Below are 40,631 nucleotides of genomic sequence, written 5' to 3'. Positions count from 1 at the left end.
CGATGCAATACCACAGTTGTCACTTGAACTTGCAAGTACTTCACCTGGTGTTAAGTTATAATCTCCATTGGCATCTAATTCTACCGTAATGTCTTGACAAGCAATTACCGGATCTTCGTTATCCTCTACAATAATATCAAAACTACATGTAGATGTATTCCCATTTACGTCTGTTGCTGTAAAAGTAACTGTAGTTGTACCCACTGGAAAGGCATCTCCCGAGCTCAATACTAAAGGATCTGGAGAGGTTTGCACAACAGAAGCAATTCCGCAAGCATCAATTGCTGATGCATCGGCATAGGTAACCACAGCGCTACATTGTCCAGCATCGGTATTCGCCATAATATCTGCTGGACAGGCCATTACGGGATTTATAGTATCCTCTACAATAATAATGTGATCACAAGTTGCTGTATTTCCACATACATCAGCAATTTCATAAGTGCGTGTTATAGTTACTGGAAAACCTCCACTACTAACTTCATTTATTAGAGCGAAAGTAGCTGTATCACCATCTACCGTCGACCCACCGGCAGTTTGAAATTCTGTAAAATTAGCAAAAGCTGGAGGGGCATCTGCAGCCGAACATCCTTCCACATTTTGAGTTGGAGGACAGGTTAAGCTTACATTCAACGGGGTGCAGGTCATGGTTAAATCGAAAGTTCCCGTTGCCGAAGCAAATCCATGGACTAATACGTAATACGTAACTCCTGCCTGAGTACAAACATCTAAACTAGTTGTAAAATTTAAACAACCAGCTCCAAAATTATCATCCTGACCTGCTTCACAAACGAGAGTTCCACATGTTCCTGAATACACAGATATTTTGGTGTCGTAAGAAGCTTGATTACAAGTGCTTAAATTGGTTATTCCCTCAATTCCTGTAAAAGTATACCATACTCCAGGTGCTGTATTACTAGTATCACAGAAGGGTGCTCCATCAAAAGTGGCCATGGTAGTATCCCCACTTACAGTTTGTCCACAAGTAATTGGATCCGCATTTAAACACAAGTCGTTAGTAGGAGGAGCACCCCCAAATAACGGAGCTTCCCAAATTCCTCTACCATAGGTACTTGCTCTTATTAGTCCACTAGTTTCATTTATTTCTAAGTCATACACTGGAACATTGGGTAAACCAGTCTCGTATAATTGCCAGGGAGTTACATCTGAGGTATAATAAACACCAACACTCATTCCAATATATAATGCATCTGCTGGTGTTCCCCCCGTATTTTCGAAAGCAATACAATGTGCTGGTAAGTTTGGCAATGCCCCTGAAATATTAGTCCAAGTTGCACCTGCATTCGTGGATTCATAAACTTTTTCGCCAGCTGTATATCCCCCTAAGGTTATCCAGACCCTATTTGCATCGGCAGGATCTACTGCAATAAAGGTAATAGTTAATCCAGGCCAAGATCCTGTAATGGTAGTCCAAGACCCTCCTGTGTTTGCTGAAGTTTGAATTGCACTTCCTACAGCCGCATAAAGTCTTGTAGGGTCATTTACACCCACAGCAAAAGCTCCACGTCCATCTGAACCTAAATTCGTCCAAGTAGTCCCACTATCTGTACTTCTAAAAACATCACTATATCCGCCATAAATTATATTTGGATTTGTGGCATCCATAGCGTAAGGGGTGACCCAGGACCCTATACTACCTGGAGGTTTAATCCCAGTAGCAGTATTCCCTCCATTAGTAGATCGTCTCAAACCACCATTTTGAAAACTATAATACAATGTGTTATTATCATTATAATTTATCATACAATCCATACCATCGGCACCATAAATTTGTTCGATTGTAGTGGTACCTGTATATTTATTAGACCCATTGTCCTGAGCTCCTCCAATTAAAAGATTTGGATTTGAATCTACCCCTGCAATACGATAAAGTTGCATGATTCCTAGACCGTCCCAAATATTATTCCAAGTAACACCATGGTCAGTACTTACCGAAATACCGCCATCACTACCACAATATAAATTGTTATTTAAAGGGTTATAAACAAGATCATGAATATCGGCATGAACATATTGCCCCCCAATTACCCAATGTGCACTATTTACATGATTAACCCCACCATCAGTAGATCTAAAAACATTTACACCTCCACTAACTACATTATTAGCATTAGTTTGATCTACCGCAATTGCCAAATCATACCAAGATTGATCACCAGACCCACCACCTCCAGTAGATCCTTCTAGAATATTAGGAGAGGTAGACATCGTTGAAAATGTAGTTCCCGAGTCTGTAGAGCGATACATCCCTCTATAAGTACCTGCTCCGCTAAACCCTCCAGGTCCAGCTAGGTAATAAACATAATTTGCGTTGGCCGGAGTAACCGCGATAGCAATACGAGATTCTCCTGTAGGAAGACCTGAACTAATTACGGAAAATGAAGTTCCTGTATTGGTTGATTTATAAAATGTATTTGTACTTACAGCATAAACCGTTGACGGGTCACCAGGTTTAAATTCGATATCTCTAAAATTTCCACTCTGCACTGTCGACCAAGTATTCCAACCATCGGTCGTTTTCAAAAGTCCTACCGTGGTTGCGGCAAACATTATGTTGCTGTTGGTGGGATGCATTAATAACTTATACCCTCTATTAAAATTTGTTACTCCCCATGAAAGTCCAGTAGGCGCCCAAGTAGCACCACTATCTGTGGATTTCAAAACACCAATAGATTGGGTATCCCCAGCATCTCCATCCCCAGTTAAAATATAAATAGTGGATGGCGTTGTGTGGTCTACTGAAATTCCAGAAACTCCAATGCTTGCAAGCATATCCGCCATGACAGTCCAAGTAGCACCACCGTCGGTAGTTCTCCATAAACCTCCTGCAGGTGTGCCAATATAAAAGGTGTTCGCATCTGTAGGATGGAACCCAATGACATTGACCCTGCCTAATCCAGCACTGTATCCTTGATTTCCTACTGTAAAGCTTGTAGGGCCAAGATCTGTCCACCCTACTGGCATTCTGTTACCTACAGATTGACTACCAAGATTTAATTTTCTGGCTGCTTCCCAATTTAACTTACTAAAGTTCTTGGCAATTTTACCATCGGCATTAACCAAACGCTGCATTTTATATTCCCAACGCTTGTATTGCTTGTAACCACTGCCTCTTCCCTTATCACGGGTTGCAAAATAGGCTTCAGCCTTTTGCTGAACTTCTTGAAGCGTAGTATTTGCTTTTGGATTTTGAATTAACTCAAGGTATTCCTGAGACATACCAGTACTCATTCCTAAAATGAACAGAAGGAATGAAAAAAAGATAGACTTTTTCATTTTGAAAATTATTGGTTAGTTAGAATTCTAAATTTAAGAAAAAAATAATAGAAGCACAGTGAAATTTATACAAAAAAAGCTGAAAATGAGATTCTTACAATTCAGTTCTTTTGGAAAACCTTAATTTTATGGTTGTTACACCCTAAAAGTAACCGAAATGAATTTTTATCTGAGAAGTAATTTAACCGCGAAATAGACTTTACATTTTCTGAAAGAGTCAACCCAGTTCTTTGCAAAGAAAGCACCTTAAAGCCACCTATTTTATCATTCAAAATAGTTACACTTTGTAATGCATCATAACGTGTCGTTTCAACTTCAGATCCATAATTATTTCCAACTAAAAGCACATCTGGATAAGTGTCATCATTAAAATCGTGAATTACCATCCCATTTAATTGGGAGAATTGAGCCTCTACTGGTAGTTTGGTTTGAGTAAATGAGGTTTTATGGTTCTGCAACAACAAACTAGAAAATATCGTTACTTCTTTATGGTAGGCATTATTAATTCCATTGACCCCAAGGATATCTTCAATTTTGGCCTTACTAAAGGCATCATACGTTGGAAATTTATCTAAAATTCCTGGCATCTGTTGCGAAGAGCATTCCCTCCCTCTAACGGGTAATTGTAGATCCCCCTTTTCTTTTGCCAAATAAATATCAAAACTCCCGTTTCCATCAAAATCATTTGCATAAATATGTAATGGTGAATTCTCACTTGGGTGGAACTTATTATTTTCACCTATATTACCCAGAATATAATCATCATCTCCGTCTTTATCCCAATCGACTACAGTAATTTTACTCCACCATCCAGAGGTATTTTCTAAATTAAATTTTGAAGTTGCATCCATAAAAAAGCCTTGGTCGTTTTCATACAAACTAATAGGCATCCACTCTCCAACTACCATCAGATCTAAATCGCCATCTTTATCAAAATCTGTAAAAACAGCATCACTTACCAACCCTGGATGTAGTAAGGATGGCGCTAACAAATCGGTTACATCTGTAAATTTTCCGTTTATGTTTTCCAATAGATAGCTTCGAGGAGGTAATGGATATCTACCGGAGATTAAACGTCCACCAACAAAAAGATCTGTATCTCCGTCACCATCAAAATCACCGCCTGTAACTGACAATCCACTTTTAAACATTTCGGGAAGGGCTTGTAAATCTTTTTTAAAAATTCCTTTACCGTCATTAATGTAAAGTCGGTCTTGAAGGTTTGGATTTCCTTGCACAAAAATAGCACCACCACTTACTACATATAAATCTAAATCTCCATCACCATCAGCATCAAAAAATAAACTTTCCAAATCTTCTGAAACAAGATCCTTTTCCCAAGGTTGTGACTTACTTTTATAGAAAGTCCCGTCTTCCTTTTGAAGGTATAATACTCCAGATTGTTTGTGGGCTCCCCCCACAAAAAAATCCTCAAGTCCATCTCCATTCACATCACCAACGGCAATAAAAGGACCAAATTCTGATTGTTTATGAGGAAGTAAAATCTCTTCTGCAAAGTCATTGAATTCATTTTCTCTATGCTCAAAATCGATTCCAATATCTTCGGTAACTTCTCTAAACAACTGGTTATTTATTTCCTTCTTCTTTGTTATTGTTTTCGGAAGAGATTCTGAATTTAATAGTAGATTTTGATTCGCTGAAATGTTCGTCATACGACTCGAATACCCATCAGCCCATTCTACCACAATACTATCAACAATAGATTTTTGCCCTAATCCAAAGTGGAGTCTGTATTCTACAGAAGACTGAAACCCTCGTGAAGGAAATAATCTTTTGGATTGAATCTCTTCACCCGAATAAATCGATACTTTAGCTCCCACAACAAAAGGATTTGGCGCAAGTCCCTTTAATTGCAGTGACACATAATTTTCAGTTTTAGAAATTTTATTCTCAAAAACAACAGAAGGTACTCCCATAGAATTCACTACCAAATCTAAATCTCCGTCATTGTCCAAATCGGCATAAGCAACCCCATTGGAATTAATGGGTTCACTCAACCCCCAATCTTGGGTAACATTTTTAAAACCCAGATGACCCGTGTTTTTAAACATATAATTTGAAATAACACTTGCTGGAATCATCTCGGTCGCCACGTCCCACCGGACTCCATTTCCCTCCTTAAGCATTCTATCCAAACGAATTTTTAAATCGTTATCCGTGACATCTTTTTTAATTCCATTGGTCACAAAAAGGTCATTCCACCCATCATTATCAAAATCGGCTAAAAGTGGCGCCCAACTCCAATCGGTTTTTGCAACGCCAGCTAATTGTGCTATTTCACTGTAGGTACCAATCCCATTATTAAGCTGAAGCGTATTAATCATGTATTGGTGCCCGTATCCTTTTTCGACCATTTGGTAAAAGCTTTGGGTATTCATAGAAGCCATCATTCTTTTAGAGCGTAAATGATCTTCCGAAACCATGTCCAAAACCATTAAATCGGGCAGATTATCATTGTTGATATCGGCCATATCCGATCCCATACTATAAAATGACGAATGGTTAAAATAGTCTGAAAATGTTTCTTTAAAAGTTCCGTCCTGATTATTGACAAACAGTTTATCAGGTTGCTGAAAATCGTGAGCAACATAGATATCGTCCCATCCATCATTATTGAAGTCTTCAATCACGGCGCTTAACCCCCACGCATGGGTTTGTATTCCCGCTTTTATGGAAACATCACTAAAAGTGTGATCCCCATTATTTTGATACAACCGATGACTCGTATCGTGTGAATACTTTAAATCATTATCAAAATCGAAAAAAGAGTTTTGCTGAAAATATACTCTATGATTTACCACCAATAAATCGAGGTCACCATCTTTATCAAAATCTATGGGATAGGCCTGAGTACTATACCCCGAATCGTCTATCCCAAACAACGCTGCAGATTCTGTAAAACTGTTATTCCCATTATTGATATACAGTAAGTTTTTGCGAAGCGATGCGTCTTCAGATTTCCCCGACCGACACACATAAATATCCAGCAAACCATCATTATTTGCATCCCACATGAGCACTCCTGTATGCCATGAATTCTTTTGTTTAGAAATACCCGCCTCCTCAGTAATATTTTTAAAGGAAATATTCCCTAAATTTAGATACAATTGATCTTCCACTTGGTTTCCCGTAAAGTAAATATCGGCAAGTCCATCATTATTAATATCACCCACCGCAACGCCCCCTCCATTGTATAAATAGGGATAATTAAAATAATTTTGAATTTGATTTTCAGTGATGGAATTGGTAAAATCTATCCCTATTTTTTCTAAGGGTAACGCTTCAAAACCAACTGTGTTTTTAGAAAGAGTTGCTTCTTTAGAATCCTTTTTGGCACAAGAAAGAAATAGCATTCCCGAAAGAATTATTCCGAAAAAAAAGGCAATGGAAAAGTTTACTAAAGGTGTTTTTATAATGATTGGTTTTCAGTTCTAAAAAAGCTTGCGATTAAAGATAATCGAAAGAATTGAAACCAAAAATTTACAAATCGTATTTCACCACAAACATCATAATTCTGGGTAGCACAAAATATTGACTTGTAGTATTGTATTCTTCGTTAAAACTATCGGTATTTGTCGCTTCAGTATTTAAAATGTTCGTGGCTTGAATACTAAATTCCCAAGGACTATCTCCTTGTTGATAATAAAGCGTTCCATTTAAGAAGGAGTATTTATTTTCGATGGTATTGGCTTTATTGGTGTAATTATATAAATCCCAAGTTGTCGAAAGTGAGAAATGTTTCAGAAAATTTATATCAGTATTAATATAGGGGCGTTGTGTATAAAAAACCTGCTCCAACCCACCATTGTCATAATTATTTATTGACAGATTGTACCCCACCTCAAAATTAGGCCACTCTCTAAAACTACTACGTGCACTTACACGATAGCTTTGTGTAAGACTTTCACTTTGCCTGATCTCTTCATTAATAATATTGTTAGACGTACTTAAACTTACATTGGCATTGGCAGCCAATTCAATTTTTTTAATTCGTTTGCTAAATCTCCCAAAAGCCGAAAACGTTTCGTCCGGAAAATTACTGTCAATATTCTGAGGGACCGTTACCTGATTAATCGCAACAATTTGAGTATTATTTTTAATCCCTTTTAATCGACGCGTATAGTTTAACGATCCCGAAACATTGGTGTAATTAAATAAATTAAAACTGAAATAAGTCAAGTTATAGCTATGCGAAAAAGCATTTTCCAACAACCTATTCCCGCGAAACATTCGGTTGTAATTATTGAAAACATAGGCTTCGGCAAAGTTGTTTACATCGGTATACTCTGCAGAAAGGGCGTAATTAAAACGTAAACTTTCACTTTTCTTAATTTCCCAAAGGGCAAAAACATCTGGAAGCAATCGCCAATCATTTTGAGATTGGGATAGCCCTAACTGGTCATTTTTCACATTGTAATTATGAAGCGTTACCCCAGGCGAAAATGTAAACTGCCCTGTTTTAAATTTGTAGTGCAAGCCTAAAAACACATCTGTAAATCCATACGAAACATCATTTACAAGGGTTTCAGTTTCTCCTTCAATTTCTTGAGTCTCAAGTAAATCTTCCCTACTTCCATCATCCAACAACTGAAAGATATTCGAATTGAATTGCTGTTTACTAAGTGTGCTACCTAACGTAAAATTTACATTGCTTTTATTGTTGATAATATGGTAATAATCCACCTTGGCATCCAGCTTATTGGTTTTTATATTCTTTTGCTGATTGATGTTGTATCGATTCTGAAGGGTATCTAATGGCAACACCCCTGGGAAAGGCAATAAATCGGTTGCCGCGTTGTAAAAAGGGTCTTCATCTTGATAGAGATGTTGCACCTGCCCTGCAAAAATATTATCGTCATCTACCGTGTAATACACATTTAAATTCTGATTAATCGAAGCAGGTTTGTTCTCTTTATTTTCTGAAATATTATTGCTGAAATCTTGAAATAATGATAGGGTATTGTCCGTTTCAGTTTGTTTTGAAGCTTTTAGCAACACGTCGTAATCCATTTGTAAATTCACGTTGGGTTTATAGACGCCGCTGAGCTTTAGCATCCCTAATTGATTGTGCTGATTGGAATTACTTTCGGTACTTTCAGTAACCCCAGATGTAATGAACTGTGTAAGGGAATTAGTAACAATGTTGGTTTTATTGTCTGAAAGAATTCCGAAACCACTTATATCCAAAGACTGTGTAGCGGCATAGCTAAAATTTCCTGCTAAAAACTTGGTTTCAATACTGCTGGCACGGTTGTTTTGGGCAATGGCAAACCCTAAATCGCTTTCACGAATATTGAAATTGGTACCCCCACCCCGATTAAAATTCCTAAACCCTCCCGTAAAGTTGAAATAATCGCGCCACGTGAATGGCACTTCGCCAATATCATTAAAATCTGTTATAAAATTGAGGCTGTATTTTGGGTTGTAATAAAACAATTTGGGATGTACCAAATATCTTGCTTCAGCTTCATCGTCTACTCCAGAACCTGCAGTCACTTCGCCAAACCAAAAGTTCTTTTTCCCTTCCTTTAATTTTATATTGATGGCAATATTGTCTTGATTATTAGTCACCCCTCTTAATTGCCCAACTTCGCTATAATTTCGTAATACCTCAACTTTATCAACTGCATTAGCTGGAATATTTTTGGTCGCCAATTTCGAATCACCATCGAAGAAATCTTTTCCCTCTACCATCACTTTAGTAACAGCCTTCCCTTCTACCTCAATTTCGCCGTCATCATTAACCTCCACTCCTGGAAGATTTTTCATAACATCCCCTAGTTTTTTTTCATCTCCCCGATTAAAAGAGTCGGCATTATATGTAATTGTATCTCCTTTTACAGTTACAGGCATTTCGTAGACAATTTCTACCCCATCAAGCTGATTGGCCTGCGGATTGAGGTTAAAATTTAAACTTAAATCATTAGAGTCTTCAGGGATGGTAAGTTCCTTTTCAAGGGTTTCAAAACCCAAAAAACTTGCTCTAAGAATATAGGTGTTATTTACAGGAAGATCTAATTGAAACTTTCCTTCGTGATTGGTAATAGCATAAGACTCAATATTCCCTGAAGCTTTTACGGTGGCAATCACATTGGCTAATTCAAGAGGGTCTCCAATGCTATCTTTTATAAAACCACGAAGTTTAATACTTTGTGCAGAACCAACAACTGTGATAAACAGAATTATAAAAAGGAGTAATTTTTTCATAAAATAGACTGTCCCCAATGATTTAGGAAATTGATAATAACGTAACTTTTACTTGAATTTTATCCACCGAATCTTCTTCCACCTCCACCACGTCGGCCACCGCCGTTTCTGAAGTTTTCTCGCATTTCGTCGGTTTTTTCTTTTACAATCTTATTGTATTCTTCCCTACTAACTTCTTCCCCTTTTGAAGGCGGCTGAATGGCCTCAGCTTCTTTGGGATTTATTATAATTTTTGAACAAAGGATGGTCGTTCTATCTACATTTAACTCTAAAATTAAACCCGGTAGTCCCGCATATTCTCCAGGACCATTCTTCACCGGAATTTGTGGGGTAAACCAGGCAGTAACCAACACTTCTTTTGGTATTTCCAAGTCTTCAAAAGGGTCTTCAACTTTAGTGGTATCCTCTTTTTTTTCAGCTTCATTCTTTTCCTCATTATCTCTATCTCGTCTTCTTCGCATCATACTCACATCATTTGGGTCTACTTGCTTGTAGGCAGTCGCTTTAATTACTAAATACTGCCCAATTTGCTTTGACTCTTTTCCTACTTCCCATCGTAAGTTTGTGATGGTATCTTTTACCAAAAATTGCTTTCCAAAGAACTCTCTTTCTTCAATAAGTTGATTTGTTTCCAAATTTTTATATTGATCTCCCGCCGAAAAACTACTCATCATCATTCCGAAACCACGACCATTATCACCAGCTTCCAATTTTTCGTCCTCGCTATAAATGGATTCATTGCCATTAAACGTGAGGATATATGTTTTTTCAAGAAAACTCTTCATTCTTTCCTTGATTTGCTTTTTCATATCCTCGGTCATATCTCTTCTTCCAAAATTATCCATATCTACGGTGGTTTTGGATTCGTAATACGCCTTTCCGCTTATGTTTTGAGAATAGGAAAAGGAGGTAAATAAAAGGGCAAAAACAATAGAAGGTATCTTCATGATAGGGTTTTAAAATAGCATACCAATGTACACTATTTGTAATAAACCTTTTAGACTAGTATTCCTAAAAAAGGTTTAATATTACCCTCCAATTCTTATGCGCATTTGGTTTCCACCTTCTCTCCTGCCGTCACCTTCAAATTGTTCGTTCATTTCTTTCATTTTCTTTTCCATAATTTCTTCATATTCGGTAGCGGTAACAACTTTTCCTTTGGTTGGCTCTTTAATGGCAAGCCCCTTTTCAGGGTTTAACACAATTTTACTGCACAAAATAGTTTCACTCCCATCATTTACTTCTAAAATTAATCCTGGCAAACCATCGTAATTTGCAGGTCCATTTTTTACAGGTATCTGTGGCGTGTACCATGCCGTTAAGGTTACTTCTTCTTGGGATGTCACTTCCTTATTTTCCCCATCGGAAGAAGACTCGGCAACCATCACTGTTCTTGTTGTTGTGTAAGTAGCTTTAAAGCATGTATATTCACCTATGTTCTTAGTTTCTTTCCCCATAACCCAGTCACGATTCTCGAGGGCATCTTTAATAAGAAATTCCTTCCCAAAAATTTCTACTTGATCTGCATAGCGGTTTTCTTTTAAGTTTTTATACAACACATCATTTCCTCCGCCATTGCCCGCTATAACGAGTTTCATTCCACCTCCTTCAATAACCGAATCATCATCCAACTTCACCTCTTGCTTGTATTGAGATTCATCATTGGTAAATTCTAAAAAATAAGTTCTTTCCGATTGTTTTTTAAGCATCGCCATGATTTGTTCTTTCATACCATCGTTCATGGTACTATCCAACTGAATATCCATTTTTCTTTGGCTTTTGTAGGTGGCAATCCCTTGAATGTTTTGAGAAAATACATCAGACACTCCTAAACTTAGAGTGAATATAAATAGTAGAAATATTGTTTTCATATTGGTTATTTAATCATTTTTATAAAGACGAAGTAATATTAAAATTGTTGCAAATTAGTTGTTTAAATTGTAATGAATCATTTTGTATCTTTCAGCAACTATGAAATTTTTTTTAATAATCTTTTTTATTTCTGTTACAACCGCTTTTTCACAAGAGCTAACACTAGTTAATAAAGCAGCCTTACAAGTGGACCACTTTGTAGGTTTCGACGCCTACAAACATATTTATTTTATAAAAAATGGAGCGCTCCATAAAGAAGGTGATTTAGGGAAATTTGTATTTCAAGATTTTCAATTAGGACCCATAGCCTCGGTGGACATTATAAACCCATTAAACGTTGTTGTTTTTTATGCCGAAATGAACACTGTGGTTTTTTTAGACAATCGTTTAAATGAAAAAGAACGAATTAATTTTAACGACCTTCCTTCATTTTTAAACATTAGTGCCGCAACAAATGCCGGAAATAATAAACTTTGGATTTTCAATACAAATACGCAACAATTAGAATTATACCATTATCGAAATCAACAGCAAACCCAAGTATCACAGCCATTTAAAGGTAAATTTATTACCCAAGTGAGCAATTTTAACACATGTACCATACTTACCAATACACACTTGCGACAAATTAATTTATACGGAAGTTTACTTTCTGAAATAAAACTCGAAGATTACAAAAGCATTGTTCAAAACAATGAAAAAATAGTAGCTGTAAAAGATAATTCGCTGTTTTTGATTAATGAAAACGCCGTTAACCGTTTGAGTTTTACCTTCAACGAAAACCCGATTAAAGACTTGCAACTAACGCAAGATTTCCTGTATATTTACGACAGTAAAATACTTTATACTTTTACACTAACCCAACCTAAGTAGCAAGATTTATGCACGTTGCCATAGCAGGAAATATTGGCTCTGGAAAAACTACGTTAACACGTTTACTCGCCAAGCATTATAAGTGGAAAGCTCATTTTGAAGATGTAGAAGACAACCCCTATTTAGACGATTTCTATAACCAAATGGAGCGTTGGTCTTTTAACCTTCAGATTTACTTTTTGAACAGTCGATTTCGGCAAATCTTAGAGATTCGTGAAAATGGTAAAAGTGTTATTCAAGATAGGACCATTTACGAAGACGCTTATATCTTTGCTCCCAATCTCCACGCCATGGGATTAATGACCAATCGTGATTTTGAAAATTACAGAGCCTTATTCGATTTAATGGAAAGTGTGACCGAAGGCCCCGATTTATTGATTTACTTACGTAGTTCTATCCCTAATTTGGTTAATCAAATTCATAAACGTGGACGTGAGTACGAAAACTCTATTAGTATTGATTACTTAAGCCGTTTGAACGAACGCTATGAAGCTTGGATTCACGGATATGACAAAGGCAACCTTTTAATTATTGATGTAGACAACATCAACTTTGTAGACAAACAAGAAGATTTGGGAGAGGTCATTAACAAGATTGATGCAGAGCTTCACGGATTGTTTTAAAAAACTTATTTATAAAAAAAGCCCGAACAAAATGTTCGGGCTTTTTTGTTGGTAGAAAATTGGAATTAGCTTTTTTCTACTTCTTCTATAACTTCTTTAATCACTTTTTTACCGTCTTCTACTTCTAATTCGGCTTCCTTCATTGCGTCAACTTGAGCTTTTACTTCTTCCTCAGTTCCTTTAAATGTTTTTGTTTCGGTAGTAGTTTCACCATTTTTTGTAGTTTCAATGGTTACAGTTGCAACAGTTTCATCACCTTCTACACCCATTTCAACTCGAATTTCTTTAGTTACGTCTTCGACCACTTTGGTACCTTCTTCAGTAATAATCATGGTATCTCCCTCCGAAGTAATTCCAGAAACCTCTGTGCTATGTCCTCCTAAAATTGGAGAAATTACTAGTCCTACTAAACAGGTAAGTTTAATAAGGATATTCATAGAAGGTCCAGAAGTATCTTTAAACGGATCTCCTACGGTATCCCCAGTGACAGCCGCTTTATGCGCATCACTTCCTTTAAAAGTCATTTCGCCATTGATTTCTACTCCTGCTTCAAAAGATTTTTTTGCATTATCCCAAGCACCACCGGCGTTGTTTTGGAAAATCGCCCACATAACACCACTCACACAAACACCAGCCATATATCCTCCAAGCACCTCTGCACCTAACGGGTAATTACCTGTAAGCATTGCGGTTCCTAATCCAATAATTAAAGGTGTAACAATAGTAAGTAACCCTGGTAATAACATTTCTTTTAAGGCAGCTTTGGTTGAAATATCAACACATTTAGCATATTCTGGCGTTCCAGTACCTTCCATAATTCCAGGAATTTCACGGAACTGACGACGCACTTCCTGAACCATTTCCATAGCTGCTTTCCCTACCGATTTCATTGCCATTGCAGAGAATACAACTGGAATCATACCTCCAACAAATAAGGCAGCCAAAACAGGTGCTTTAAAGATGTTAATTCCATCAATTCCGGTAAAGGTCACATAGGCTGCAAATAATGCTAAAGCTGTTAAAGCGGCAGAAGCAATCGCAAATCCTTTTCCAACAGCAGCTGTAGTATTACCTACTGAATCTAATATGTCGGTACGTTCACGTACTTGATCTTCTAACTCACTCATTTCAGCAACACCTCCTGCGTTATCTGCAATAGGCCCAAATGCATCAATAGCTAACTGCATCGCTGTAGTTGCCATCATTGCAGAAGCTGCTAATGCTACTCCGTAAAATCCTGCTAATGCATAGGATCCAGCAATCGCAACTGCAAAAAGTAACACACTCCAAAAAGTGGACTTCATCCCTACTGCTAGACCAGCAATAATGTTTGTTGCGGCACCTGTTGAAGAATTTTGTACGATATCCATTACTGGCTTTTTCCCTAAACTAGTATAGTATGCTGTTACAAAGGAAATTAAAGCTCCTACAGCTAAACCAATACAAGCTGCATAAAACACATTAATAGAAGCTACCTCAACCATTCCTTCACCAAAGAAGTTCATAGTCATCGTTTGTGGAAGCATCCAATCTATCAAAAAATAACTTGCTATAAGGGTTAACCCAATAGCAAACCAGTTTCCTGTATCCAATGCTTTTTGAACTTGCGCTTCTTTAGCATCGTTATTTTTAATTTTTACGAAAAACGTACCAATAATAGAAGCTAACACTCCAACCCCTGCAATTACAAGCGGAAGTAGGATGGGCCCCATATTATTGAAAGCATCGGTAAATGGTCCATCAACAGACATATCTCTAATTACATAGTTTCCTAGTACCATCGATGCTAAAACTGTAGCTACATAAGATCCAAAAAGATCGGCTCCCATACCAGCAACATCACCTACATTATCACCTACGTTATCTGCAATAGTAGCAGGGTTACGAGGATCATCTTCAGGAATACCTGCTTCTACTTTTCCTACTAAATCTGCTCCTACATCGGCAGCTTTGGTGTAAATACCACCCCCCACACGAGCAAATAATGCAATACTTTCGGCACCTAAAGAGAATCCTGCTAGGGCTTCTAGTACCACTGTCATTTCATTATAAAAATTACCTCCCTCAGTAATAAATTGCCCTAAGAAGAACATAAAAAATAAACTTAGCCCTAAAACTGCTAATCCAGCAACACCAAGACCCATTACAGTACCACCGCCAAAAGAAACTTTTAATGCTTGTGGTAAACTCGTTTTGGCAGCTTCGGCAGTTCGAGCATTTGCGTCGGTTGCAATACGCATCCCAATATTTCCTGCTAAAGCAGAAAAGATAGCACCAAATATAAAAGCGGGAACAATCATCCAGCTAGTGGTTGGAACCACCACAGAAATTGCATAAAGTAGGACAGCAGCAATCACTGCAAAAATTACGAGTAGTCTATATTCGGCATTTAAGAATGCTAATGCACCTTCTTTAATACTTTTAGAAATAGATTGCATGCGCTCGCTTCCTGCAGGCTGTTTCTTAACCCAGCTCATTTTAATGAACATGAAAATCAAACCAAGCACAGCAAGTGCAATGGGAACGTAAATAATGTTTTGTTCTAACATAGTTGATTATTTAGTAAATAGTGTTTTCAAAATTGCGAGTGCAAAAGTAGTAAAATTGATTGGGATAGGAAATCAATAATTAAGAAGAATTTAAAACGAAAAACCAAATTCTCCTGTCACCCCAAACCTTCGGACATCTGGATTGTCTAAATAATTGCCTCTAAAGTTAAAATCGATTCGGAATATTTTAAAAATATTACCTACTCCTACACTCCATTCCCAGTAGCCTTTGGTAGGAGCTTGCAATAACAATCCGTTAGGTTGATTGAGCGCAATATTTTCGTCTGAAAGAGAACCGTACGCGGCTCTAACCCCTACAATTTCACGTAAGTTTAATTTCCGAAGCCAAGGAATTCTTGAAAATAATCTTCCGCCAAAATTATGTTGCATATGCATACTTAAATAGGTATCGCTTACAAACTCGTAAAAATCAAGGTTCGTAAAAGAGTTATAAATACTAAATAAAGTTTGGTTTCCTGGTATTGGACTCAACAATCCTAAAGGTACCGGATCAAATATCTTCCCAGCTTCAACCGTTGTGTACAATCTACCAATTCCTCCAATATTCCATGGTTGAAAATACAATCCTTGTATACGTGAATAATTAAAATCACCTCCTAAAACATCTTTCAACCCTTGTGTATATCCTACATAAAATGTGGGGAAATCCCCATCATTAATCACGGTTTGCTCTACCCCATAGCCTGATGTTTTCCTATTAGGCGAATAATACAATCCTAAATCAAGTTCGGGTTGTGAAATTTTACTTTGAATGCCCCCGTTTTCATCAAAATATTTTAAACTGAAGGTATCCGTAGCCGATTCTAACGTTCTATAGGTCCCAGTTAATCGAATTTGCAGGTTTTTTACGGGATCTATCGATAATCCCGCCGCTGTTAAATTAACTCGGGTAAGTTTGTCGTTTGCCCCAACCGTAATAAGAGCAGAAGAAGCTAAATTTCTACCTAAAACATCATTACTATTTGTTAAACTAGCCCCTGTTTGCTCTACATCTTTTCGGTTACCTCCAAAAATGGTTAAGCGTGATTTCCTATCAAGCAACCATTTGGCAGAAACGCCATGCTTAAATCTTCGATCTTTAAAACCATACGCTCCAAAAACCTCAACTCGCCAAGGATCATTCTGACTAAAATACGTACGCCCTCCTAAACGAATGCGTAATCCTTCTGCTTCGTTAAAACCAAAAATTGAAAATACAGGCCCCACATCAATATTACCCACTTGATAATATCCCGAAGCCAATGTTGCTCCTATATTATATAAACTTTTAAATCGAGGGATGGTTTTTAAGGTATCCAACATATTATATACCCCCTTCTCATCCCTGCTCAATTTTTCCATTCGACGCTCTTCCCAAAATTCATCAGGTCGCATATAGATATCTTCATTATAAGGATCTATTTGCTCTTTATAGAAGCTTTTATCCTTCGGAATATCAAATTCATAATGATCAAAAAGGGTCGTCCTTTTACCATAAATTCCTTGTGCTTTCTCTTTTTTACGAAGACTAAAATCGCTTAAAAAATAATCTCGTGTAATAAGAAAAATGGAATCGTTTAGCACTTCAAATTCTTGTTCAATATATACCTCTCTCACCCAGTTCAGGTTGGCACTTTTACTGGCTCTAAGATTAATTTCTTTGATTGCCCACGTACTGTCATTTACCCAAAAATCCCCTTTAAAGGTGAGTTCATTTTTTCGCCTTGGGTAATACACAATATTATAGCACCATTTATTATCCCTAAAGGCACTATCCAACAACACATAGTTATACACATCCACACCAGTTCTGGAAAGTGGACTAGTAAACGCTTTGTCGAAAAACTTTAAATAGTTATCATAGACATCGTACTCCTTGTACATATCTTTTATGAAAGCTATAAGGGTTTGATTGTTTTCAAATCCGCTATTCTTATTTCCTTCAAGAATCTCTTTTTCTTCCCTTAAAAGATTATCTCCATATACTTTTGAATAGGCTTCATTAATAAAAATGGGCAAATAACTATTCCCTGTAATATTGGAAGTGTCTATTTGTTCCCAAACAAATTCCATTCCCTTAAAAATTCTACTTTTAATAAGTGAAGAATCAATTGTATTTAAATCGAATTCGAGTTTTTCGTATTTATCGTATTGGTATTGTTTAAATTTTTTAACCCCGTTTTGTCTACGGTTTTCCCAAATTTTCCGAAGAATAACAATAGCAGGGTTATCTTTTTTTGATGTTTTCCCAGAATATACCACCACTTCCCCGAGTGACTCCACTTCTTCTTCTAAAACCACTTCTAAATTATAACTTACTTTTTGAGAAAGCGGAAAAGTATTCAGCTTATAACCTACAAACGAAACCCAAATAGCATCGTGGGTACTATCACTCTCTAGATAGAACCTTCCATTTTCGTTGGTAATAGTTCCTTCGTTTGAATCTTTGAAAATAACATTGGCAAAGGCAACAGGCTCTCCAAAAGTATCTTTCACAACACCACTCACCTTTGTTTGAGCAAAGAGAATTGAAGTAAAAAACAAAAGAAATAAGGGGAGGTTTTGCTTCATTGCAAAGGCTTGGGATTCATTGATTTGGAAACGAAAAAATTGATAAAAAAGTGCAATTATTCTTTATATAACACTTTTTTAACAGCCTTAACAACATCATTTTGATTAGGTAACCACTCTTCCAGTAATACTGGCGAATAGGGTGCAGGAGTATCTGCAGTATTTAATTTTATAATGGGAGCATCAAGGTAATCGAATGCTTGCGATTGTACTTGATAGGTAATCTCAGTAGCCACATTACCAAATGGCCAAGCTTCTTCAAGAATCACCAAACGGTTTGTTTTTTTAACACTATTCAAAATAGATTTATGGTCCATAGGTCTTACGGTACGCAGATCAATAATTTCACATTCTATTCCTTCTTTAGCAAGTGTTTCGGCAGCGGCATAGGCTTCCTTTATAATTTTTCCGAAGGATACGATAGTTACATCTTTTCCCTCGCGCTTAATTTCTGCAACGCCTAACGGAATTAAGTATTCACCCTCGGGCACCTCTCCTTTATCCCCATACATTTGCTCACTCTCCATAAAAATGACTGGGTCATCATCACGAATAGCACTTTTCAGCAATCCTTTAGCGTCCGCTGGATTACTAGGCACCACCACTTTTAATCCTGGGCAGTTGGCGTACCAGCTTTCAAAGGCTTGTGAGTGTGTTGCTGCTAACTGACCTGCAGAAGCTGTTGGACCTCGAAAAACAATAGGGCAGTTAAACTGTCCACCACTCATTTGCCGAATTTTTGCAGCATTATTTATAATTTGATCAATTCCAACTAAAGAGAAGTTAAAAGTCATAAATTCTACAATGGGGCGATTGCCATTCATCGCAGAACCTACAGCAATACCGGCAAAACCAAGTTCAGAAATGGGCGTGTCGATGACTCGTTTTGCACCAAACTCGTCCAGCATTCCCTTACTGGCCTTATAAGCACCGTTATATTCGGCTACTTCTTCGCCCATTAAATATATAGATTCATCGCGACGCATTTCTTCGGTCATCGCTTCACAAACGGCTTCTCTAAATTGTATTGTCTTCATGGTAGTATTTCAATTTATGCTTCTGAAAATTTTTCAGAACCACAAAAATAATATTATTTAGAACGTTCTTATCTCTTTTTAAAATATTTCTGAAATTTTATTATGCACGCATAGGAAAATTACATAGATTATTGTATCTTCGTAGCCCAATTTTAACGAGCAAAAAAGTCTTATTTATATGAAAATATTAGTGTGCATAAGCCACGTTCCAGACACAACTTCCAAAATTAATTTTACCGAGGGAGACACAAAATTCGACACCAATGGTGTTCAATTTGTAATCAATCCCAACGACGAGTTTGGACTTACCCGTGCTATGTGGTTTAAAGAAAAACAAGGTGCTACTGTTCATGTAGCCAACGTTGGAGGACCTGAAACCGAGCCTACTCTTCGTAAAGCCTTAGCCATTGGAGCCGATGAAGCGATACGAATAAATACTGTGGCAACCGATGGCTACTCTGTGGCAAAACAACTGGCCAATGTAGCTAAAGAAGGTGGTTACGACCTTGTAATTGGTGGGCGCGAGTCTATCGATTATAACGGCGGAATGGTTCCTGGAATGATTGCACAATTAACAGGAGCTAACTTTATTAATACTTGTATAGGTCTTGAAGTTGAAGGAAATAACGCTACTGCTGTTCGAGAAATGGATGGAGGGAAAGAAACGTTAAAAACGACACTTCCATTAGTAATTGGTGGGCAAAAGGGGTTGGTTGAAGAAAGTGATTTGCGAATTCCGAATATGAGAGGCATTATGCAAGCACGATCTAAGCCACTTCACGTAAAAGAAGCTGTGGATATTTCTAACGAAACGGCCTCCATTCAATTTGAAAAGCCAGCTCCAAAAGGCGCTGTGAAATTGGTCGATAATGTGGAAGACCTTGTAAATTTATTACATAACGAAGCAAAAGCTATCTAAAAGAAAATTATGTCAGTACTCGTATATACAGAATCAGACGGAGGAAAATTTAAAAAAATTGCTCAAGAAGCCGTGTCCTATGCAAAAGGCATCGCCGATATGTTGGGAACCAATGTAACAGCGGTTGCTATTAATGCTGAAAATGTTTCTGAATTGGGGGCGTTTGGTGCTTCAAAAGTATTAGAACTATCCAATGATTCATTAAAGAATTTTAATGCTGAAGCCTACGCCAGTATTGTAGCGGAAGCAGCAAAAAAAGAAAATGCACAAGTAGTTGTTTTAACGTCTAGCATCAACAGTAAATTTATTGCGCCACTTCTAGCTGTAAAGTTAGATGCAGGATATGTTCCTAATGTTGTTTCACTTCCAGAAAGTGCCAGCCCGTTTAAAGTAAAACACAGTGTATTTAGCAACAAAGCATTTTCACACACTGAAATTAAAACCGACACTAAAATTGTTGGACTTGCTAAAAATGCATTTGGAGTAAAAGAACACAATACCACAGCTACCACTGAAGCATTTTCTCCAGAAATTTCATCTGGAAATGTAGAAGTAGTTTCCGTAGATAAAGCCACCGATAAAATTACCATTGCTGATGCAGAGATAGTTGTTTCCGGAGGAAGAGGATTAAAAGGACCTGAGAACTGGGGAATGATAGAAGAGTTGGCCAGTGTTTTAGGTGCTGCAACTGCTTGTTCGAAACCAGTGAGTGATATGGGATGGAGACCACACAGTGAGCACGTAGGGCAAACTGGAAAGCCAGTAGCATCAAACTTATACATCGCAATTGGTATTAGTGGAGCAATTCAGCATTTAGCTGGAATTAATTCTTCAAAAGTGAAAGTGGTTATTAATAATGACCCAGAAGCTCCCTTCTTTAAAGCAGCCGATTACGGCATTGTAGGAGATGCTTTTGAAATTGTTCCACAACTCATTGAAAAATTAAAAGAGTTTAAGTCACAAAACGCATAATTTTTTATTAATTTGTACTTTAATTAAGGGCTGTTTAAATTAGGTAAGTCCCATTTTAAACAGCTTTTTTTAATGTAAAGAATGAGTTTAGTAAGACTTAATATCAAAGGAATTTCATATAGCCAAACCCAAAATGGCGCATATGCACTTATATTAAGTGAAGAAAAAGGGGAGCGAAAACTCCCTATTGTCATTGGCGCTTTTGAAGCACAATCAATCGCCATTGCGCTTGAAAAAGAAATTAAACCCCCTCGCCCACTCACTCACGACCTTTTTAAAAACTTTGCAGATCGATTTCAAATTGTTGTAAAACAAGTGATTATACATAAGTTGGTGGATGGCGTGTTTTACTCAAGTATTATTTCAGAAAGGGATGGAATAGAAGAAATTGTGGATGCTAGAACCAGTGATGCTATTGCTTTAGCGCTTCGGTTTAACGCACCTATTTTTACATATAAAGCAATTTTAGATAAGGCTGGGATCTATTTAAAAACAGCTTCTAAAGAAGAAAAAATTACCAAAGAAGAAGAAGAAGTAGTCATCGAAAAGCTGCTTACTGGAGATGATAAAGAATCGCAAAAAATAGTTTCTGAAAATTACAGCAAGTATACCTCCAAAGAACTTAATCAAATGCTCGATGAAGCTGTACATAATGAAGATTATGAAAAAGCTGCTGCCATAAGGGACGAAATATCTAAAAGAGAGAAATAACCTATGCAACAACTTTTTCTATTTATAGCTTTTATTGTATTTCAAGGCTTCAGTTTTGGACAGGATTTAGAAAAAGATTGGCAATTTACTTCGATAGAAGATTCAAACAATAATCCATTGTTTGAGGTAAACGCCAATAATGATAAACTTACATTTAAGGATGGTACATTTCAATATTCACTGGAAGCAAAAGACAACTTAAAAGCCTCTGGAGATTATATTTTTCAGAATAATTTATTGGTTCTTTTCTATAACCTGCCCAGTGATACTATTCGGCGCTATAGAGTTTCTCAATTAACGGATAGCACTTTAGTTTTTTCAGAGAATAATATAAGCTACGCTTTTAAAAGCCTTCCGAAAGAAGGATTAGCAACAACTACAGAAGAAGATTCAGATACAGCCGATGCGATTATTCCGTCCCAAGGGTTTTCAGTTAATAGTTTATGGCGTGGTATTTTGGGGATGATATCGCTCCTTATTATTGCATTTTTATTCAGTTCGAACAGAAAAGCCATTAACTGGAAAACAGTTGGTATAGGATTAACGTTTCAACTTGTCATTGCTATTGGGGTATTAAAAGTTAAGTTCGTTCAATCTATATTTGAAGGGGTTGGAAAGGTATTTGTTAAAGTCTTAGAGTTTACGCAAGCAGGGAGTAAATTTTTATTCGAAGGATTGGTGGTGGATATGGACACCTTTGGCTTTATTTTCGCCTTTCAGGTATTACCCACAATCATTTTCTTTTCAGCTTTAACCTCGGTATTATTCTATTTAGGAATTATCCAAAAGGTTGTAAAAGCATTTGGATGGTTACTCTCAAAATTGCTTAAAATCTCTGGTGCCGAAAGTTTAAGTGTGGCAGGAAATATTTTCTTAGGACAAACGGAAGCCCCTTTACTCATTAAAGCCTATTTAGAAAGAATGAACAAAAGTGAAATGCTTTTGGTTATGATTGGTGGAATGGCAACCGTTGCTGGCGCTGTGCTGGCCGCTTATATAGGGTTTTTAGGCGGTGATGATCCCGTATTACGACTTGTTTTTGCCAAACATTTACTTGCCGCTTCTGTTATGGCGGCTCCAGGTGCTATCGTAATATCCAAAATATTATATCCTCAAACCGAAGCTATTAATACCGATGTTACAGTCTCTTCAGAAAAAATTGGTTCTAACATCCTTGATGCCATTGCAAATGGGACTACTGAAGGATTACGATTGGCCGTAAACGTGGGTGCTATGTTACTGGTATTTGTTGCTTTTATAGCGATGCTGAATTGGGTTATTGGTGGCATTGGAGAAATGACCAATATCAATGAATGGATGGTTGCTAATACATCGTATCCTGAACTTTCATTAGAAGCCATTTTAGGGACAGTGTTTGCTCCATTAATGTGGCTTATTGGTGTCGATCAAGCAGATATGATGATGATGGGACAATTATTAGGTATAAAATTGGCCGCGAGTGAATTTGTGGGATACATACAATTGGCAGAATTAAAAAACACCGCAAGTGCAGTCCATTTAACCTACGAAAAGTCTATCATTATGGCTACCTATATGCTTTGTGGGTTTGCCAACTTCGCCTCTATTGGTATCCAGATTGGGGGTATTGGGTCGTTGGCTCCAGGGCAACGCAAAACACTTTCTAAATTTGGAATGAAATCCCTTATTGGGGGAACCATTGCTTCGTTAATTTCGGCAACCATTGCTGGAATGATTATTGGTTAATAACTATTCATAATTGAAACATACTTACGCTTTCAAAAAGGCGTTATCTTTTTTACATTTACCGCAAATCATTTTATTGAATTATGAAGCAGTACCACGATTTAGTGAAGCACGTTTTGGAGAACGGCGCAGTAAAACAAGACCGTACAGGCACGGGAACTAAAAGTGTTTTTGGATACCAAATGCGGTTCGACCTTAGCGAAGGTTTTCCTATGGTGACCACAAAAAAACTGCATTTAAAATCTATTATATACGAATTGTTGTGGTTTTTAAATGGAGATACCAACATTAAGTATCTTCAGGAAAATGGCGTGCGAATTTGGAATGAATGGGCCGATGAAAACGGAAATTTAGGTCCCGTATACGGACATCAATGGCGCAACTGGAATAGTGAAGAAATAGATCAAATTTCTGAAATAATTGAAACCCTAAAAACCAATCCCAATAGCCGAAGAATGTTAGTAAGCGCTTGGAATCCATCTGTGTTGCCAGATACTTCAAAATCATTTTCAGAAAATGTAGCCAATGGAAAAGCAGCCTTACCTCCTTGTCATGCCTTCTTTCAGTTTTATGTAGCGGAAGGCAAATTATCGTGCCAGTTATACCAACGCAGCGCTGATATTTTCTTGGGCGTACCTTTTAATATAGCTTCCTATGCGTTATTTACCATGATGATGGCACAGGTTTGTGGATATAAGCCCGGAGATTTCATTCATACCTTCGGTGATGCGCATATTTATAGCAATCATTTTGAACAATTAGAGCTCCAACTGTCGCGTGATATAAGGCCGCTACCAAAAATGTTGCTAAATCCAGAAGTAAAAGATATATTTGGCTTCAAATTTGATGACTTTACATTGTTAGATTATAATCCGCACCCACATATTAAAGGTGCTGTTGCGGTTTAAAAATTTCCTACTTATGAAAAAACTACTTGTACTACTATGTATGTCCGTTTCGGTAATGGGCTTTTCCCAAGAATGGGGTGGTGTTGATAAAAACACGGTTACCATGAAAGAGGTTGCTCCAACATGGCCTGGATGCGAATCTAAAAGTGGCGCTGGCACCGATGCTTGTTTTAAACAAAAATTAGCACAACATATTGGTAAAAACTTTAAATATCCTGCCGAAGCTTGGAAAAATAACGAGCAAGGAAAAGTAATTGTAGAATTTATGATTACCGAAAATGGCACCGTGGATATTAAAAATATTTCTGGAGGGACTGCTTCTTTACAAGAAGAGGCAAAAAGAAATATCATGCTTATCCCAAAAATGAAAAAACCGGGAATGCTTGCTGGAAAACCAAAAGCGATAAAATATACGGTCCCTTTTGATTTTAAAACTGGGAAGTAAATGAAGTTTTTATTTTCAGTTCTACTGTGTTTTTTAATTTTCACAACCCAAGCTCAGCAAATCAATATTGAAATTTGTAACGAAGCAAGTAATATTGCCGCAAGAAATAGTTGTATAAAAGGCGCTATAGAATCATTATTATTCAATAAGCTAAAAAAAGTTGCTAGTAATTCCCAAACCTCTCAAGATGTACAAGCTGAACTTTATCTTGACGCCATAGGAAATTTTTATCTAGACACTTTGGTTTCTTCTAATCCCCAAATGACAATAATTATGGAAGAAACAATTCAAGGAATAAAACCTTTAAGCTCCTACAAAAATACAAGTGGACAAATGCTTGAGGATATAATTTCACTTTCCCTTAAAGTGGATCCTGTTATGAATGATTTTAGTAAAGAAGATGAGCTTGGGTCAGATTTAGAAACTCAGGAAGCTGAGACTAAAAAAGAAGAAAAAGAGAACATTGCATTTGCGGTCATTGAAAATGTACCTGTATTTCCTGGATGCTATGCGGATTCTAACCAAGAACTAAAAGCCTGCATGTCATTGAATATCCAAAAACATGTGGTTAATAATTTTAATTTATCACTCGCTAATTCCCTTAATTTACCCTCCGGAAAACAACGAATTGCAGTTCAATTTAAAATAGACAAATTTGGATTTATTGTTAATGTAAGAGCCAGAGCCGAGCATCCTGCTTTGGAAGAGGAGGCCATACGAGTTGTACAGTCACTACCTCGAATGATTCCTGGGAAACAGCGCGGGAAAGAGGTAGGTGTTTTATATGCACTCCCAATCATTTTTCATGTAGAAGGGGAAACTCCACAAAATGAGAAACAGGCAAAAAAGAGGAAAAAAAGAACTTAATTCCTTTTAAGAATTTCAACTATCTTGTTAAGATCATCCATCGTGTTGTAATAATGAAAACTCACTCGCATCCCACCCCCTCGTGGAGAGCAAATAATCTTGTGATCATTTAATTTTTGAAATAAGGTTTTATCCCCTTTAATATTGAAAATAGAAGAATGTATCTTTCTATGTACCGTATGAGGAAGCAATACACCTAAAGCTTCAAATTGTGCCTTTGCTGTTTCCGAAAGAACTGCTATTTGATTATAAATTAACTCTTTTCCAACTTCTTCAAAAAATACCATGGATTGTTCCAAGCTTCCATAATTTAGAGTGTCCTGATGACCAGGCTCAAAATGCCTAATAAACAAGGTTTCTGAAGCTTTACTTTCAAATCGTTCTGCCGAATTAAACCCAAGGGTTTGTGGATGGATCCGTTCCTTCGCACTTTCTTTCACCATAAAAAACCCATTACCGTAGCCAGCGGTGAGCCATTTGTAAGCACTCGCTCCTAACACATCGATTCCACTTTCAGAAAAGTTAAAAGGCTCGGTACCCAAATATTGTGTTCCGTCTGCAACAATAAGCATATTGGGATACTTCGATTTCAATTCTTTTATAAATTCTAAATCGATTTTAATCCCGGTAAGCCATTGCACAATACTAAACATAAAAATAGCTGGCTTATGTTTTGATACTGCTGCTTCAATATTTTGTTCTAAATGCTCGTCAATTTCACCATAGCACACATCAAAATCACGCATCTCTACGGGCCAATTAATAGATGGATAATCCCCTTTAAGCAACAATATTTTCTGTCCTTTAGGAAGTCCTTCTAGCAGGGTATTCATTCCAAATGAAAGATTGGGAATAAGTGCCGTTTCCTTTTCCGAAGCATTAAAAAATTGCGCTACTTTTCCACGTATTTGCTCAATATGCGCTTTGTGCTTATCCCTAAAAACACTAGCATAATTCATTAAATCTAGATCGTGCTGCCGTCGCCATTCAATAACAGGTTTAGGGACAACTCCATTGGATGCGGTATTTAAGTAGGTACAATTTTGTAAACCTGGAAAATGTTTTTTGATATCTTTCATAATAGAAATGAAATATGCCTAAAATTAGGTATTTTTACCAAAGCAACCCCTTTTTTATGTTTTCAAAAAACAAAAAAACAGATAGACTAGATTCGGAACAACGCGAACAATACGAGTACGCTCGCAAACGTGTAAAACAGAAAAAGCGATTGATGCAGCATTTTATCGTTTTCCTGGCAGGATCTGTATTATTAGTTATAATTAATCCTGTTCTGGGAATAGGAAAAGGTTTTTTTATTCCAAATTGGTTTGTTTGGGCTATCTTACTATGGGCATTATTATTTTTAATCCACTTGCTCAATGTGTTTATTCTGAATAAATTCATGGGAAAAGAATGGGAAGACAGACAAATTGAAAAACTAAAAGCAAAGCAACAAGCCAAAATTGATTCCTTATATCTTGAGGTTGAAAAAGAAATCACTTCTGCCGAAGTAAAAAAAAACGACCCTCCAGAGGAAACTACAACACTATGATTACTATTATTGCCGCTGCGGGTGAAAATAATGAACTAGGAAAAAACAACGATTTGGTTTGGCACTTGCCAGACGATTTTAAACGATTTAAACAGCTTACTACAGGACACCATATTATTATGGGTAGAAAAACTTTTGAATCTTTCCCCAAGCCCCTCCCCAACCGAACCCATATCGTGATCACTCGAAATAAAAACTACCGAAAAGAAGGGATAATAGTCGTTTCTAGTATTGAAGAAGCCCTAGAAAAAGCGAAAGAAGATTCGCAACCCTTTATTATAGGAGGGGGAGAAATTTATAAGCAAAGTATCCCTTTTGCTGATAAAATAGAATTAACACGTGTTCATGGAACTTTTGAGGCAGATACTTTCTTCCCCACTTTTTCTAAAGAACACTGGACTCTTGTGCATCAAGAATTTCACGAAAAAGACGATAGACACAACTACAGTTTTACCTATGAAACTTGGCAGAAAAAATAGTGTTATTTTTGTTTACCAATAACAAATAAATTTGAAATCTCAAATATTATATAGATGAAAGCATATGTTTTTCCGGGCCAAGGAGCTCAATTTACTGGAATGGGAAAAGACCTTTACGAAGCTTCAGATAAAGCCAAAGATTTATTTGCACAAGCAAACGAAGTGTTAGGATTCGATATTACCAAAATCATGTTCGAAGGAACTGCTGAAGAATTAAAAGAAACAAAGGTCACTCAACCAGCTATATTTCTTCACTCTACCATTTTGGCAGAAGTGATGGGCCCTACCTTTCAGCCCGATATGGTTGCAGGTCATTCTTTGGGAGAGCTTTCGGCTTTGGTTGCCAATCGTACTATTGCTTTTAGTGACGGATTAGAACTGGTGTATAAAAGAGCGCTTGCCATGCAAAAGGCATGCGAAATGACTCCCTCCACTATGGCAGCTGTTTTAGGGTTGGAAGATGCAATTGTTGAAGAAATCTGTGGAAAAACTCCTGGTATTGTGGTGGCTGCGAACTATAATTGCCCAGGGCAATTGGTCATTTCTGGAGAAATTGAAGCGGTGAATTTAGCTTGCGAAGCATTAAAAGAAGCGGGGGCAAGACGCGCCCTATTACTTCCCGTTGGTGGTGCTTTTCATAGCCCTCTCATGGAACCTGCTCGTGAAGAACTAGCAGCCGCTATCGAGAATACACAATTTACAGCGCCAGCTTGTCCTATTTATCAAAATGTGAGTACGACAGCGGTTACAGATGCTTCTCGAATAAAGAAAAATTTGATGGAGCAATTAACCGCTCCAGTAAAGTGGACACAAAGTGTGCAAAACATGATAAAAGATGGAGCAACCACATTTATTGAAGTAGGTCCAGGAAATGTTTTACAAGGATTAGTGAAAAAAGTAGATAATACCATGCTTACTGAAAAAGCTACTTTTTACGTAGGATTGTAACTTTTTTACCCGTAAACTTTTATCGGCATTGCCCAAAATCATCACTATAGGCTTTAAGTTAGTATAAAATTAAAGCCCTATGGATAAGTTAATGACACCCACTGCAGATGAAAGAATAGATCTTATTTTACAAGACCAATCCTCTTCTTTCCCTAATGAAACTATTTCCATTCCGAAAAAACTATGGCTTCAAACGCTTTCTGAAATATCGCTTTGGCTGTATTCTTTTCATCAAAAGCAACAATTAAAATATAAAAGAATTGTTGAAAAGCTCACTAATGAGTCACTACCTCAACCCAAAATTAAGGTACAAAACAAAGTCGCATCCGTTTCGGAAGAAATCATTAACGAGATCCTTTTTAAGATAAAGGAATTTGAATTAAATAAAGGATATCTAGACAAAGACCTAGACCTTTCAAGTCTAGCTAAAACTTTAGGAACAAACCACAGCTATCTTAGCAGAGTCATAAATCAGGTAAAGGAAAAGTCTTTCAAAAACTATTTGAACGATTTACGGATAGAATACGCCTATGTCGATTTACAAACAAATCCGAAAAAGCGGCGATATACCATTGAAGCTATTGCTAGGGATGTTGGTTTTAAAAGTGCCGAAAGTTTTTCAAAAAAATTTAAACAACGATTTGAGATGTATCCATCGGTCTTTTTGAAAAAGTTAAATGAAGGCAATTAGTGTCTTCCCGATAAGTAATTTATTGTTTATAAATTTCCCCTTCTTTCATCACAAAAATTACATTTTCTAGGGTGCTAATGTTTTGGGTTGGATCTTCATCCACGGCCACGATATCTGCAATAAAGCCTTTTTCGAGTTGCCCTAGTTGGCCTTCCATATCAAGTAATTTTGCATTGGTGATAGTTGCAGATTGAATAGCAAACATAGGAGTCCAACCTACTTCAACCATGTATCTAAATTCCTTGGCATTTTCTCCATGAGGAAAGACGCCGGCATCTGTTCCAAAGGCGATATTAATACCTTCTTTCTTTACCATAGCGAAGGTTTCTTTTAATTGAGCATCGATAGCTAAAATTTTTGGTATAATAATATCTGGATAGTAATTAGGAATCTTTGCCATTTCAGCAACGTATCTGCCAGCCGACAAGGTAGGGACTAAATAGGTACCATATTGTTTCATCAACAAAGCCGTTTCCTTATCCATAAGAGAGCCATGCTCTATAGTGATAACTCCAGCTTTAATAGCTATTTTCATTCCTTCAATTCCGTGAGCGTGGGCTGCTACAGACATTCCATATTCTTTGGCTGTTTTTACAATTTCATTGGCTTCATCTTGCGTAAATTGGGCATTCTGCCCATTTTTTGTAACACTTAACACTCCTCCTGTAGCTGTGATTTTTATCCAATCGGCTCCGTTTTTATACCGTTGTCTTACTGCCTTTCGTGCCTCGGCTGGACTATTGATTACTCCATCGGCAGGACCAGGATCTCCCATTAATTCTTTTTTTCTGCCGCTGGTAGGATCTGCGTGACCTCCTGTGGTAGCAATGGCTTTTTCGGCTGTAAAAATTCTAGGCCCCGGGATTTTACCTTTAGCAATGGCATTTCGCAATGAGACATTGACTCCACTTCCTCCTAAATCTCGAACCGTTGTAAACCCAGCCATTAACGTGCGATTGGCAATTTCGGCGGCATTATAGGCTATGTCTGCATCATTAAGTGTAAAAGCCTCAAGGTATCTCGTGGGGCTCGTTTCACTTTCAATATGAACATGCATATCGATAAACCCTGGCAAAACAGTTTTAGATTTTAAATCGACAACTATTACAGAATCATTTGTTGGAATAAGAAAGCCATTTTCAATACTTTTTATAGTCTTTCCTAAAACAATAATTGTCTTGTCAATTAATACTTTTCCATTTTTAGTATCGATTATTTTCCCACAATGGAGAAAGGTCTCTTGTGCCTGCGCCGTAATAAAGACCAATAAAAATAATGTGAGTAGCGTATTTTTCATAAAAGAAAGATAGTATAATTTCTGAAGATTCAGAAAGAAAGATTTCGAGGTATAATTTTTTAAAAGGAAAAAATACTAAACCCCTCTTACACTTTTTTCCCACTCCCATGCAGAAGCCAAGGCTTCTTCCATGGTTTTTTCAGTTTTCCAACCAAGTTCCTTATTTGCCTTGGTGGTATCTGCATAAACCGCAATGACATCACCAGGTCTTCGATCCACAATTTTATACGGAAGCTTTTTGCCCGTAACTTTTTCAAAAGCCTTAATGACTTCCAATACAGAACTACCTCTTCCAGTACCTAAGTTGAATATTTCAAAATTTGAAGAATTTCTTTTTTCAAAAAGACGTTGAAGCGCAACAACGTGTGCTTTTGCTAAATCAACTACATGAATATAATCGCGAATACAACTGCCGTCCGGGGTTGGGTAATCATTTCCATACACCGAAAGTTCTTTTCGCAAGCCTGCTGCGGTTTGCGTAATAAACGGAACTAAATTTTGTGGTGCCCCTTTAGGTAATTCACCTATTTCGGCCGATTTATGTGCCCCTATAGGATTAAAATACCGAAGTGATATAGATTGAATATTTGAGGCATTGCAAGTATCTTGTATTATTTCTTCACTTATTTGCTTCGAATTTCCGTAGGGAGAAACAGCTTTTTTTACGGGCGCCTCCTCTGTTATAGGCAGACTATCCGGCTCTCCATAAACCGTACATGAAGAACTGAAAATAAAATTTGAAATAGCATGTTTTTGACATTGCTGAAGCAGATATACCAGCGAGTGAAGGTTATTTTCGTAGTACAATAATGGGTTTTCTACACTTTCACCTACGGCCTTACTTGCCGCAAAATGAATAATCCCATCTACCGAATTTTCTTTAAAAAAAACTTCAACCGCATTTTTGTCTCGTAAATCTATTTTGTGAAATGCTGGTTTTTGCCCGGTAATTTTTTCTATCCTATCCAATACACTTATATCGGCATTGGATAAATCATCAATTATAACAACACTAAATCCTTTTTCTTGAAGCTCAACTACCGTATGAGAACCTATATATCCTAACCCTCCTGTAACTAGTATTTTTTTCATAAAGTGTAGGTCTATTTTGTCACAAAATCAATCACCGTTTTTGTAATAAAATTAATTTGTTCATCGTCCAACTCAGTATGCATAGGAAGTGAAATGACTTCTTTTACCAACTGATTTGTCACAGTAAAGTCTGCTTCATCATAGCGCTCATCTGCATAGGCTTTTTGCGCATGTAATGGAATTGGGTAGTATACACCGCATGGAATTTCATTTGCGTTAAGATTTGCCACTAATGCATCTCTGTCTGTGTTCAAAACTCTAAGTGTATATTGATGAAACACATGGCAATCACAAACATCGCAAATAGAATTGCCGTTTTTACAACATCCTGTTGGAGTAATTATATTTGAGATTTCTTCAAAAGCTTTTGTATATTTTCTGGAAGCATTTCTACGAGCCATATTATAGGCATCTAAATTTGGTAATTTCGCTCTTAAAATAGTGGCCTGTATAGAATCTAATCGTGAATTAACACCTACCACATCGTGATGATAACGGACGTACATTCCGTGATTTACAATTCCCCGAAGCGTATGTGCTAAATCATCATCATTGGTAAAAATGGCTCCTCCATCCCCGTAACAACCCAAATTTTTCGAAGGAAAAAACGAGGTTGAAGCGACATGTCCTATAGCTCCTGTTTTCTTTTTACTTCCATCTTTGGATGTATACGTAGCCCCAATTCCTTGCGCGTTATCTTCAATAACATATAAATTATGCGCTTTAGCAATTTCCATGATTTCATCCATTGGCGCCGAAAGACCAAATAAATGCACTGGTACAATGGCCTTAGTTTTAGGAGTAATGGCTCGCTTTATTGCATGTATGTCAATATTAAAATTCACTGGATCTACATCCACCAAAACAGGAGTGAGTCCTAAAAGGGCTATCACCTCTACCGTTGCGGCAAAAGTAAAATCTGCAGTAATTACTTCATCACCTGCCTTTAATCCAAGACCCATCATAGCAATTTGCAAAGCATCGGTTCCATTGGCGCACGGAATGACATGCTTTACACCCAAATAATCTTCTAATTCTTTTTGGAATTGATGGACCTCAGGACCATTGATAAAAGCGGTTGATTCTATCACATCGAGTACTGACTGATTTACCTGCTCTTTAATGTGTTCGTATTGACCTTTAAGGTCAACCATTTGTATTTTTTTCATGAATGTTTTCTCAAAGTGTTCAAAATTACGAAAATTGAAAACGGCGCACAATGCAATTCCCCAAAGAAACGTATTTTAGCATTACTTATTCTATGATGCGAACACTTTATACTTTTTTAACCTACGGAAGTCAAGTAGCACTTTGGCCCACTCAATTTTTCAGTAAAAAAATGAAACTCTTTGTGGATGGGCGTAAACAAGTTTTTCAAACTTTAAAAGAAAACATTTCATCAACAGATAAAACCATTTGGTTTCATTGTGCTTCTTTAGGCGAATTTGAGCAAGGTTTACCCATTATGGAAGCCATAAAAAAGGAGAAGCCCGATCATAAACTTATTATTACCTTTTTTTCACCATCGGGATACGAAATAAAAAAGAACACACCCATAGCCGATGTCGTTACGTATCTTCCTTATGATACCCATAAAAATGCAAAGCAATTTCTAAAGATTGTACACCCCACACTTGTATTTTTTGTAAAATATGATTTTTGGCCTAACTATTTATTCGAATTAAAAAAACAGGGAATTCGCACTTTTTTAGTTTCAGGATTATTTAGAAAAAATCAGTCTTTCTTTAAATCCTATGGCTCATTTATGCGAAAGGCATTAGGTTGTTTTGAACAATTTTTTGTTCAGAATGAAAATTCAAAAAAATTATTGTCCCAGATTGGTTTTGAAAATGTTACAGTAAGTGGAGATACACGATTTGATAGAGTTTCCCACCAAATTGAAATGGACAACACACTTGATTTTATGGATTCGTTTAAAGGGGATTCTTTATGTATTGTCTGTGGAAGCGCTTGGCCTGAGGATGAAGCTGTTCTTTTAAATTACATAAATTCATCTCCATCCCATGTTAAATGGGTAATTGCACCACATAAAATAGACTCAGATAAAATTGCCTCCTTTAAAAACAAACTGTTTAAGAAAGCCGTACTTTTTTCGGAAAAAGGAAAGAACATCCTCTCGGAAAATTCCATTTTAATACTAGATACTATTGGGTTACTTTCAAAAGTATATAGTTATGCCGATATAGCTTATGTAGGGGGAGCTATGGGAACTACGGGATTGCACAATATTTTGGAACCTGCCACTTTTGGAATTCCAATAGTAATTGGCAAAAATTTTAAAAAATTCCCAGAGGCACTAAAACTTCAAGATATAGCGGGTCTTTATGCTGTTGAGAGCGAAGAAGATTGTACCAAAGTTTTAGAAAAATTTGTAACGGATAGAAAATTTAGAGAGCAAACAGGTATGATCACTGGCCATTTTGTGAATAGCAACACTGGTGCTACACAAATCATTATCCAAAAAATAAGTTAAAAATCGATTTTAAACTTAATATTTGTTAAAAAAGTAGGCTTTTGTATTTTCTTTAACATCATTCAATTCTTCAAAATTTATATTGGCATGTACAAACCATCAAAAACCGATGAATCATGAAAAAACTATGTTTAGCTATTATTATTGTTCTAACTACTTCAATTTATAGTAGTTGTCGCGAAAAAGAAACTAAGGTAATCATTGAAGAAAAAACCGTTGAAACCACAGAGGAAAAGAAAGGAATTCTTGAGCGAGTGGGTGAAGAAGTAGACAAAGAAGTTAACGAAGAAATTGATGAGGAAATTGAAAAAATTGGAAACGACGACCAATAATAACTACCTCTTAACACAAATATTTTAAACCATCAAATATTAAAAATCATGAAAAGATCAATCGTATTATTAGTTCTAAGTTTAATTCTTACTTTTTCATTTACCTCTTGTAGAGAAAAAACAGAAAAAGAGGAAATCATTGAAGAAATACAAGAAGACGGAGCCACTTTGAAAAAGAAAGTAGATGGCGATGAAGTAAAAATTAAAATGGAAACGGAAGACAAAGAAGTAAAAATTAAAGAAGAAGACGGAGAGACAAAAATTAAAATTGATGACGACTCCGACTCATAATCTAGAATAACTACAAAAGGAAAGCCTGCATTTTGCAGGCTTTTTTTATGTTTTTAAGTTACTTATTTGCCCTTTCAATTCTTCCATAGATTGTTGGAGTTGACGCAGCAAAGTACTTTCAGAGGGTTCTTCGATACCGAAGGTGAGTTTACTATTGACCATCCAAAGCTCTTGAATTTCTCTTATTTCAACTTCAATAGGTAAGTATTCAGGATTTAAAGAAATCAATTTCACCTTTTGAGGTGTATTTGGTAATTTTTGAAGCTTCTTTACCAAAACCGAATCATTTAACACTACAATATATATTCTACTATCTGAAGCTTCAGAAATACTGGCAACGGCGCGTCCTAGGACCCATTCATTGGGTCTTATATTGGGTAACATGCTATCACCTTCTACTTGAAATCCTCGATAAGATGCATTTCTATATTGTGGTAGCGGAATATTAAAAGCCGGCAATTTCCCAACCCACTCTACATCTTGAATATTGTGAGGATATCCAGCCGCAGCCTTTTGGTTTACAAGCAAAATACTGTCTTCTCCATCACTATTTAAGGTAATTACCTTAGGGCTCACATCATTTTCATTAATATTAATGTGCTTTGCATAGCTTTTACCGTACAACCACAACGGGTTAATGCCAAATTGATGTAATAGCTGCATAACTATTTTACCAGAAAGTTTTGTTTTCCCTCTTTCAATATCTGCTGTACTTGCTTTAATGCCTAAAACCTCCGCAAAAGATAGCTGGGTATGCTTTAATTCTTCACGAATCTTTTTAAATCGTTTTACCTCAATTGATAGTTCTTTATCCATTATTCAAATATAACCAAAATAGGAATATATCCAATATAACTTAGGAATATTTCCTATAAAAATAAAATGTAACTTATTAGTACTCAAATCATAAAATTTATATAATTTTGACCTTGAAAAATTAATTACTAATCTTATCAACTATGAAAAAATTATTTATCTCATTCGCAGCACTTTGCTTAGTAGCTTCTGTATACTCTTGTAGAGAAACTGAAAAGAAAGCCGAAGATGCTATGGATGCTACTGAAGAAGCAGTAGAAGAAGCAATGGATGCTACTGAAGATGCTATGGAAGAAACTAAAGACGCTATGGAAAATGCCGTAGATAGCTTAGGGAACGCCGTAGAAGAAAAAGTAGAAGAAGTAAAAGGAAACTAATTCCTAAACCACTTTACAAAAAAAGCCCGTGAATATTCACGGGCTTTTTTTATTCTAATCTATTAATTCACTATTTCTCCAAAATAATAAACTCAGATCTCCTGTTTAATTGATGATCTACCTCGCTACAAGGGACGCCATCTGCACATCGATTCATAAGTTGGGATTCTCCGTATCCGCGTCCAGTTATTCTACTGCTATCTATTCCTCTACTCACAATATAATGCACCGTTGATTTTGCACGAGCATCCGATAATTTAAAATTAAAAGCATCACTTGCTCGACTATCGGTATGTGATCGAACGTCAATTTTAAGTTTAGGGAATCTTAACATAGCTTCCACAACCTTATTTAGTTCTAATTGCGCATCTGGACGAATATAAGACTCAGCAAGATCAAAATAAATAGGATTTAAATTTAATAACACCCCTAAATCTTGACCAACCTTGGCCTCTCTAATCTCTTTATCTTTTTCTGAAGCTAAATAAAGTGTTTTCTTAATTTCACTTTCATATTCCCCAGTCGTTACAAATGATTTTTCAGAAGTCGAAAAATCTGGCTTAGAAGCTCGAATTGCATATCCCGTCGAACATTCAATTACATCAAACCAAAATTCTCCTTTATTATTAGATTTTGTTTCTTCCAATACGTTATTATCGCTGTCTAGAAGCACCACTTTCGCATCTACAATTAAATCGTCTGTTTCTTGATCTCTAACCTCCCCTGAAAGTGACTGATGACAGTTTTTAATTAATTGTGCTGTTTGTTCAAACGAATAAATATCATCCTCACCTAATCCTCCGGGTCTGTTTGAAGAAAAATATCCTAATCCTGTTGAACTATTAATAACAAATGAAAAGTCATCATTCCTACTGTTTACAGGCGCTCCAATGTTAAATCCTTTATCATAATTTCCTTCTTCACTTAATTCTGAAACATAAATATCCAATCCTCCAAGGCCTACATGCCCATCTGAAGCAAAATACAAGTCTCCATTTGTATCAATAAAGGGAAAGGTTTCACGTCCTTCCGTATTAACAGCATCCCCAAGATTTACTGGCTCTCCATAACTATCCCCATCAATGGAAACTTTATACAAATCTGAAGATCCTTCTCCACCAGGCATATCACTGGCAAAAATTAAAGCTTTTTCATCGGCGCTGAGTGCAGGATGTGCAACTGAATAATTGTCACTATTAAAAGGCAATTCTTTTGCTTCACCCCATCCTTTTTCGGTTCTGGTGGATTTATATAGTTTTAAGTTTGTAATTCCTTGCCCGTCTTTTTTACGTTTTTTATTCGTAAAATTATTGCGCGTAAAATACATAGTTTGCCCATCCTTGGTAAATACTGCTGTTGACTCGTGATATCGAGTGTTTATATTACTTCTATAACGCCGAGGCTCTCCCTCTTCACTTGCAAGTATGGCATATAACTCAGAAAAAGGCTGGTCATTCCAATCGTGCAATCTTTGAGACGCTGTACGTGTTTCTCTATTGGAAGTGAAAATAATTTCTCCTCCATTTAAAGTTGGTCCAAAGTCTGATAACTTAGAATTAAATGGAACTGTGAAAACATTAAAACGTCCCGATTGTAATTCAATTAGTTTTAGATAATTTCGTTCCTCAGAAAATAAAGTAGCCCTATCATCTTTTGAAGCTTTTTCATTTAAACGCTCCATAATTCTATCTGCCGTTGCGTATTTTCCAATCGTTTTTAGAGATTGAGCATAACGGTACAAATATTCTTTATTTATGTCTTCAGAAAAAGAAAAGAGTGCGCCATACCATTTGGCAGCATCTTCATATTCTCCGTTAAAATAATAAGAATCTCCTAGTTTTGATAAAATGTTTACAGAGCGATAACCACTTTCAACTGCTTTTTCATAGGCCGCTCGGGCATCCATAAAGGCATAATTGCTATAATGCTCATCTCCTTTTGCTTCTTTTGTATTTTCTCCTTTTACTTTTTTAGTTTCTTTTAAAGAAGACCCTTTCTCCTCTTGTGCAAAAGAAATGCTACAAAAGAACATGAAAGTAAGAGCAAATAAGAAATATTTTTTTGTACTTGTATTCATAATAGTTACGTATTAAAAGAATCTTGGATTTTTTAGACCTTCATTTCTGTTAAACAATTCAAATCTTAGGAAGACTTCGTAAGAACCATCGTTATACTGTTGTAAATCGGTTGTTTCCCAATCATATGCAAAACCTATCATTAGTTGATCTGAAATTTGGAAACCAACCAACCCACTTAAGGATGCGCTCCATCTATAAGCAGCTCCTAGTGTTAATTTTTCGTGTATTAAAAAATTAGCTGAAATATCTACTTGTAAGGGTGACCCAGAAACTAACTTTGAAAGTAAAGCAGGCTTAAATTTTAAATTTTCGGTAACATCAAAAGCATAGCCAGTCATTAGATAAAAATTGACACGTTCTTTTGCCGTGGCGCTTGCATTTGAATTATTACTTATGGAAGCCTCATCAAAATGTTCGGTTTGTAAAACATTAGGAACGCTTAATCCTAAATAAAACTTATCTGTGTAATAAAAAGCTCCTGCTCCTACTTGGGGCGAAAATTTATCAATGTTAATTTCTGCCAATGCATCATTCTGAAAAGGTCCTTTTGCTCGGTCAGAATTAATATCTAAAATATGTCCTCCTGCTTTAAGCCCTAATGCTAGCTTCCCTATTTCAGAAACATCTAATGTATAGCTAAACATAGCATCGATAAAAGTCTCATTAGAGATAAAAATTTCGTCACGAGTAATATTTAGCCCTAATCCTACCTTTTTCCCTACAGGAGAGTGGATCCCAAAATTCATAGTCCTTGGTGCTCCGTCAAGCCCTACCCATTGAGTTCTATATAACCCAATAACACTAAGCATATCCCTTGAGCCAGCATATGCAGCATTGACACTTAAAGGATTGTACATATACTGAGTATACTGCGCATCCTGTTGGGCATACATATTCTCTGTGCAAACCCCTAAAGCAATTAGAATTAAAACAAGTGTGAAAAATTTTTTCATAGGTTTCAATATTTGGCCTACTGGGCACACACCCAGTAGGCATTTATATTATACTTTTATCTTCTATTAATATATAATGGTCCAGCTAATTGTTTGGTCTCTCCATTAGCGTTCACATAATTAAGAACGTAATAGTAAGTTCCAACTGGTAGCAACTCATTTCTTTCAACTGTTGCTCTTCCGTCTGAATATCCTCTGAAGAAGTTATCTCCTTGACCATATCCTTGAGTTCCATACACTTTAACACCCCAACGGTTAAATATCTCTAGGTTATTATTAGGGAACCTATGGATACCTCTTATTACAAACACATCGTTAAGACCGTCATCATTTGGTGTCATGATGTCAAAGACTTCAAGGTTATCATCTTCTGTAATATCACCATTGTTTTCTTCTTCATAATCTGGAAGTCCATCACCATCGTCATCTCCTACTTCATCTCCATTAGGTATTCCATCGCCATCACAATCTAGGTTTAACCATTCTTCAGTTACAATAGTTAAGTCTTGATCTTCCCAGTTAAAATCACAAGGATCTGTTGGGTCTGTGGACTCGTCTCCTTCAATAGGATCTACTTCATCACCATTAGGTACTCCATCGCCGTCACAGTCTAACATCTCCCATTCTTCTGAAGGCGGCAGAGTTTGACTATCAAAAACAAAGTCACAAATATCTAATGGATCTGTACCATCACTCACTTCATCTCCATCATTAACACCGTCACCATCGGTATCTGGATCAAGCGGATCTGTACCAATTGTAACTTCATCTCCATTAGAGAGCCCATCATTATCACAATCTGCATTTAGCCATTCCTGACTTGGAGGTACTGTTTGACTTTCAAGAATGAAATCACAGAAATCTAAAGGATCGGTGCCATCTAAAATTTCATCTAAATTAGTCACTCCGTCGCCATCACAATCCAACGCCTCCCACTCTTCACTAATAGTCATAATATCTTGACTTAATGGGTCATAATCACAAGGATCTACTGGATTAGTTCCGTCTACAACTTCTTGGCCATTGGTTACTCCATCACCATCACAGTCACCATCAATCCAAGCTTGACTTGGAGGAACCGTTTGACTGGTCCATACTAAATCACAACTGTCTAAGGGGTCCGTGCCATCGGCAACTTCATCGCCATTGGTCACTCCATCACCATCACAATCTAAGGCCTCCCATGCGGCGGTTGGTGTGGTATCTTGATTGGCTAGTATAAAGTCACAAGGATCTACTGGGTCTGTACCATCAATCACTTCCTGACCGTTGGTTACTCCATCACCATCACAATCCAAGGCTTCCCAAGCAGCACTCGGTGGTACTGTCTGGCTAGCTACTACTAAATCACATTCGTCTAAGGGGTCTGTACCATCAGCAATCTCATCGCCATTGGTCACTCCATCACCATCACAATCCAACGCCTCCCAAGCAGGTGTCGTAGGGACCGTCTGGCTTGTTAATTGGAAATCACAAGGATCTACTGGATCGGTGCCATCAATTACTTCATCGCCATTGGTTACTCCATCACCATCACAGTCACCATCAATCCAAGCTTGACTTGGAGGAACCGTTTGACTGGTCCATACTAAATCACAACTGTCTAAGGGGTCCGTGCCATCGGCAACTTCATC

Annotated in this window: 33 protein-coding genes; 17 read left to right on the top strand and 16 right to left on the bottom strand. The window is 36.9% G+C overall.

All coding sequences use genetic code 11. The annotated features are described in order from the left end of the window. The 5 genes from KXJ69_RS13345 to KXJ69_RS13325 form a co-directional block, all read right to left on the bottom strand. Window positions 1-3,297, bottom strand: a 3,297-nt coding sequence (locus tag KXJ69_RS13345) for an HYR domain-containing protein (protein ID WP_219053620.1), incomplete at its 3' end; no start/stop codon positions are given. Window positions 3,298-3,398: 101 nt separating this feature from the next. Beyond that, a complete protein-coding gene (locus tag KXJ69_RS13340) occupies window positions 3,399-6,671 on the bottom strand; it encodes a CRTAC1 family protein (protein ID WP_219053619.1) in 3,273 nt (1,090 codons plus the stop codon). Between the two features lie 127 nt (window positions 6,672-6,798). Further along, window positions 6,799-9,525, bottom strand: a complete 2,727-nt coding sequence (locus KXJ69_RS13335; protein WP_219053618.1) for a carboxypeptidase-like regulatory domain-containing protein — start codon at window positions 9,523-9,525, stop codon at window positions 6,799-6,801. 59 nt (window positions 9,526-9,584) lie between these two features. Beyond that, on the bottom strand, window positions 9,585-10,472 hold the full coding sequence (locus KXJ69_RS13330; RefSeq protein WP_219053617.1) for a GLPGLI family protein: 888 nt from the start codon (window positions 10,470-10,472) through the stop codon (window positions 9,585-9,587). Between the two features lie 81 nt (window positions 10,473-10,553). Further along, complete coding sequence (locus tag KXJ69_RS13325) at window positions 10,554-11,396, bottom strand: GLPGLI family protein (protein ID WP_219053616.1); 843 nt, start codon at window positions 11,394-11,396, stop codon at window positions 10,554-10,556. Between the two features lie 100 nt (window positions 11,397-11,496). Between KXJ69_RS13325 and KXJ69_RS13320 the strand changes: the two genes are divergently transcribed. Further along, complete coding sequence (locus KXJ69_RS13320; RefSeq protein WP_219053615.1) at window positions 11,497-12,270, top strand: hypothetical protein; 774 nt, start codon at window positions 11,497-11,499, stop codon at window positions 12,268-12,270. Window positions 12,271-12,278: 8 nt separating this feature from the next. Then, a complete protein-coding gene (locus KXJ69_RS13315) occupies window positions 12,279-12,893 on the top strand; it encodes a deoxynucleoside kinase (RefSeq protein WP_219053614.1) in 615 nt (204 codons plus the stop codon). Window positions 12,894-12,958: 65 nt separating this feature from the next. Here KXJ69_RS13315 and KXJ69_RS13310 read toward each other — a convergent pair whose 3' ends face one another. The 3 genes from KXJ69_RS13310 to KXJ69_RS13300 all read right to left on the bottom strand — a co-directional run bounded on the left by KXJ69_RS13310 (window position 12,959) and on the right by KXJ69_RS13300 (window position 19,050). After that, complete coding sequence (locus tag KXJ69_RS13310; RefSeq protein WP_219053613.1) at window positions 12,959-15,442, bottom strand: sodium-translocating pyrophosphatase; 2,484 nt, start codon at window positions 15,440-15,442, stop codon at window positions 12,959-12,961. Between the two features lie 90 nt (window positions 15,443-15,532). Further along, entirely contained in the window at window positions 15,533-18,013 is a 2,481-nt protein-coding gene (locus KXJ69_RS13305; protein WP_219053612.1) for a DUF5686 family protein, read from the bottom strand. A gap of 56 nt (window positions 18,014-18,069) precedes the next feature. Beyond that, a complete protein-coding gene (locus tag KXJ69_RS13300; RefSeq protein WP_219053611.1) occupies window positions 18,070-19,050 on the bottom strand; it encodes a pyruvate dehydrogenase complex E1 component subunit beta in 981 nt (326 codons plus the stop codon). Between the two features lie 178 nt (window positions 19,051-19,228). Between KXJ69_RS13300 and KXJ69_RS13295 the strand changes: the two genes are divergently transcribed. The 7 genes from KXJ69_RS13295 (at window position 19,229) to KXJ69_RS13265 (ending at window position 25,597) form a co-directional block, all read left to right on the top strand. Further along, window positions 19,229-19,969: an electron transfer flavoprotein subunit beta/FixA family protein gene (locus tag KXJ69_RS13295; protein ID WP_219053610.1), complete on the top strand. Its 741-nt coding sequence runs from the start codon at window positions 19,229-19,231 to the stop codon at window positions 19,967-19,969. Between the two features lie 9 nt (window positions 19,970-19,978). After that, a complete protein-coding gene (locus KXJ69_RS13290; RefSeq protein WP_219053609.1) occupies window positions 19,979-20,941 on the top strand; it encodes an electron transfer flavoprotein subunit alpha/FixB family protein in 963 nt (320 codons plus the stop codon). Between the two features lie 81 nt (window positions 20,942-21,022). Further along, a complete protein-coding gene (locus tag KXJ69_RS13285; protein ID WP_219053608.1) occupies window positions 21,023-21,652 on the top strand; it encodes a bifunctional nuclease family protein in 630 nt (209 codons plus the stop codon). A 3-nt stretch (window positions 21,653-21,655) separates the two neighbouring features. After that, on the top strand, window positions 21,656-23,377 hold the full coding sequence (locus KXJ69_RS13280) for a nucleoside transporter C-terminal domain-containing protein (RefSeq protein ID WP_219053607.1): 1,722 nt from the start codon (window positions 21,656-21,658) through the stop codon (window positions 23,375-23,377). Between the two features lie 83 nt (window positions 23,378-23,460). Then, window positions 23,461-24,285, top strand: a complete 825-nt coding sequence (locus KXJ69_RS13275; protein WP_219053606.1) for a thymidylate synthase — start codon at window positions 23,461-23,463, stop codon at window positions 24,283-24,285. Window positions 24,286-24,298: 13 nt separating this feature from the next. Next, window positions 24,299-24,730 carry an energy transducer TonB gene (locus KXJ69_RS13270; protein ID WP_219053605.1) on the top strand — a complete coding sequence of 144 codons (432 nt, stop codon included), beginning with the start codon at window positions 24,299-24,301 and terminating at the stop codon, window positions 24,728-24,730. After that, window positions 24,731-25,597 (top strand): energy transducer TonB, encoded by an 867-nt coding sequence (locus KXJ69_RS13265; protein ID WP_219053604.1) that lies wholly within the window; start codon window positions 24,731-24,733, stop codon window positions 25,595-25,597. On the opposite strand, the gene KXJ69_RS13260 is transcribed toward KXJ69_RS13265, so the two are convergent. Continuing rightward, window positions 25,594-26,676 carry an aminotransferase class V-fold PLP-dependent enzyme gene (locus KXJ69_RS13260; RefSeq protein WP_219053603.1) on the bottom strand — a complete coding sequence of 361 codons (1,083 nt, stop codon included), beginning with the start codon at window positions 26,674-26,676 and terminating at the stop codon, window positions 25,594-25,596. The two genes, KXJ69_RS13265 and KXJ69_RS13260, sit on opposite strands and share 4 nt — an antisense overlap. Before the next feature lie 56 nt (window positions 26,677-26,732). Here KXJ69_RS13260 and KXJ69_RS13255 point away from each other — a divergent pair, with 56 nt between their 5' ends. From KXJ69_RS13255 to KXJ69_RS13240, 4 genes are all read left to right on the top strand, one after another. Continuing rightward, window positions 26,733-27,149 (top strand): 2TM domain-containing protein, encoded by a 417-nt coding sequence (locus KXJ69_RS13255; protein WP_219053602.1) that lies wholly within the window; start codon window positions 26,733-26,735, stop codon window positions 27,147-27,149. Next, entirely contained in the window at window positions 27,146-27,628 is a 483-nt protein-coding gene (locus KXJ69_RS13250; RefSeq protein WP_219053601.1) for a dihydrofolate reductase, read from the top strand. The genes KXJ69_RS13255 and KXJ69_RS13250 overlap by 4 nt, the downstream gene beginning before the upstream one ends. Window positions 27,629-27,682: 54 nt before the next feature. Further along, complete coding sequence (fabD, locus tag KXJ69_RS13245; protein WP_219053600.1) at window positions 27,683-28,576, top strand: ACP S-malonyltransferase; 894 nt, start codon at window positions 27,683-27,685, stop codon at window positions 28,574-28,576. A gap of 79 nt (window positions 28,577-28,655) precedes the next feature. Further along, complete coding sequence (locus KXJ69_RS13240; protein ID WP_219053599.1) at window positions 28,656-29,267, top strand: helix-turn-helix domain-containing protein; 612 nt, start codon at window positions 28,656-28,658, stop codon at window positions 29,265-29,267. A gap of 19 nt (window positions 29,268-29,286) precedes the next feature. Here the strand turns inward: KXJ69_RS13240 and KXJ69_RS13235 are convergent, their stop codons facing one another. From KXJ69_RS13235 to KXJ69_RS13225, 3 genes are all read right to left on the bottom strand, one after another. Further along, complete coding sequence (locus KXJ69_RS13235; RefSeq protein ID WP_219053598.1) at window positions 29,287-30,564, bottom strand: metal-dependent hydrolase family protein; 1,278 nt, start codon at window positions 30,562-30,564, stop codon at window positions 29,287-29,289. Window positions 30,565-30,639: 75 nt separating this feature from the next. Then, window positions 30,640-31,656 (bottom strand): UDP-glucose 4-epimerase GalE, encoded by a 1,017-nt coding sequence (galE, locus tag KXJ69_RS13230; RefSeq protein WP_219053597.1) that lies wholly within the window; start codon window positions 31,654-31,656, stop codon window positions 30,640-30,642. A gap of 11 nt (window positions 31,657-31,667) precedes the next feature. Next, window positions 31,668-32,825, bottom strand: coding sequence for a DegT/DnrJ/EryC1/StrS family aminotransferase (locus KXJ69_RS13225; protein ID WP_219053596.1), 1,158 nt, complete (start codon window positions 32,823-32,825; stop codon window positions 31,668-31,670). 50 nt (window positions 32,826-32,875) lie between these two features. Here KXJ69_RS13225 and KXJ69_RS13220 point away from each other — a divergent pair, with 50 nt between their 5' ends. From KXJ69_RS13220 to KXJ69_RS13210, 3 genes are all read left to right on the top strand, one after another. Continuing rightward, window positions 32,876-34,150 (top strand): 3-deoxy-D-manno-octulosonic acid transferase, encoded by a 1,275-nt coding sequence (locus KXJ69_RS13220; RefSeq protein WP_255571379.1) that lies wholly within the window; start codon window positions 32,876-32,878, stop codon window positions 34,148-34,150. Between the two features lie 116 nt (window positions 34,151-34,266). Continuing rightward, window positions 34,267-34,482, top strand: coding sequence for a hypothetical protein (locus tag KXJ69_RS13215; RefSeq protein ID WP_219053595.1), 216 nt, complete (start codon window positions 34,267-34,269; stop codon window positions 34,480-34,482). A gap of 48 nt (window positions 34,483-34,530) precedes the next feature. Continuing rightward, window positions 34,531-34,773 (top strand): hypothetical protein, encoded by a 243-nt coding sequence (locus KXJ69_RS13210; RefSeq protein ID WP_219053594.1) that lies wholly within the window; start codon window positions 34,531-34,533, stop codon window positions 34,771-34,773. A 45-nt stretch (window positions 34,774-34,818) separates the two neighbouring features. Here the strand turns inward: KXJ69_RS13210 and KXJ69_RS13205 are convergent, their stop codons facing one another. After that, window positions 34,819-35,589, bottom strand: a complete 771-nt coding sequence (locus KXJ69_RS13205; protein ID WP_219053593.1) for a LexA family transcriptional regulator — start codon at window positions 35,587-35,589, stop codon at window positions 34,819-34,821. A 143-nt stretch (window positions 35,590-35,732) separates the two neighbouring features. Between KXJ69_RS13205 and KXJ69_RS13200 the strand changes: the two genes are divergently transcribed. Further along, a complete protein-coding gene (locus KXJ69_RS13200) occupies window positions 35,733-35,966 on the top strand; it encodes a hypothetical protein (RefSeq protein ID WP_219053592.1) in 234 nt (77 codons plus the stop codon). A gap of 70 nt (window positions 35,967-36,036) precedes the next feature. Here KXJ69_RS13200 and KXJ69_RS13195 read toward each other — a convergent pair whose 3' ends face one another. The 3 genes from KXJ69_RS13195 to KXJ69_RS13185 all read right to left on the bottom strand — a co-directional run. Further along, window positions 36,037-38,043, bottom strand: coding sequence for an OmpA family protein (locus KXJ69_RS13195; RefSeq protein ID WP_219053591.1), 2,007 nt, complete (start codon window positions 38,041-38,043; stop codon window positions 36,037-36,039). Window positions 38,044-38,055: 12 nt separating this feature from the next. Continuing rightward, window positions 38,056-38,997, bottom strand: coding sequence for a PorP/SprF family type IX secretion system membrane protein (locus KXJ69_RS13190; protein ID WP_219053590.1), 942 nt, complete (start codon window positions 38,995-38,997; stop codon window positions 38,056-38,058). A gap of 56 nt (window positions 38,998-39,053) precedes the next feature. After that, on the bottom strand, window positions 39,054-40,631 hold a 1,578-nt coding region (locus tag KXJ69_RS13185), incomplete at its 5' end, for a T9SS type B sorting domain-containing protein (RefSeq protein WP_219053589.1).

Origin of the sequence: Halomarinibacterium sedimenti, from assembly GCF_019312585.1 — a bacterium.
Taxonomy (GTDB): domain Bacteria; phylum Bacteroidota; class Bacteroidia; order Flavobacteriales; family Flavobacteriaceae; genus Halomarinibacterium; species Halomarinibacterium sedimenti.
This window is presented reverse-complemented; position numbering and strand designations above follow the sequence as displayed.

What these genes read in the sequence shown, in the direction of transcription:
- KXJ69_RS13340 (WP_219053619.1), bottom strand. Translation starts at nt 6,671, where the DNA reads ATGCTATTTCTTTCTTGTGCCAAAAAGGATTCTAAAGAAGCAACTCTT.
- KXJ69_RS13335 (WP_219053618.1), bottom strand. Translation starts at nt 9,525, where the DNA reads ATGAAAAAATTACTCCTTTTTATAATTCTGTTTATCACAGTTGTTGGT.
- KXJ69_RS13330 (WP_219053617.1), bottom strand. Translation starts at nt 10,472, where the DNA reads ATGAAGATACCTTCTATTGTTTTTGCCCTTTTATTTACCTCCTTTTCC.
- KXJ69_RS13325 (WP_219053616.1), bottom strand. Translation starts at nt 11,396, where the DNA reads ATGAAAACAATATTTCTACTATTTATATTCACTCTAAGTTTAGGAGTG.
- KXJ69_RS13320 (WP_219053615.1), top strand. Translation starts at nt 11,497, where the DNA reads ATGAAATTTTTTTTAATAATCTTTTTTATTTCTGTTACAACCGCTTTT.
- KXJ69_RS13315 (WP_219053614.1), top strand. Translation starts at nt 12,279, where the DNA reads ATGCACGTTGCCATAGCAGGAAATATTGGCTCTGGAAAAACTACGTTA.
- KXJ69_RS13310 (WP_219053613.1), bottom strand. Translation starts at nt 15,442, where the DNA reads ATGTTAGAACAAAACATTATTTACGTTCCCATTGCACTTGCTGTGCTT.
- KXJ69_RS13305 (WP_219053612.1), bottom strand. Translation starts at nt 18,013, where the DNA reads ATGAAGCAAAACCTCCCCTTATTTCTTTTGTTTTTTACTTCAATTCTC.
- KXJ69_RS13300 (WP_219053611.1), bottom strand. Translation starts at nt 19,050, where the DNA reads ATGAAGACAATACAATTTAGAGAAGCCGTTTGTGAAGCGATGACCGAA.
- KXJ69_RS13295 (WP_219053610.1), top strand. Translation starts at nt 19,229, where the DNA reads ATGAAAATATTAGTGTGCATAAGCCACGTTCCAGACACAACTTCCAAA.
- KXJ69_RS13290 (WP_219053609.1), top strand. Translation starts at nt 19,979, where the DNA reads ATGTCAGTACTCGTATATACAGAATCAGACGGAGGAAAATTTAAAAAA.
- KXJ69_RS13285 (WP_219053608.1), top strand. Translation starts at nt 21,023, where the DNA reads ATGAGTTTAGTAAGACTTAATATCAAAGGAATTTCATATAGCCAAACC.
- KXJ69_RS13280 (WP_219053607.1), top strand. Translation starts at nt 21,656, where the DNA reads ATGCAACAACTTTTTCTATTTATAGCTTTTATTGTATTTCAAGGCTTC.
- KXJ69_RS13275 (WP_219053606.1), top strand. Translation starts at nt 23,461, where the DNA reads ATGAAGCAGTACCACGATTTAGTGAAGCACGTTTTGGAGAACGGCGCA.
- KXJ69_RS13270 (WP_219053605.1), top strand. Translation starts at nt 24,299, where the DNA reads ATGAAAAAACTACTTGTACTACTATGTATGTCCGTTTCGGTAATGGGC.
- KXJ69_RS13265 (WP_219053604.1), top strand. Translation starts at nt 24,731, where the DNA reads ATGAAGTTTTTATTTTCAGTTCTACTGTGTTTTTTAATTTTCACAACC.
- KXJ69_RS13260 (WP_219053603.1), bottom strand. Translation starts at nt 26,676, where the DNA reads ATGAAAGATATCAAAAAACATTTTCCAGGTTTACAAAATTGTACCTAC.
- KXJ69_RS13255 (WP_219053602.1), top strand. Translation starts at nt 26,733, where the DNA reads ATGTTTTCAAAAAACAAAAAAACAGATAGACTAGATTCGGAACAACGC.
- KXJ69_RS13250 (WP_219053601.1), top strand. Translation starts at nt 27,146, where the DNA reads ATGATTACTATTATTGCCGCTGCGGGTGAAAATAATGAACTAGGAAAA.
- fabD (WP_219053600.1), top strand. Translation starts at nt 27,683, where the DNA reads ATGAAAGCATATGTTTTTCCGGGCCAAGGAGCTCAATTTACTGGAATG.
- KXJ69_RS13240 (WP_219053599.1), top strand. Translation starts at nt 28,656, where the DNA reads ATGGATAAGTTAATGACACCCACTGCAGATGAAAGAATAGATCTTATT.
- KXJ69_RS13235 (WP_219053598.1), bottom strand. Translation starts at nt 30,564, where the DNA reads ATGAAAAATACGCTACTCACATTATTTTTATTGGTCTTTATTACGGCG.
- galE (WP_219053597.1), bottom strand. Translation starts at nt 31,656, where the DNA reads ATGAAAAAAATACTAGTTACAGGAGGGTTAGGATATATAGGTTCTCAT.
- KXJ69_RS13225 (WP_219053596.1), bottom strand. Translation starts at nt 32,825, where the DNA reads ATGAAAAAAATACAAATGGTTGACCTTAAAGGTCAATACGAACACATT.
- KXJ69_RS13220 (WP_255571379.1), top strand. Translation starts at nt 32,876, where the DNA reads ATGCAATTCCCCAAAGAAACGTATTTTAGCATTACTTATTCTATGATG.
- KXJ69_RS13215 (WP_219053595.1), top strand. Translation starts at nt 34,267, where the DNA reads ATGAAAAAACTATGTTTAGCTATTATTATTGTTCTAACTACTTCAATT.
- KXJ69_RS13210 (WP_219053594.1), top strand. Translation starts at nt 34,531, where the DNA reads ATGAAAAGATCAATCGTATTATTAGTTCTAAGTTTAATTCTTACTTTT.
- KXJ69_RS13205 (WP_219053593.1), bottom strand. Translation starts at nt 35,589, where the DNA reads ATGGATAAAGAACTATCAATTGAGGTAAAACGATTTAAAAAGATTCGT.
- KXJ69_RS13200 (WP_219053592.1), top strand. Translation starts at nt 35,733, where the DNA reads ATGAAAAAATTATTTATCTCATTCGCAGCACTTTGCTTAGTAGCTTCT.
- KXJ69_RS13195 (WP_219053591.1), bottom strand. Translation starts at nt 38,043, where the DNA reads ATGAATACAAGTACAAAAAAATATTTCTTATTTGCTCTTACTTTCATG.
- KXJ69_RS13190 (WP_219053590.1), bottom strand. Translation starts at nt 38,997, where the DNA reads ATGAAAAAATTTTTCACACTTGTTTTAATTCTAATTGCTTTAGGGGTT.